This is a genomic window from Sphingomonas sp. MJ1 (PH-R8) (genome assembly GCF_048058635.1).
In the GTDB taxonomy this organism is placed as follows: domain Bacteria; phylum Pseudomonadota; class Alphaproteobacteria; order Sphingomonadales; family Sphingomonadaceae; genus Sphingomonas.
Genome location: NZ_JBBEFX010000002.1, coordinates 115,344 through 169,643, shown reverse-complemented (window position 1 = coordinate 169,643; position 54,300 = coordinate 115,344). Strand labels below are relative to the sequence as shown.

Genomic DNA, 54,300 nt, shown 5'->3' with positions numbered 1-54,300 from the left:
CTGGCCTTCCCCGGCTGAACTACGGCGCCAAGTCCTTCGATTACGCGTCCCGCATCGCGGGCTCCGGAAGCGTCCGATATGGCGTTTCCGACGCGTTCACCGTGCGGAGCCATCTCGAGGGTATGGGCGGCCACGTCCTCGCGGGCGTGGGCGGCACGGTGCGAGTGGGCGGCTTCGGGGCGATTTCTGCGGGCGCCTCGGCAAGCCGCTTCCGGAAGCACACCGGCACGCGCTTGTTGCTGGAAGCGCAGGCCCGCCTGCTGGGCATCGACCTGTTCGGTGGGATCGAACGTTCGGACGCCCACTACCAGACGCTCGTGGGGGCAACCGCCCTCCATGCCGCACAGCGGGCGGATCCGCTGGGCGATCCCGACCCGAGCCTGCCACCAGATCTGCTGCCGACACCGGACGACGATCCGTTGCTCGTGGCGTTCGCACGCAGGATCGAACGTGCGGGCGCGAGTTTCTCGATCGCCGGCACGGGGATGAACCTGGCCTACACCCGGGTCAAACTCGTGGAGCAGGATCTGCGCGTCGCGAACTTCTCCGCGCAACGCGGGTTCGGGTCGAACGTGTCGCTGTGGGTCAATGGGTACAAGGACTTCGGCGACGACAGGAGATATGGCGTTGCCCTGGGACTGAGCGTGGCCCTTGGCCGGCGCAGCACGGCATCGGCGAACGTCGCGCACTCGAACGATGCGACGCGGATTTCGTCGCGTCTCTCCTACAACACCGGCTATGGGGAGGGTTCCTGGAACGTCAATCTTTCCAGCCAAGAGGTCGTCTCCGGCGTCGGGACCGACTACCGCGCCGCCGATGTCCGGTATCGAGGACATAACGCCGTCGTCGGCGGGGGGATCGACAACTTCGGCAACAGGACGCGGGTCAACGGCTTTATCGAGGGATCGATCGTCGCGATGGGTGGCGTGTTCCTGGCGCCGACGGTCGACCGAAGCTTCGCCGTAGTCCGCGGCGCCGGTCCCAACACGCCGCTGCTGGTCGATTCGCGGAAGGTCGGACATACCGATGCACGCGGCCGTGCGCTGTTGCCCTCGCTGCGCTCTCTGGCGGTCAACCGCATCGAGATAGACCCGACCAACCTCCCGCTCGACCTGAGCGCCGCCCGAACCGAGATCGAGGTCGTCCCCGACGACCGGGCCGGGGTCATCGTCGACTTCGCCGTTCGTCGCGAGGCATCGGCCGTGGTCATTCTGATCGACGGCGCGGGTCGGCCGCTGGCGCTGGGTTCGGTGCTGACGGTGGAGGGCGTGGGCGACCCGATCGTGGTTGGGCACGATGGCCGTGTATTCCTCACCGGGCTAGCCGAACACAATCGCCTCCTCATCCAGCGGGCGGACGGGGGCGAATGCCGCGCAAGCTTCGACTTCCTGCCGATCGCGGGGAACTTGCCGCAAGTCGGGCCACTGGTATGCCAATGATCCGTTCGCTTCCTGGCCGTTCCGGACGCCATGCCCCTGCCATCCTGATGCTGCTGGCTGCCTTGGTGGCCCTGCTTGCTTTGCTGGCGCCGCAGCCGGCGAAGGCGAATACCGTCTGTTCGCTCACCACCCAGCCGGTGACGCTCGATTTCGGCAGTTCGCTCACCGCCAGCGGGGATGTCCGCTACACCTGCCGGAGTTTCGACCCGACGCCCAGGACCTTCACCATCTGCATCGGCATCGGCAATCCAAGCTACCCGGGAACAGCCGACCAGCCCAAGCTCCTGAACGGTGCGAACACGCTCGATTTCAACGTGTATGTCGATCCTGCTGCTACCATAGTCTGGTCCAAGACGCTGCCGATCGCGCAATCCGTCACGATCGCAGCGGGGGGCACTACCAGCGGTGTGCTGACGTTCTACGGTCGAATACCCGCCGGGCAGCCGTCCCCCGTCGGAACGTACCAGGGCTTTTTCTTCAACACCGTTCTGGGGTTCCTGGCCGCAGGATCGCAGACCTGCGTCTCCCAGCTGAATGACCTCAACGGACTGGATTTCAGCATCAACATCACGGCCAACCTTGTCGAGGCGTGCAACCTGGGCATTATTGAAGCCGTGGATTTCGGCGCGCCCGCGGGCTTCTGGACGGAAGTGGACGCGGTCGGCTCCGTCCAGGTGACATGTCCAGCCGGGACCAGCTGGGCGCTGAGTTTCGATGGCGGGCAGTTTCCCGATGGAAGCGAACGTCGCATGCGAAGCGCGGGCGGCGATCATGTGCCCTACCGACTCTATCGTGACAGTGCCCGATCGCAGCTCATCCCGATCGACGGGACGATCGCCGGGACGGGAATAGGCGCCGTGCAGTCCAACCCCGTCTACGGCCGCGTGACCATGCCGATGCCCCCCCCGGTAGGAAGCTATGCCGATGCGGTGACCGTGGTCCTGCACTTCTAGTCGCCGGAACCGAAAGGCTTCTCGGGGCTGCCGACGCCGCGCGGCGCCTTCGCCTCCCCCTCCCTCACTTGCCCCGCGCGTTCGCACGCCGGGTCAATCCTAGGGTTGCAACCCCAAGGCGACCCGATCCGCTGTTGCCGCGGCGAGTTCGGCGCGGGCTGCGGCGATCCGCGCCTGCGCGTCGATCAGGCGCACGCGGGCGTCGTTGGCGGTGTCCTCACGCTGGTTCACCAGGAAGAAGTCGCTCGATCCAAGCGCGAACCGCCGTCGCTCGCCTTCGGCCAGGCGCTCGGCCAGGACCCGTTCCTGTTCGGCGGCTTCCGCCAGTCGTTCGGCTGCGCCCAGCGCAATGGTGATACCCTCCACCTCCACCGCGACCTGGTCGCGCAGGAACCTGCCGCGCGCGTTAAGGGCGTCCATTTCCGCTCTGGCTTCGGCGACGCGCCCCTTGGCGGCGCGGTTCTGAAGCGGCACGGAGAAGCGGAAGCCGACGATCGCCTCCAGCGGGGTGCGGCTGGAGCCCCCGAGCCCTTCCGGTCCCACATCCTTGCCCAGCTCGCCGCGCAGGTCGAGGCGGGGCTTGAGTTCGTTCTCGGCCTGCGCCAGCCGCAACAGCGACTGGTCGATGCGCGCCAGCACCGTCTGAATGTCGGGGCGGCGCGCGGCGAGCGCGTCCGCCTCGACGGACGCCACCGATGCTACGCCCCCCAGTGCGCCGGCATCGGTCGGAAGCCGCTCGGCCCCGACCACCAGAGGCTCGCCGTTCTCGTCGCGCAGATAGAGCGACAGCGCGTTTGCCGCCGCCTGAAAATCGCCTTCGGCCCGCACCACCAGCGCCCGGCGCCGCACCAGATTCTGCTCGTTTTCCGTGAGCAGGATCTGCGGCCGGGCACCCAGTTCGACCTGTCGCGCGATTGCTCCCCGCCGGCTTTCCGTCAGGGCGAGAAGGTCACGATACGCACGCAGCCGGAGGCCCGTGGCGACCCAGTTCTGGTAGGCGTCGATCGTCCTTCGCTGCACGCCGATCGCGACGGCATTCGCCTCGAAGCGGGCAAGGTCCAGATCGCCTGCGGCCAGCGTGCGGCGGGTACGGCGTTCGTCCACCAGACGGTCGCGCAACAAGGCATACAGCACACCGACCTTCAGCTCGCCGGCCCGGTTGGTGTAATATTGGTCCTCGTAGATCGGGAAGCTGCCGCGCGACACGCGGTAGTTGCCATAGGCATAGCCGCCGTTGTCGGTGAACGGGCGGGTGGCACGCCCCTCCACCACGCTGCCGTCGTAATAGCCGAGCGCGCGCGACCGGCCGTCCACGTCGAACACCGTGTCGAACGCACCTTCGGCGGCGAGCGCCCGGCCTTCCGCCTGGCGGATGCGGGCGAGCTGCTCCACGATCTGCGGTGCGGCGCGCGCGGATATGCGCAGCACCTCGGCAAGTGTCAGCGGCGCGGGCGCGACATCGGCCGTGGGGGGCAGGGTCTGCGCGCTCGCGGTGCACGGTGCCAGGCACAGCAGTACGGCCAGTCCGACGCGCACGATCATTTTGCCTTGCCCGCCTTCAATGCCGCCTTGGCTTCGTCTTCCTTGGGCGCGCCGCCCTTCGTCACGGCCTCTTGCGATTGTCCGAAATCGAGCGGGAAGTCGTTGAGCTGACGCCAAAGCTCATACCCTACCGACACGGTTTCCCCCTGGATCCAGCCCTGGACCTTGCCGCCGAGCCGCACGAACCGGCGATCGGGCCATGCCGGCTTGCCGGGCACCGGCTCGACCAGGATGCGGAACATGCCGGACGCCGAAGCCGTCGGGTCGAGCGAGCGTACCCTGCCGTCGAACAGTCCGTGCGCAACCGCGGGCCAGCCGCTGAACTGGATGGCCGGCCAGCCTTCGAACTCGAGCCGCACCGGTCGGCCGGGCTGGATCAGCGGAACGTCGCGCCCGTCGACGAACAGCTCCACCGCCCGCTCCACCCGCTCCGGCGCGACGACCGCCAGCACGGTTCCGGCAGACACCAGCGCCCCGCCGGCAGCGGCATTGATGCTCTGGATGCGTCCGTCGCGCGGTGCGCGGACCAGCTGCGCCGACTGCCGATTGAGCTGGACATCGATTCGGTTGAGCTTGGCGCGCGATTCCGCGAGCTTGGCCGCACCATCGGCGACCTTGATCTGCGCCTGTTCGTAGTCGCGTCGCGATCCCAGTCCTTCGGCCAGCAGCTGGCCGCTGCGGCCCACGTCGATGGCGGCAACGGATTGCGCCTGGCGCACTGCCGCGATCTCCGCCTCAACCTGGGCGCGTTCGGCGGCAAGCCGGGAAAGAAGGTTGGGATCGAGGTCGACCACCCGCGCGATCGGATCGCCGGCGGCGACATGCTGGCCGTCATGGACGTACCAGCGCTCGACCCGCCCGCCCACGAGGGCGGACACTTCCTGCGCGCGATCGCCGGGATCGAGCGCGGCAACCTGGCCTTGGCCCTGCGCGGTTTGCACCCACGGCACGGCGAACAGGATGAACACCGATACGCAGATCCCGATGGTCACCATCCAGGCGAGCGCGACCAGCATGCGCGGCGGGCGCTGCCGTGCGAGCATTCCGAAGTGCGAAAGATGTTCAGGACGATAGGGCATCGGCCTCCTCCCCATGGGCAAGGTGGTCCTGGAGATCGCGAAGCGTGGCGAAGCGCTGCTGATGCTTGGAGCCGAGATGGAACCAGCCATCCAGCGCCAAGTCCTCCGGACGACCGCTGAACAGCAGCGTGGTGGTGCCGCGCGCCTTCAGCATCCGCAGCACGCTCGCCAGCCGGCCGGGTGGTAGCAGGTCGTAGAGCTGCCCGAGCATCAGCAGCCGGGGCGCGACCAGCAGGGCATTGGCGAGCTTGAGCGCCATCATCGCGCCCAGCCCGAGCGGATAGCCGGTCGAGGCGAGCGGCGTGTCCAATCCCTCCGGAAGCCGCGCGATCCGTTGCTGAAGCCCCACCGCCGCCAGTGCCTCCTGCATCCGGACGGCCGACACGTCGCTCGCGGCGAGCGACAGATACTGGCGGATCGTCACCTCCGCGATGGTGGGCCGGTCGAGCACCAGCACCTGCGAGCGCAGCAGATACATATCGAGGGCTTCCAGATCGGCACCCCCGATCAGCACCAGCCCCTGTTCGGGCTGGACATAGCGTTTCAGCAGCATCGCGAGCCTGCGTTCCGCCTCCGGCTCGGCGACCACCACCAGCTGTTCGCCGGCATCCACCGCAAAGTCGAAGCGTGCATTTTCGAACGCCACGTCCATGAGCCTGAGCGCACCGTCGCCGGGAGCGCCCGCCTCCCCTACCGGCGGACGCTCCTGAGGAAGCGCGAACAGCAGCGACAGCTCCTCCGAACCGGCCACCAGATCGTAGAAGATGTCGAGGTAGTAGCCGAGCTGCGAGATGCCGTAGAACACGCCCGACAGGATGAGCTCGGCCGCCACCAGCTGGCCCACCGACAGCTCGTTCCTGAGGATCAGGTTGCCGCCCAGCGCCAGCAACGCAGCGCTGGCGAATGCGTAGATCAGCAGGAAGCTCAGCGTCTGCGCGAACGTGTACCGGAACAGGCGGCGGTGCGCGCCGACATAGGCGGCCGTCATCGCCTCGGATCGGTCCATGGCGAAGCCGAGGTGCCGGCTCGACTTGTAGAATCCGTTGGAGCTGCCCACGCTTTCCAGCCAGCGCGCCGTGTCGTGCTTGGCATGGCTCAGCGCGACCGACCCGGTGATCGCCCCGCGCTGCCAGATCAGCCAGACCAGCAGCACTGCGATCACCAACACGACGTTGAAGGCAAGAAAGAAGGGGTGGTAGAAGCTCGTCACCACCAGCCCGACCACCGCCTGCAGCAGGATGGTGAACGCGCCGATCACGAGGCCGGGCACCGCCTTTTGAACAACGGTGAGGTCGAAGTAGCGATTGAACAGGTCACCGCGGCCGGCGTCGCCGAAGAACGGGTTCTGCGCGTGCACGGCACGCACGGTAACCTCCGCCACCACCCGGGCGAACACGCGTCGCTCGAACGCCGCCATCAGGTACACGCGCGCCGCGCTCAGAGTCGCGACCATCAGCAGCAGCAACAGCAGCACGCCGGACAACGACCACAAGGGCGCTGGCATGGCGATATTGGCGACACTGTTGATGAGCAACTGGACCGAGATCGGCGTCGCCAGCGACAGCAGGCTGATCGCGATCGTGTACACGATGCCCAGCCGCACATAGGCGGTGTCGGGTCCGACAATCTCCGAGATCCAAGCTATCGCCTGTCTGAAGCCAATCCGCTTGCCCGCCGCCACTTACGCCTCGCACCGCTGCTGCCTGGGCCGGCCCCATTCCGGGAAAGCCCCCAGAGAGGCAAGGCAGAGCCGTCTATGCAGCCCATAGGACCTGCCTATCAAATTTGTGGAAATGCTGGCATCGGTCGCCAGCCAATCGTGGAAGCCGCCATGCCCACCCTTCGTCAGCTTCAGTACCTGGTGGCGATCGCCGATACCGGGTCCTTCGTTCAGGCCGCCCGATCGGTGCGGGTCAGCCAGCCGAGCCTCAGCCAGCAGATCAAGGCGCTGGAAGCGCGCCTGAACGTCTCGCTGTTCGATCGCGCGGCGGGTGGCGCCATCCTCACCCCGATCGGCCGAAGCATCGTTGCCCGGGCGCGGCAGGTGCTGGGCGAAGTGCGCGATATCGAGACGCTGGCGGCGGGGGCCGCGGGCGGCATAACCGGCACGCTTCGCCTGGGCACCACGCCGACGCTGGGCCCGTACCTCCTCTCGCCGATCATCGCAGACCTGCACCGCGCGGCACCGGGCCTGCGCCTGTACGTGCGCGAGGGCATCCCCGACCGGCAGGCGCTCGAACTCTCCCGCGGCGACCTCGACGTCCTGCTCGGCCCGTTGCCGATCATGGGGGAGGATCTGGTGGTGGAACCGCTGTTCCGGGAACCCCTGCATCTCGTGTCCGCCGTCGACGCCGACATCGCGGCGGCCGGCACCGTCGATCGGGCGCTGCTGTCCGGGCAGACCCTGCTGTCCCTCGACACGCGCCACCATCTTCACCGTCAGGTCGCCGGCATCGCGGAGGAATTCGGATTGGCGCTCAGCCGTGACTATGAAGGCACCAGCCTCGACAGCCTTCACCAGATGGTCGCGAGCGGCCTGGGACTGTCGGTCCTGCCGGGGCTGTACCTGTCGTCCGACGTCGGCGGATCCGCGGGTCTCGCCGTTCTGGACGTGGCCGGCTGGAACGCCCACCGCTCCATTGCGCTGGCGTGGCGAAGGTCGTCCGTCATGGACCAGGCCTTCCGGCTCATCGCCGATCATGTGCAGCGTGCCGCAGGGATGTGGTCCACGCCGCAATCGGCGTAGGAGCCTTCGAAAACAGCTGCACTCGGCGTTCCGTGTCCCCCGCCCTCTCAGCGCGAGGGTTGCGACAGAAAGCCGATCAGCGCCTTCAACGCGGGCGCGATGTGTCGACCCTTGGGAAAATACAGCTGCCACCCCGGAAACGTCGGGCACCAATCGTCGAGCACCCGCAGCAGCCGTCCGGTGGCGAGATGATCGGCCACCGTCGCTTCGGTCAGATAGGCTAGGCCAGCGCCGTCCAGCGTCGCCGCGATCAACAGGTCCGGGTCGTTGGAGGCAAGAGGGCCGTCGAGGGACAGTGCCACCGTTTCGCTGCCCCGAACGAACTCCCACGGCAGCAGTCGGCCGCTGAACGGCTGGCGGTAGTTGAGCCAGCGAAAGCGGTGAAGATCGTCGGGCGAGCCGGGTATGCCGTGGGCCGCAAGATACGCGGGCGAACTCACGACGACGCCACGCAGCGATCCGCTCACCGCAACCGCATCCATGTCCCGCCGTACCTGATCGGCCAGGCGGATGCCGGCGTCGAACCCATCCGCGACGCTGTCCACCAGAGCGTCGTCGACGGTGACCTCCAGGCGGACCTTGGGGAAACTCGCCAGAAAAGAGCCCAGGATGGGAGCCAGAACCATTTGCGCGGCGACGCGCGGTACGGTCAGGCGCACCAGTCCGGACGGCGCAGCAGCGCCGGTGGCGATCTCCTGCACGGCGCCCTTGATATCGGCGAACGCGGGCGCCAGTCCATCGTGCAGGCGCTGCCCGGCTTCCGTCAGGGAGACGCTGCGGGTCGTTCGGTTGACGAGTCTCGCGCCGAGCCTTGCTTCCAACGCCCGTACCGTGTGGCTGATTGCGGAAGGAGACACCGCCAGCGCATCGGCCGCGCGGCGGAAGCTGCGTTCGCGCGCGACGGCGAGAAACGCCTCCAACTCTGCATATTCCACGCCGCGCATTGCTGTTTCCTGTTCAGGAGTGTGTTGCTGGAAGAGTCGATTGTTTCGGTCACGACATCAACGATCTTGTGCGCGGACAAAGGAGATCCGCATGACGAATCCCAACATCGGCAGGCTGGCAGGTAAGGTTGCCTTGGTGACCGGCGCCGGCAGCGGCATCGGAAGGGCGGCCGCGATTCTGTTCGCCCGGGAAGGCGCGGCGGTCGCCCTGGCAGGGCGGCGCGAAGCTCCGTTGGTCGAAGTGGCGGAGGCGATCGAGCATGCAGGGGGTCGGGCGGTGGCACTGCCGACCGACGTTTCGGACGAGCAGGCCGTCGAGCGGCTGATTGCAGACGTGGAGAACAGGCTGGGGCCGCTCGACGCCGCCTTCAACAACGCCGGCACGCTGGGCGCGTACAAACCCATCGTCGAGATGACCGCCGAGGATTTCGACACTGTCATCGCCACCAACCTACGCGGCGTATGGCTGTTGGCTCGTACAGAGATCAGGGCGATGATTGCCTCCGAGCGTCGGGGCAGCATCGTGAACACATCGTCCTTCGTCGCCGAGGCGGCGACGCCGGGCATGTCAGCCTATGCTCCCAGCAAAGCCGGCCTGGACGCACTCGCACGCGCGCTTGCGCTTGAGGTGGGCCCGCGGGGTATTCGGGTAAACAACGTCGCACCGGGCGTGATCCGCACACCGATGTCGGCGGGCCTGAGCGCCGAAACATATCGCGCGCTTGCAGACCAGGCTGCCCTCAAGCGCCTCGGCGAACCAGAGGACGTGGCGGCGGTCGCCGTCTGGCTCTGCACCGCGGAAGCCGGTTTCGTCACCGGCCAGACGATCCTGAGCGATGGGGGGTTCTCGATACCGGGCCTGCGTTAGCCGATGATCCCCTGCGACGGGCGATCGGTCGGGCTGTCCGGTTTCGTGATCATCCTGGAAAACGCTGGCCGCAGCTATCCACCTCAACCTGCTCGAGAGCTGCCGGCAGATCGAACGACCGCCAGCCAATCGGCTCCCGAGATCGGCGCCTGCGGCAAATTATGGTGAAGGCGTTCGCCAGAAGCCACATCGAAGTGGGTGCCGAAGTGGGCTAAACCCCAGGGTTGGGAGATACCTCAGGATCAATCAGTTCTGGCGGAGACGGAGGGATTCGAACCCTCGGTACCAGTAATCCCGGTACGGCGGTTTAGCAAACCGCTGGTTTCAGCCACTCACCCACGTCTCCGGGAACCGGCCTTGAGGGCGCGGCTATAGCCAGCATGCGAGCAGGGATCAACTGGGGTCGCATCGCTTTTCGAGCGCGTGTAGGACTCGGATCGTCGCGCCATTCATTGCAGCGTAAGCGGCAGGCGCGGATAGAGGATGGAACTGAATTCTCCGGGGGAGTGGCATGCGTAGGTTTTGGCTGATGCTGGGAAGCGTTGCGGTGGCGATGGCCACGCCCGCGGCCGCGCAGATGCGCACTGTCGATCCCAATGAGGCAATCGATAGCGATCTCGATTCGGCACCCCGGACGCAACAAGCCGCGCCGGCTGCCGAGCCGGACCCCGCAGTCGCGCCGCAGGCGGACTATCCCGCCCAGCAGGCACCGTCCACGCCCGGCCCCGCCCCCGCGGCTCCCGGCGCCACCATGGCATCGGCGGACACCTACAAGCGCGACGACCTGATCGACGCCGCCGAGGGGGTGTTCGGCAAGGGCGCCGAGGGCCTGGCCGGCCTCCTCGAGAACATCCTCAAGGATCAGGGTGAGCCCAACGCCTATATTGCGGGCCGCGAGGCGGCCGGCGCGTTCGTCGTCGGGCTGCGCTACGGCTCCGGCGTGATGAGCCACCGGGTGGAGGGCCAGCGGCCGGTCTATTGGACGGGCCCCTCGGTCGGGTTCGACGTGGGCGGCGACGCGACCAAGGTGTTCGTGCTGGTCTACAACCTCTACGATTCGCAGGAACTCTACAATCGTTTCCCGCAGGCGGAAGGGCGCGCCTATTTCGTCGGCGGATTCTCGGCGAGCTACCTGCGCCGCGGGGACGTGGTGCTGATCCCGGTGCGCCTCGGCGTGGGTTGGCGGCTCGGCGCCAACATCGGCTATATGAAGTTCACCGAGAAATCGAAGTGGATGCCCTTCTGATCCGAGCATCCCAGGCTTGAAGGCCGCGGGACACGCCCGCGGCCGCTCCGTTCAGCCTCGGCTCGCTCAGCCGAAGTCCACCGCCTCGAAGTGCAGCGGCGCGCCGATTGCCTGTGAGGCGAGTTGCCCCTCCCACATCACCTGCTGGCCCCGGATGATCGTGCCGATGGGCTGACCCGTCAGCGTCATGCCCGTGAACGGGGACCAGCCCGCACGCGACGCCAGCCAGGGCTCCTCCACCGTCCAGCGCTTCTTCAGGTCCACGATCGTGAAGTCGGCGTCATAGCCGACCGCGATGCGCCCCTTGCGGACCAGGCCGAAGAGGCGCTGCGGACCTGCGCTCGTCATGTCGATCAGGCGCTGCAGCGTGAGCCTGCCGGCCGCCACATGGTCCAGCATCAGCGGCAGCAAGGTCTGCACGCCCGGCATGCCGCTGGGGCTCGCCGGGTAGGGCTTGGCCTTTTCCTCCAGCGTATGCGGCGCATGATCGGAACCGATCACGTCGGGCACGCCCTGGTTCAGCCAATACCACAGGCCGTCGCGGTGCGCACCGGATCGGATCGGCGGGTTCATCTGGGCATGGGTGCCCAGCCGCGGATAGGCCTCCTCACCCGCCAGCGTCAGGTGCTGCGGTGTGACCTCGCATGAGGCCACGTCCTTGTTCTGCCCCAGCAGCTCGAGCTCTGCAGGGGTGGTGACGTGCAGCACATGGATCCGCCGGCCCGCCTCCCGCGCCAGCCGTAGAATGCGACGCGTCGCGATCATCGCGCTTTCGTCGTCCCGCCACACCGGATGCGAGCGCGGATCGCCCGTCACCCGTTCGCCGGCGCGCGCGTTCATGCGATCCTCGTCCTCGGCGTGAATCGCGACGCGGCGGTGGCCGGAGCGCAGGACGCGGAGCAGGTTCGAATCATCGTCGACCAGCAGGTTGCCCGTCGAAGATCCCATGAAGATCTTCACCCCAGCCGTCCCTGGAAGCCGTTCAAGCTCCGCCAGCTGCTCGGCATTCGCTGCCGTCGCCCCGACGTAGAACGCGTGGTCGCACCACATGCGGTCCTTGGCACGCGCGAGCTTGTCCGCGATCGCCTCGGCGCTGTCGGTGTTGGGATTGGTGTTCGGCATCTCGAACACCGCGGTCACGCCGCCCAGCACGGCCGCGCGGCTGCCGCTTTCCAGATCCTCCTTGTGGACCAGGCCGGGCTCGCGGAAATGCACCTGGGTGTCGATCACGCCCGGCAGGACGTCGAGGCCGGTACAGTCGATCACGGCGCCGGCATCGCCCTGCCCGCCGATCTGCGCCACACGGCCGTCTTGGACCCAAAGTTCCTGCGCGGCAGGTCCGCCGGGCAGGTGAACGGTGCCGCCTGCCAGTTTGAGGTCAAAGCTTGCCACGGTCGCCCTTTCGTCTGCTGCACCGCCTCCCTACCTTGCCGGCATGACGGAAACCAGACCTGGCACTTGGCTTGCCGACCGTGCGTTGCTCCGCGTCGGCGGAGCGGAAGCGCGTCCCTTCCTCCAGGGGCTGGTGACGCAGGACGTCGGCACCGTGGCTCCGCAGACGCCACGCTGGTCCGGACTGCTGACGCCGCAGGGCAAGGCGCTCTTCGACTTCATCCTGTGGGATGATGGCGATGCCGTGCTGATCGACTGCGAGGCGGCCCAGGCAGAGGCGCTGGCCCGGCGGCTGATGCTGTACCGGCTGCGCCGGCCGGTCACGATCGAGCCGGTCGCCGATGGCGTGCATTGGAGCCCGGATGGGGAGGAGGGGGTTGCGGACCCGCGCCTTGCGGAACTTGGTCGCCGCTGGCTGGCGCCAGCAGCCGCGCCGGCCGGAAGCTGGATTGCGCACCGGCTCGCACTCGGCGTGACGGAGGGCGTCGCCGAACTGGGGCAAGACAAGACGCTGTGGCTTGAGTGCAACGCACGAGAGCTCGGGGGCGTCAGCTTCACCAAAGGCTGCTACGTCGGGCAGGAGAACACGGCGCGGATGCACCACCGGTCCAAGGTCAACCGTCGCCTGGTGGTTGCCCCCATCGGCGAGGCCGGCGATCGCACGCGTGCGACCTATCCGGACCTGTCTCTGATGGTGGAACATCGGCGCGTCGATGCGCTCGGCGATGCCATCATGCCCGGCTGGCTGACCGAAGCCCTCGCGTCCGACAGCGAGGAAAGCGCCGCGTCCTGACGGAAGGCGGCGCATCGCTTCTAAACGCGGCAGGCTGGCCACCACGCCCGGGTTTCAAACCGTTGCGGCACTCCCCGTCCGGCGGGTTTGCGCGAGAGCGAGCGTCCACCAGCGGCAAAACGTCTGACGGTAAGGTCGCAGCCGCGGATGCGACAGGTCTGCCTGCGCCTGGAATCGCCGCTTCCGTTCTACCGTAGACAAAGAAAAAGGGAGGCCGGTTGCCCGACCTCCCCAATTTCCATTCGACCAGAAGGTCGAACTTACATGCCCGAACCCGGACCGTAGGTGATTTCCACGCGACGGTTCTGGAGTTCGCGCACGCCGTCGGCGGTCTCGACGCGCGGACGGCTCTCGCCGAACGCTTCCGAGGAGATCACGCCACCCGGGATACCGCGACCCTCGAGGTACGCACGGACCGAGTCCGCACGGCGCTGCGAGAGGCCGACGTTGTACGAGGCTGCGCCCGAACGGTCGGCGTGACCGGCCAGCATGACCTGCGCGTTGCCGCACGACTGGTAGTTCGAGATGGCGTTGTCGAGGATGCCAGCCGCTTCCGGCGTGATGTCCGACTTGTCCCATTCGAAGAACACGATGTACGGCCCCGGGGTGCACACCGTCTGCGGCGGCGGCGGAGCAGCCGGCTCACCGAAGTTGAAGGTCAGGCCACCCAGGATGCTGTGCGACCGGAAACGACCGTCGTAGCCACGACCCGTCACGTCGACGAGGTTGACGTCCTCAGCGTTGAAGAAGCGGTACTTCAGCGACACGTCCACGTTCTCGGACAGCGGCGCGCGGATACCCGCGATCGCCTGCCATGCGAAGACCGTGTCGGAGTCGTCGAGGAACGAGCCGTTCTCGTTGAGGCGATAATCGCTCGCCTTGACGCGTGCGATACCGGCACCGGCGCCGACGAAGCCCGACACGCCGTCGTCTTCGCCGAAGTCGAGCATGGCGTTACCCATGAACGACAGGGCCGAGGTGCTGCCGCCGGCGTCATAGTCGCCTGCGGCGGCCGAGCCGAGACCGCCTGCAGCACCGTAGACCGGGATTGCGGTGGTGGAACGATAGCTGTCGAGCGATGCGCTGCGATAGCTGACCTCGGCTTCAACGCGGAACGCGCCGAAGTCGTAACCGACAAAGCCACCGACGTCATAACCATAGTCGTGGTCGACGGTGGAGGTGCCACCAGCCGGCGTCGAGAGGTCATAGTCGATATCTTCGACGATCATCGCGCCGCCTTCCACGCCCACGTACCACGCGTTGTCGCGGGCAAGGGCGGGAGTCGAAAGCGCAGTGGTCGCGAGCGCCAATGTGACGGCAAGCTTCCGCATTCTATTCCCCTTTCATGGTTGTCCTACGGACAGCGCAAACTCCCTACTTCGGCCTTCGTTTCCGCGCAAGCGAACAAAAACCAGCAGTGTTGCGGAACTGCAACAGCTATTCGGCGTTGCCGGCCACCAATCCATGAGCACGAAGCGCCTCCAGCACCAGCGAAAGCGCGGCGCGCGCTTCGACGTCCACGACCATGCCGCCGCTCGGGCCGGCAATCGCGGGGCGTCGTCCACCAACCACCTGGTCTCCCCCCACCATCAGGCGCGTGCCGTGCACCTCGCCGGTGACCCAGCCACCCCCCAGCCACCGCACGGGAAGCCTGTCGCTGCGACACCAGAGCAGCATGCCTTCGCAACCGCGAAGAAAGCGCCAGCCGCCCTCCGTCCATGCCGCGATGCTGCCCGCCTGCCCGGCCCAGGCATCGACCGGTGCATCGCCGAGGATCCAGCATTGGCCGGCACTCGGTGCGTCAGGCGGCTGGTTGCGCCCAACCTCCTCCACCGCCGGGTGCAGCAACACGTCGAGTGCCAGCAGGGCCTCGTTGTGCGTCATCTCCTTCTGCGCCTGTCCGGCATGAAGCATCGGCAGCGCCAAGCGAGCGGTCGTATCGATCATGGGAACCTCGCGTCAGCAAAGGGTCAGAACGGCGGGAGCGGACGGGCCGTGGGTGCCGATCTGCCGCACCTCGATCCGGCAGGCACCGGACGCGCGTGCGGGCGGCAGGGTCAGCCGGGGCACCGGGCAATCGATCGCGGTCGCGCCGCCCTCGGCGCGGAGCACGCGCACTGCATAAGCTTCCGCATCCTCGCCCAACGGCACCTCGACGCCATCGCGCCACTGCCAGCCGGAGCGGCTGCGTCGAACCCACTCGAGCTGCAAGGCGCCGTCGGCGAGAGCGGTGCCTCTCAGGTGCACGGGCGACGGCGGAAGGCGCCACTTGCCCGTGACGGCCACCTCCGCGGACACACCTTCCGCACTATCGTCGATCCCGATCGCACGCAGCCGAAGCCGGGCGCCATTGCCGCTACGGCGGGGCTCCAGGCTGCGCAGGGCTTCGGGACGGATCAAGGCGAAGCCATCGCCCATCCGCTGGCTGCCGATCGCCGCCTCGGTACCGCGCCGACCGCGCCACAGCCGTCGCAATCGCCAGCGCCTGGGCGCAACCTGCACGGCCTCGGCGAACTGGAGCAACTCGTCGCCCACCATCGCCAAGTTCGCGCCCAGGTCGAGCGCCGCACCACTGGCCCCCGCCAGCGTCATTGCGTCGTGCGGGAAATCCACTTCCAGGGTCGAACGCCGATCCTCCACCGTCGCCGGAACCGCTTCGGGAACCCTCACGAGCGTCCCCAGAACGGCGGGTGCCGCAGTGCCACCGGCCGCTTCCCAGCTTTGGCCTGCATCCTCGCTCACCAGCAGGGCGGCGCGGCGCCACCCCGGCAGCATCCCCGAAGCGAGCACTGCCACCTGCGCCACCTCCATCGTGCGCTCGTCGATCGGGGGCAGTTCGAACGCCATCAGACGCGTAGGCCCGTGCAACGTATCGGGAGCGAGGGTCCCCCGCCCGCCCGAAGCCGCACGCGTGGGAATCGCCGCGCCCACGATCCGCATCAGGTCGAGCGTCAGCACCATGTGCTCGAGCGTCCAGCCTTGCACCCGCCACTGGCCGGCTTCGCCCTCGATCTGCACCCGGTCCCCCGGGACGATGGCGGCGTGGCTCCAGTCGAGGCACACCCGCCGCGTTTCCCGCGCCAGATCCAGCGCGTCGACGGCACGCGCGGCGAGCCCGCGCGCATGCTCGGGAGCGATCACGGCCGGCAGCTCGATCCGGACGCCCCGCCCGGTCGCACCGGAGCGAACGGCACGCTGAACCCCGGTCTGGTAGTCGCGCGCCGCCTCATAATAGCCGATCGTCACCTCGGCGGGCGCCTTGTCGCTCGCCGCGATCGTCCGCACGCCCCGGCCCGGCCCCGCCCCATCCACGCGTGCAGCCAGGTCTCCGATGGTGGTCGCGTGGCCGGCGTCGGCGCGCACCCCGTCCTCGCCGATCCAATAACCCGCCGGCGTCAGCAGCGTTTCCACCGCCGCGCGCACGCTGTCCCCCTGCGCCGAATAGCCGACCAGCGGCAGCGCCCCCTCGCCGGCACCGATGTTGCCGCCGCTCAGTTCCTGGATCACGGCGCCCGCAGTCACCGGCTCCGGGTCGGCGTCCACTTCGAAGGTCAACGACGGGATGCGGTTGCCGAAGTCGGCGAGTTGCAGCCCTTCGAACACCGCATAGGCGCAGCCCCGATGTGCAGGTGCCAGGCCGTGCCCCTCCACTGCCGCGATCAGCGGGTCCGGCTGCTGCGCCTCGTCCCCCGGATACAGGCGAAAGCCGGTCTGCGCCTTCCAGTCGCCGGCCGCGCCCCTCAACAGCTTGCCGTCCGCCCAGATTCGCCGGACGCCCTGGATCGGACGCCCCGACAACAGCACCGCGAAATTCGCCGAATAGCTGTAGCGCGTGACGCTCGGCTGCCCCTTGCCCGCGCTGTCGCTGCTGCGCGTCTCAACCAGTTCGGTCGCCCAGATCACAGATCCCGCCACCCGCATGGTCCCGAACACCCGCGGAATCTGGGTTGCATAGGATGAGGTCTGCACCGCCAGTTCGGTGAGCCGCGGGCCTTGCCGTCCCTTGGCTCCCCACAGGCTGCCGTCCACGGCGCGGCCGAGCGTCGCTCCCAGCGCCGCTCCGATCGGCCCGCCCACCGCTCCGCCGACCACCGTCAGCACCAGCGTCGCCATCAGCCCTCTCCTCCTTGCCAGCGCCACGTCCCCACCACCGGAAAGGGCAGCGCCCCCGGACGCTCGACCACGCGCCGGAGCATCGCGTCGGCGTGGATGACGCCGTCCTCGCTCAGGATCGCCAGGTGCAGCTGGCCCGCACCGGGCCGGAGCAGCACCACATCGCCCGGTTCGCCATCCGCGATCGGCACCAGGCCCGCTGCGCGCAGCAGGGCTTCCACCTTCGCGACGTCGCCCGATCGAAGCGCGTAATCGGCAGGCACGCTCCCCGGATGCCCGTCCGCTGCCAGCGCCACCGCCACCAGGCCCACGCAATCGAGGCCGAGCGCGGGGTCTCGCCCTTGCAGGCGGAACCGGCTTCCCACCGCCCGCCGCGCCCCGGCGACGATCCGCAGATTGCCGCTCATGCGCCGGGATAGCGGGTGAGCAGGTCGATCCCCGGCAGATAGGGTTCACCGCGAAAGTTGATCGCGTTGGCGAAGCGGGCGGCACAGGTCTCCAGCCTCTTGTCGCACCCTTCGACCAGCTCCAGCAGCTCGCCTCCGGCGACGGGCAGCGGCGGCACGCGCTCCAGCGTCAGGGTCGCGCCATCGGACGCGGCGATCGCCGCCTCCAGCCCCGCATTGGCGCCGCCGAACCAGCGCAGTCGGCCTGCGCCATAGGCATCCGCGGCCGGCTCCACCCGGTCGAGCGTCAGCTGCCGCCCTTCCGATGCGACCACGCGCGCAAACCGCCGCCTGCCGGCCATGGGGACGCGGCAGCGCCGATCGCCCAAGCGCGCGCGGCAGCCTGGTGAGGTTTCCTCCACCACCGCCTGTTCCAGCGCGAACGCCGCGCCACGCAGCTCCGCGGTGAACGCGCCGTCCGCCGTCTCGACAGCGCCCAATCGCCCCTCGCCCAGCAGCAGCGGTTCCGTGGGCCGCGTCCAGTCGACCGCAAACACGGCGATCCGCGCGCCATCCCATCGCCCGGCGAGCAGGTCGGTCTCGCCGATGGCGTCCATGCTGAGGGGCCCGCTCGCCTCCATGTCGTCGGCATCCATCAAGTCGCCGCGCCGGATCGCAGACGGCGTCATCCCCGGCGCGGCGCGATAGCGCAGGCCCTCCACGATCACGTCGCGATCATGCGCCGTCAGCCCGATCGTTACGCCGTCGCTGCGCTCCAACCGCCAGCACAAGGTGGTCGTGGTGAGCGCCCCCTCAAGCCAGCCGCTCATGCCTCCCGCAACTCGATCAGCGGCACCGAAGGCGCCGCCCCCGCCAGGAACGTCGCGCGGTTTACCGCCAGCCGATCCTCCGCAAAGCGCACCGGCACGTCGAAGCGGAAACCCGCCGTCACCAGGGCTCCGGCGGGCGGGGCGATGTCCAGTGCCACCGCCCCGCCGGATTCCACGGAGAAGCCGTGCGTCTCGAGCCCATCCACGGCCACCCGGACGCTGCCGGCCACGGGCCGCGTGATCCGCCGCGCCACCTCGCCATAGTGCTTCACGAGCGGGAAGCGCGTCGTGATGCCATCCCCGATCCCGATCGGCTGGTCTCCGGGGCTGACATCCTCGCCGGAACTATTGTCGAAGGGGTCCGTCAGTCGGAACCCGCGCGCCGGCCCCATCCGAGCGCGGAAGAAAGCGAGCAGCGTCGCGATGTCCGCCTCGGATCGCACGCCCGGCCCCACATCGTAGCGGGTCCGCGGCTGTGCCCAATCCGCGTTCCGCTTCTCCGCGCCACCCGCGCTGGTGACGATCGCGGTCGACAGCTCCGGCGCCACCTCGGCCTCTCGCCCCAGCGCCAGTGGAAAGCGCACGTCGTCGAACGCCTGCATCGCATCCCCTCCCTCGTCGAAGTGCACGAAGCCGTCACGGATCACCTGCGGCAGCGCCCAGACGAAAGTCGCCGCCACGCCGCGTGCCCGCGCCGTCTCCGCAGCCCGGTCGATCGCCTGCCATTGTCCGGCATCTTCGGGCCGCAGCACGAAGCCTGCGAAATACTGTTGGCGCTCGGGCGGATAGCCCAGCCGCGCCTCGGCCGCTGCGATCCCGCGCGCGGTCGCCGCGACATCGCCAACGGCCGCCCAGTCGTAATCCTCCAGCTGGAGCACGTCGAACGCGGGTGAGGCCCAGCCGATCGGCAGGTTCGCGCGCTTGAGCTCGGGCGCCGCCGCATCGAGCACTGTCGGCAGATAGGCGAGCAGCAGCGTCTCCGCCTCGGGCGCCACCTCCCGCACCGCCCCCGTCAGCGTGGCCGTCGACGCCGCCAGCACCGCACCGGCGCGGTCGAGCAACGCCGTCTGCGCATCGTCGAGCGGCCCTCGCACGCTCGGGATCTCGACCGGATCGAGCAGCGCCTGCGCGGCCGCGTCGTACAGGCACGGCCGCCCGTCCGGCATCACCCACCACCACGGCTCGCCCACTTGGAACCGGACGGCGAGCCCCGCCTCGATCGCCAGCCGCACGAACGCCTGCGCCACCTGCTGCAGATACGCCATCGCGCCACCATGCGCCGGCGAGAGCAGCGCCGACGGCGGCTCCCACCCGGTCAGCGCCGGCGATCCATCGTCTGCACGCTGCTTCCAATCGCCCCAGCAATGCTGGTCGAGCAGCTCGTAGGACAGCGACCAGATCACGCCATAGCCAAGCGCCCGCGCCTCCGCGGCGAAATGCCGGTGCCAGGCCACGCACGGCGTGTTGAGCACGCCCCCTGCCAGGCTCGCGTACAGGCTCCCGCCGTTCGCCTTGAGCCGGAAATAGTGGCTCATCCCGACATAGTGGACGATGCTGCCGCGATACCCCAGGTGCAGCGCATTGCGCAGCAGCCGAGCCGGCGTCAGGTGGTAGCTGTCGTCATAGCCGCTCGCGATCGACAGGCCATGCTCGGGCAGGATCGGCGCCCCGATCGCCAGCACCGAGTCCGGCCCGTCGCAGGCGATCTCGGACAGCTCGACCCATCCTTCCGCCGGCCCCGGCAGCAACGCGTCCTCGCCATCATAGTCCGGCGCCACCAGCGACACGAACATGCGGTCGACATCCCCCGCCCACACCGGGTCCGCGTCGGTGGAAAGCTCGAACCCGCCGGTCGCAGTGGCGAAGTCGATCTCCACCACCGCGTCCTCGGGCGTGCCGGAGGCATAGTTCCACAGCCGCACATACCAGGCCCGCGGGGTGCCGGCAGCGTCGCGCCCCTCGATCGTCAGCACGGGCCCATGCACCGCGTCCAGCGGCCGCACCCCGCCCGATCGCCAGCGGAAGCGCAGGCGACACCGGCGATAGTCGCGCTCGGTCGCATAGCCGAGCAGCGGGTGGTCGTGCTGGTCCTCCGACTCCCAGATCAGTCCCGCGAGATCGTCCCTGCGGTAGAACACCGCATCCACCCGCAAAGCATCCGGGCCGGTCGACACGATCGAGGCCATCATCGGCCGCGGAAAGTTCACCGTCCAGAAGCGCGGGTCGAAGCGGGTGAGCACATCCTCCGCCTGCACGGTCCGCCCGCGCGCCAGCCAATATCCCATGAAGCTCTCCCGCTCAGTCGAGGTCCACCAGCGCGGCCTTCACCGCACGCGCGACCTGCCGGCCCGATTGCGCCAGCGCGCGCGGGGCCTCGCCCGATCCCGCCTGGATCGAGATCGCAATCCGCACGTCCCGCCCGCCGCCGGCCTGCGGCACCCCGACGCTGCCGCTGCTGGTGGGCACGAACAGTTCCGGCCCGCGCTCGCCGACCCAATAGGGCCGCTGCGGACTGACCGGGCCGCCCGTGGCCCGCCCCGGCGCGCCGGACACCAGCCCCAGCAACGATCCCAGCAACCCGCCCCCGCTCGCCGCTCCGCCCAGCAGCGTGTCCAGCCCGCTGCGCATCGCGCCCGCGGCGATCTCGCCCAGCACCTGGTTGGCGATCCGCCCCAGGTCCTCGAAGCCCATCGATCCGCTGCGCACCGCCCGCACCAGCGTCGTCTCCAGCGCCCGCCCAGCCCGGTCGACGCCGCTCGCGAATGGCCCCTCCAGGCTGTTCTGCATTGCCGTCACATCGCGCGCGAAGCCGGCGGTATCGGCGCGCACCGACACCACCAGCCGCTCGATTTCCTCATCCATCGGGGAATGCCTCCATCAGCCGGGCAAGCGTGCCCGCATCGGGCGGCGCCGTGCCCGCCTCGCCGCCCGCCGCCTTCACCAGCGCGCCGAGCTCGGCAGGAGTCGCCCGCCAGAAGGTGTCAGGGCTCCAGCCGAACCACAGCCCCGCCATCCCCGCCAACCGCGCCGCCGCGTCGGCGAAGCGCTCGCTCACCGTCCGCCCAGGATCTGCGCCAGCAACTGCCGCAACGCCGGCGTCGCCGCCGCCAGCCCGCCCGCCACTACCGCCTCGCCCAGCGCCTCCCGGGTCAGCGCCTCGGGCCGCTCGCGCAGGCAGTGCCAGAACAGCGCCACCAGTTCGCCGAGCGCCAGCTTCCCCGCCGCCGCCCGCTCAACCAGCGCGAACAACGGCCCCAGCTCGCCCTCGGCCGCAACCAGCGCGGCGAAGCTCGGCCGCAACACCAGCCGCTCGCCCGCAACCCGCAGCTCCGCCTCACCGCGCACCGGATTGGCCGGTTCCCCGCTCATGCGGACACCACCGCACCGGAGCTTTCCAGCGCCAGCGTGTAGCTGCGCTCGCCGTTGTAATCCCCGGCGTAGTCGAGCCGGGTCAGCAGGAACCGCCCGGTCATCGTCTCCCCGCTCTCGAAGCTCAGCCGATAGTCATCGATCGTGCCCGCCAGCGCATTCGCCTTCAGCCGAGCCTCCGCCGCCGATCCGGTGAACACTCCCGCACCCGACACACTGACCGATCGCACACCGGCTCCCGACAGCAGTTCGCGCCACCCGCCGGAATCCTTGGACGTGATCGCCACCGCCTCGCCGTTGATCGACAGCTGCGTCGTGCGCAGCCCCGCCACCGTGGTGAAGCCGGGCGGCACCTGGCCGTCGCCCACCTTCAACAGGAACGCGCTTCCCTTTTCCGCCGCCATGTCTTGCCTCCTTCGTCACTGCATCCGCAGCATGCGCACCCGATATTCGTTGGTGCCGGCCCACAGCCCTTCGCCCTCCCGCACGATGCGGCTGCGCACCGGCACCAGGCTCGCGATCCGCCAGCCCTCGCCCAAGTCGCGCGGCAGCGCTTCGACGGCCGCATCCACCTCACCCGCCAGCACGCGCAGCCGCACCGGCCGCTCGCCCGCGTCGCGCAGCACGATCGCGATCCGGCCTTCCCGGCCCGCCATGTCCTTGGTGCTCCAGTCGGTCAGCAGCGCCTCCGCCACCTCCGCATAGGGCCGCGCCGCGCGCACCGGCGGCGCATCGAACACCGCCGTCACCAGCCGCATGACGCCGGCATGCGCGGTCAGCGCCGCCACCAGCGCCTCGCCCAGCACCGTCTGCGCGCTCATCGCTCCGCCCCCAGCCAGCGCACCCGCGCATCCTCTATCCGGCGCCGCCACAGCCCGCGCCCTTCGATCGTCACGGAGTCGTCGTCGCTCTCGACCCGAATCCCCCGCACCCCGGCCGCACCGCCCCGCGCAGCCTCACCGATCCGCGCCACCGCCGCCGCGACCGCATGCGCGCCCGCCGTCTCGCCGCGCGCCAGCAGCCGCGCCCTCATCGCCGCACCTCCGGCGCCAGCCGCAGTCGCCGCCACGGCCGCCACAGCGCCGCCACCGCCGCCGGCGGCTCCCCGCCCGCGTTGCCGCTGGCGAACAGATGCGCGATCAGCAGCACCATGCCTTGCGCAATCGGCGCCGGCAGCGCCTCCCAACCCTCGGCCAGCCCCGCGCGAAAGCCGATGCGTAGCCGCCCCGCGCTGCCGGGAAGCATCGCCTTCACCCAGCCGACACCATCGGCGGTCAGGTCGATCGCATAGCTTCCGGCCGGCAGGGGAAAGGCGCTGCCCTCCGCCGGCAGGCCGTCGACCCGGGTGATCGCCGTCACCGGCTGCACCGGCAGCGGCGTCCAGCGCGCCGTCGCCGGCACCACCGCCTGCCAGTCGCGCGCGATCAGCGCATGGCCCGTGAACGTCTCGCACACCGCAAAGGCAGTCGCGGCGGCCTGCTCCAGCACCGCCTGCTCGCTCGTCGCCGCCATGCGCAGGTGCGCAAGCGCGGCCGCGCAGGCGGCAGCGATCGCCGCCTCCGGGATGGGTGGCGTCTCCATGGGGCAGCTCCGTGATGGTTGGGCAGGAAGAAGGGTCCGGCGCAGGTGCTCCCCGCGCCGGACAAGCGGTCGCTTAGGCCGCGGCGAACTTCATCAGCTTGATCGCCTCCGAATTGCTCACCTGCCCGCCCACGCGCTTGGTCGCGTAGAAGTGCACGAACGGCTTGTTCGAATAGGGATCGCGCAGGATCTGCGTCTCCTGCCGCTCCGCGATCAGATACCCCAGCCGGAAGTTGCCGAACGCGATCGACAGGCTGCCCGGCGCGATGTCCGGCATCTCCTCCGCTTCCACCACCGGATAGCCGAGCAACGTATCGGGCTGGCCGGACACGAGTCCCGGCTGCCACAGGAACGCGCCGTCCGCCGTCTTGAGCTTGCGGATGCGGGTCGAGGTCGCCGCATTCATCACGAACACCGCGCCCTGGCGATACGGCGCGCGCAGGCTCTGCACCAGGTCGATCAGCCGGTCCTGCGGCTCGCTGCCGAAATCGCCAGCCTCCCCGCTCGGCAGATACTGCAACGTCCCGAACGCCCGCGCCGCATCGCCTGCCGTGGAGACCGGCTCGCGCAGGAAGCCCTTGGGCTGGTTGATGCCACTGCCGTCGACGAACGCCCGCCCCTCGGCCGCCGCAAACTCGGCCGCGATCTCGCCCGCCAGCCATTCCTCCACGTCGAACGCGGCATCGTCCAGCATCGCCTGGCTCGCCGCCGGATTGGCGTAGAGGTCGCCCATCGGCGGCGACACCTCGTGGAAGGTCGGCGTCGCCGTCTCCGGCCGCGCCGCCGTTTCCGACGCCCAGCCGGACGGCGTGCCGCCGCTCGTCACCAGCTTGCGATAGCCGGCACTCCCGACCTTCACGACGTTGGCGATGGCACGGATCGGGCTCGCCGACTTCAGCAGCGTGTCGATCTGCCGGTCGATCTCGCTCGGCACGGCATAGCCGCCGCTCTCGCCGGTCGTACCGGTGAACGCCTTCATCTCCAGCGTCGCACCGCTGCGCACGAAGCCCTCGAACGCCGCACCGGCCGGCCGGGCCGCCGCCCCCGCCAGCATCGGCCGCGCCGCCGGCGTCCCCGCACCCTCCACGCCTGCGAAGCTCGCCTCCAGCGCATCTGCCTTAGTCTCGATCATCACCGTCTCCTGAAAAAGAAAAGGGCGCCCCACCGGGACGCCCTCACCACGCTTCAAAGCTCCGCGCCGTCACCCCGGCGCCACCGCATGCACCCACGCCAGCGGCTGCATCGGCACCGCCACCAGGCTCACCTCGATCAGCTCCAGCCGCTCCAGCTCGCGCCACCGCCCGTGCCGCGCCGCCTGCACGCGATACCCGAACGACAGCCCACCCAGCGCGCCGTCCCGAACCAGTCGGGCAAGCTCCGGCAGCTCCACGCGCCCGATGACGCGCAGACCCCGGCTGTCCTCCGCGAGTTGCTCGATCCGGCCGACCGGCGCTCCCCGGTGCTGCCACAGCAGCGGCACCGGCCCGGCGCCGGCAAAGGCGCCCGCACGCACCACGTCGCCGCCGCGGTCCGGCACGTCAAAGATCGCGGCGTAGCCGGCAAAGCGCACGCTCATCGCACCCACGCGCCGAAACCGGTCTTCACCGCCACCCCCACCAGCACCAGCGCCAGCAGCATCCGCACCACCCAGCCGATCGCCGCGCGCGCCGCCGATCGCTTGGCATCGCGCCAGGCGGCCAAGAGTTCGCGCAGCTCCTTCATGTCGCCATGGGCGGCCGCGTCCTCCAGCCCCAGCCGGGTGAGCGCACGCGTCGCGCCGACCTCGCCCGCTTCCTCCACCATCGCGCGCAGCGTCGCCAGGTCGGCACCGTCCTGCCGCGCCTGGCCCATCAGCTGCGCCAGCACCTGCGCATTGTCCATCGCCGCCTCCGCCTGTTACGTCCCGGCCATGCGTCGCCGGCTCCGTATCGTCCTGTTCGCCGCATTCGCGGCCCTGGTCTCGATCGCGTTCGTGATGCCCTTCGTCCGCGGCAAGCAATGCGCGGCCCAGGGCGGCCGCTTCGAGCGCACCACCCTCACCTGCACCCTGCCCGTGCGAGGTTAGAGGCCGGCGCCGACGACCGGCCCCACGCCCACCATCGCGCGCTTCTCCTCGCGCGTCAGAAACTCCGCCCCGCTCACTTGGCCCCACAGCCGCTCGCGGTCCTCCGCCAGCGCCGGCACCCGGTCGAGGTCCACCGACAGCGCCGGCTCCGCGAAATGCCCGGCCAATCCTTGGCTCAGCTCCGCCAGGATCCGCTCGGCAAGCGGCAGGATCGACAGCCGCCAGAGCGCCCGGTTGGCCTCGCGATAATTGGCGTAGGTGTTGTCGCCGGGCAGCCCCAGCAGCATCGGCGGCACCCCGAACGCCAGCGCGATCTCCCGCGCCGCCTGTGCCTTCAGCCCGTTGAAGTCCATGTCGGCCGGCGTCAGGCTCATCGCCTGCCACTTGAGCCCGCCTTCCAGCAGCATCGGCCGCCCGGCATTGGCGGCGCCCGCAAAGCCCGCTTCCATCTCGGCGCGGAGCCGGTCGAACTGGTCGCGCGACAGCACGCCGCCGTCGCCGGGGTCATAGACCAGTGCGCCCGAGGGCCGCGCCGCATTGTCGAGCAGCGCCTTGTTCCAGCGCGCCGCCGCATTGTGGACCGCGATCGCTCCCGCCGCCGCGCCCAGGCACCCCAGCCCATAATGATCGTCGAGCGGATGAAACGCCTTGATGTGCACCACCGTCGCCCGCCCGCGGCCATCCTCCGCCGCCAGCCGCTGCACCTGCGCACCCACCCGATAGCGGAACGCCACCGGCCAGCCATTGGCATCCGGCTCCACCGCCACCCGCTCGGGCCGAAGCGCATAGAGCTCGCCCACCCCGCCGCGCCCATCGTCCAGCAACTGCACGAACGCATTGCCGTGCAGCAGCAGCTGCGCCGCGATCGTCTCCACCAGCACCTGGCCTGCCGAGCGCCGGCACACCAGCCGCACCAACTCCCGGTCCGCGCCCGTGACCGGGGCGCCCGCCACGCCCTCTGCCACCATCCGCACCGCGCGCTGCGCGATCGCATTCTCCAGATAGCCCGCGCGCACCTGCGCCTCGTAGCTCGTCGGCCAGCTGCCCAGCGCCGCGACCGATCCGCCCGGCGACAGCGCCGGCCGCCGTCCCTCGCCCACGGCGCCCTGTGCGCCCAGGCTCTTCCTGCCGAACCATTTCATGCTAGCTTCCTCCGCCAAGGAGAGTCTGGATGCCGCAAAGCGCACACTTCGCCCTGTTCCCCGCATCGCTGATGCTGTTCTGGCTGGGCGGCATGTTCGTCTGGGCCGGCTGGCGCATCCGCCGCCAGCAGGTCCGCCCCGCCGGCGGCGAGCCCTATGCCCGCTCCGCCACTCGCCACCTCACCATCGGCGGCAGCGTGTGCGCCGCCGCCTTCGTGCTCCTGTTCCTGTCGCTCTTCACCTGATCCAGGCTCACAGCCCCCGTACCGAGGCAGCCCCGCGGCGGCCGAGCATCAGCTCGTCCATCGCCCACACCAGCGCATCGGCGCGATCGGGGGACCGGCCCGGCCCCTCGTAGCCGCCGCCCGCCACCAACCCGCACAGCTCGTCCTCCAGCGTCGGAAAGGCACCGGCGTGCGCGATCCGTCCGCGCTCGTAGAGTGCGGCGATCGGCTCGGCCCGTGCCGACTTGCCGCGCGAGGCATGCACCAGCCGTACCGGCAGCGCCGCCTCGGCCGTGCGCAGCACCGTCTCCACCATCGCGCCGCCCTGGTTCGCCTCCGCCACCACCCGGTCCGCATCGTGACGCGCGGCGCACGCTGCCACCGCCCGGGCCCAGCCGTCGGGCGTCAGCCCGGACGCACTCGCATCCTCCAACACATAGCCGCGCCCGTCCCCGCCCAGGCCCGCCGCCACGATCCCGCACGCATCCCCGTCCGCACTCGCGGGCGGGTCGACGCCCACCACCACCCGCACCAACTCGGGCGTGGTCGCGACCCGGCACCGCTCGATCAGCCCGCGCGTCCACAGCGCTCCCTGCACATCCTCGAGCAACTCCCCGTCGAGCTCCTGCCGCCCCAGCCGCGTGCCCGCGTACTGCGCCGCCATCGCCTCGACGAAGCTCGCCGGCAGGTGCGGGTTGTCGACCGTCCGCCCATGCGTCTCGTGCACGCCCGGTAGCGTCCGCACCCGCCGCAGCAGCGCGCCCGGCTTGGGGGTGGTGGTCACCACCAGCTGCGGATGCGTGCCCAGCCGCATCCCCATCATCAGATTGTCCCAGGCCGCATCGCCCAGGCGCCACTTGGCGATCTCGTCGCACCAGCCGGCATGGTGCTCGGGTCCGCGCAGCTTCTCGGGCGCCTCCGCCGAATAGGCGAACGCCTTTGCCCCCGAGGCGAAGTGCAGCACGCCTCCCTTCCACAGCATCGGCTCGTCGTCGTGCGCGCTCGCCTGCAACCCGCCCTCGCCGCCCACCATCACCCGGTGCACGTCGTCGAGCGTCGCCCCCACCAGCGCGATCCGCGCCTGGGGGTGGCTGCGCGCGAATTCGGACACCCACTCCGACGCTGCCCGCGTCTTGCCAAAGCCGCGGCCGGCCAGGATCAGCCAGATCCGCCAGCCTTCCGCGGTCGGCAGCTGGCCGGGATGCGCCCAGCGTTCCCAGCGATGCAACAGCTCACGCCGTTGCTCCGGCGACAGGATCGCCAGCGTCGCCGCCTGCGTGGCCGGGTCGGCACGGGCCAGCGCCCGCATCGCCGCCTCGCGCTCCTCCGCCGGGCTCACGCATCGCCCCCCTCCTCAGTCCGGCGCGCCCGCGCCTCCTCCGCCGCATGACGCTTGCTCAGCATCGCCAACCGCTTAAGGATCGCCGCATCCGTCTTGTCCGCCGCGCCCGCGCCCGCCTTGGCGCGCTTGCCCGCGGGCGCCTCCGCCTCGCGCTGCCGCTCGATCAGCCGCAGCGCGAACAGCACGTCCGGCGTTTCCAGCGGTTCGCTCGACGTGCCGGTCAACACCGCGGCCGTACGCTCGATCAGCATCGCCTCCAGCCGGTCGTATCCGACCCGCAGCGCGGCGCGCCAGCCCTCGGCAAAGCCCGCATCGCTCCGGCACGCGGCATAGGCCTGCAGCGGCGCGATCGCGACCGCCTCGGCGGCTGCCTCCACGCTGCCGGTCGCCGCCAGGTGATCCAGGAACGCGCTTTGCACCCCGACCCCGATCGAGCGGGTGCGCCCCGTTCCCGATGCTGCTTCCGATCCCGTCCCGATCTGCCGCGCCATCGCCCCTCCCCCGAACGCAAGACGGCGCCGCAGCCCTTCGGCTCCAGCCCCGCTCGCAATTCCTCAGCGTTCCTGTCTTGTTCCATATCAGCGTGACGATGTCAAGCACTTTGTACCTGTTTGGTTAGTCATCCGGAATCCGCTCGGCGCCCGGGATACTCTCCGGTAGGGAGGCCCGCATGGACTCCTCGCCCCGCCCGCCGCTCCTTCGCCGACTCACCGCCAGCATCGACCGCTACAGCATGCTGCTGATCGCGACCGTGCTGGTGGCGACGCTGCTTCCCTGCCGCGGCCGGGTGGCGGACGGCTTCGCCCTGCTGACGCAGGCGGCGATCGCGCTGCTCTTCTTCCTCCACGGCGCCAAGCTGTCGCGCGCGGCGATCGTCGCCGGCCTCACCGCTTGGCGGCTCCACCTGGTCGTGTTCGCCGCCACCTTCCTGATGTTCCCGCTGCTGGGGCTGGGCGTGGAGTGGGGCTCGTCGTGGTTCCTCTCCCCGGCACTCGCGCAAGGGCTGCTGTTCCTCACCCTCCTGCCCTCCACGGTCCAGTCGTCGATCGCCTTCACCGCCATCGCCCGCGGCAACGTCCCCGCGGCGGTGTGCAGCGCGTCGCTTTCCAACATCGCCGGCATCTTCATCACGCCCGTGCTCGTCGCGCTGCTGATGGGCGTGTCCGCCAGCGGCGGCGACTCGCTTGCCGCCATCGAGGAGATCGCGCTCCAGCTGCTGCTCCCCTTCGTCGTCGGCCATCTCGCCCGGCCGCTCGTCGGTGGCTTCATCGAACGGCACAAGCCGCTGGTCTCCACGGTCGACCGCGGCTCGATCCTGCTCGTCGTCTACACCGCCTTCAGCGCCGCGGTGATCGAGGGGCTGTGGCACCGCGTCCCCGTGTGGCAGCTGGTGCTGGTCACGATCGTCTGCTGCCTGCTGCTCGCGGTGGTGCTGTTCGCCACCCGCACGCTGGCGCGCCGCCTCGGCTTCTCGCGCGCGGACGAGATCGCGATCGTCTTTAGCGGGTCGAAGAAGAGCCTCGCCTCGGGCGTGCCCATGGCGGGCGTGCTGTTCCCGGCAGCCCAGGTCGGCGCGCTCATCCTGCCGCTGATGATCTTCCATCAGCTCCAGCTGCTCGCCTGTGCCGTCATCGCCCGGCGCTATGCCGAGGCCGATCTTCCCGCCGATGCTTGACACAGCCCGCCCGCTCGGGCGCAACACAGGCCCGTCGCCCAAGGATGAGAACCGGATGATCAAGACCCTGCTGCGTGCCGCCGGCCTGTTCGCCTTTGCCGCCTGGACGACGCCGCTCGCCGCGCACCAGGCGGCCGCACCCGCCGCCCAGGCGCAGACGGTCGATGCCGATCCCGCCCTCTGGGTAGTGAAGGACGCGGACACCACCATCTACCTCTTCGGCACCATCCATCTGCTCAAACCCGGCCTCAGCTGGTTCGACGAGGCGGTGAAGACCGCCTTCGACCGAAGCGACGAGCTGGTGCAGGAGATCGTGCTTCCCGATCCACAGGCGGTGCAGAAGGCACTGATCGCAACCGCCATCAACCCCACCGGTCCCGGCCTCGAAGAGCGGCTGCCCGCCGACACCCGCAAGGCCTATCTGGCAGCGCTCGCCGATGTCGGCGTGCCGGCGGCGAGCTTCGACCGCTTCGATCCGTGGTTCGCGGCCACCAACCTGACGGTGCTCAAGCTGGTGAAGGCCGGCTATGATCCCAACAGCGGCGCCGAACAGGCGCTCACCGCCGCCGCCAAGCAGGCGGGCAAGCGCGTGACGGGCCTGGAAACCCTCGAACAGCAGTTCGGCTATTTCGACAGCCTGTCCGAAAAGTCCCAGATCGCCTTCCTCACCGACACCATCAAGCAGTTGCCCGATGCCGAGAAGGAAGTCGGCAAGATGGTGGCCCAGTGGTCGGCCGGCGATCCGGACGCCCTTGCCGAGACGATGAACGAGGGGCTCGACGCGACCCCGGAAGTGGCCAAGATCCTGCTGCTCGACCGCAACGTCCGCTGGGCCAGCTGGATCGCGGATCGCATGGCAAAGCCCGGCACCGTCTTTGTCGCGGTCGGCGCCGGCCATCTCGCGGGCAAGGACAGCGTCCAGGCGCAGCTCGCCGCCCACCGTCTGAAGGCCGAGCGCGTCCCCTATTGATGCGGCCAGGGAGCGGTTCGCGCGAACGCTCGTTGTCGCCACAGCCTCCAGCAAAGGACGCCGCATGGCCGACACCGCTCCCCGCCCCTTCCTCGGCCTCGTTGCCGGCATCGCCGCCGGGGTCGTTGCCTCGGCCGCCATGGCCGGCTTCCAGGCTGCCGCCGCCCGCCTCATGCCCTCCGACAGCGAGGACGATCCCGCGACAGTGAAGGCCGCCGACCGCGTCAGCCGGGCCGCGACCGGCCACCCGGTCGCCGAGCCGAACCGCGCCGCCGCCGGTCAGGCGGTTCATTATCTGGTCGGAGCAGTCCTGGGCGGCATCTACGGCGTGCTCGCGGAATATCAGCCCGCCACTCGCCGGGGTTTCGGCGGCGCCTATGGCCTTGTCACCTCGCTGCTGGTCGACGAAGCCGCCGTCCCGGCCGCGGGCCTGGCGCCCGGCCCATGGCAGGCGTCGCTCGCCAGCCACGGCTACGGCCTCGCCTCGCACCTGGTCTACGGCATGGCTCTGGAAGGCACCCGCACCTTGATCGCCGGCCGCCGCTGAACGCCGGGCGGCACACTCGCCCTCACCCTTCATCGTACCCCGGCGAAGGCCGGGGCCCAGTTGGGGGAACCTAGCGGCTCTAGCGCTCCGGCCGGCCAGAAGGCCTTGCGTACCTACAGCAGCAGCCAATCCTCGCGCGTACGGCCGACCGCGCCACCGTTCTGCCGCCGCGCGAGCTCCTGCTCGGCGGTGTACCGCACGTCCTCGTCGCGGTCGGACAGGAAGCCGTCGAGCGAATCGTCGTCGATCTCCGTCCACTCACGCCCCCGGTCCGGGCCATAACGCACGCGCGGCAGCAGCCCGGGCAGGTTCGACCATTCGATCAGCTGGGCGATGCTCGCTTCGTTCAGCATGTCGCGCAGGTGGAATGCGGTCACATAGGCGTCCGGGAAAGCGCGATGCGCCGGCAGGCCGCGCTCATGCTCGATGCCGTGCGGCCGCCGCCAATAGCGCAGCATCTGGTTGGAAAAGCCCGGCGAGTCCGGCCAAAGCCGCAGCGCGCATTTCCAGGTGCAGATCCAGTCGGCGCCATGGGTCAGCGGCGCCGTGCAGAACTTCTGCTCGAAATCCGCCCGGTGCGCCGCCAGCGCGATCCGGCGGGGATAGGGATCGAGCACCCGCCGCGCGACGTCATGCCAATAGGGCGCGTCGGCGACCTGCTCGTCCAGGATATGGTGGATGGCCTGGGTGACGGGCGGGATCATCCGGCCCGGATTGACGAGCTGCGATCCGCCCTCGCCCACCAGTTCCCAGCGCCCGTCCTCGCCCAGCGCCACATCCTGCCAGCCGATCTCGCACACCCCATGCGCGGGGGGTGCGTTGCCGGTGGTTTCGAGGTCGATGACGCGAACGATCTGGGGGGAAGCCATGGCCCCGAAATGGGGCAGCCGGGCGCGAATTGCCAGCCCGCGCGTTCCAGACCGCTCGCCGCTTGCCGCGACAGGCAGCGGGCCGGGCGCCCTCGCCCGGCCCGCACCCGATCAGTGCGCCGCCTGCGGCCCGCGCTGAAGCCCGCTCAGCGCCAGCTGCTCGTCGATCTGCGCCATCAGCCGGTCGAGCCCTTCCTGGCTCTTGGCTTCTGCGCGCGCCACCAGCACGTCCTGAGTGTTGGACGCGCGCAGCAGCCACCAGCCGTCGGGCGTGTTGACGCGTGCGCCATCGGTGCGATTGACGTCCGCGCCGGCCGCTTCCAGCCGCTCCAGGATCTCGTCGACCACCGCGAACTTGCGGCTCTCGTCCACCTGGAAACGCATTTCCGGCGTGTTGATCATCTCGGGCATTGCAGACCGGATCTCGGTCATCGACTTGCCGATCATGTGCACCGCGCGGATCAGCCGCACCGCCGCATACGGCGCGTCGTCGAACCCGTAATAATCGTGCGCGAAGAAGATGTGGCCCGACATCTCGCCCGCGAGCGGCGAGTTGGTTTCCTTCATCTTGGTCTTGATGAGGCTGTGACCCGTCTTCCACATCAGCGGCTCGCCGCCCAGCTCCGCAATGCGGTCGTACAGCGCCTGGCTCGCCTTCACGTCGGCGATGATCGTCGCGCCCGGCAGTTCCTTCAGCACCGGCTCGGCCAGGATCGACAGCAGCTGGTCGCCCCAGATCACCCGGCCGGTGCCGTCGATCGCGCCGATACGGTCGCCGTCGCCGTCGAAGGCGATGCCGAAGTCGAGGTTCTTGTCCGCCACCAGCTGCTTGAGCGCCGCCAGGTTCTTTTCCTCGGTGGGGTCGGGATGGTGGTTGGGGAAGCGGCCGTCGATGTCGGTGAACAGCAGGTGGTGCTCGCCCGGCAGCAGCTCGGTGAGCTTCTCGATCACCCGGCCTGCCGAACCGTTGCCGGCATCCCAGCCGATCCGGTACGCGCCGCCGGCGTAGCCTGCCATCAGGCGCCCGACATAGGCGTCCTCGATGTCATAGTCGCTGACGGTGCCTTCGCCCTCTTGCCAGTCGCCCTCGGCGCCCATGCGGCCGAGCTTCTGGATGTCCTCGCCGAAGAACGGCTTGTGCTGCAGCACCATCTTGAAGCCGTTGTAGTCGGCCGGGTTGTGGCTGCCGGTGATCATGATGCCGCCGTCGACCTCCAGCGTCGCCTCGGCGTAATAGAGCATCGGCGTCGGCCCCAGGCCGACCCGCACCACGTCGACACCGCTCTGCGTCAGGCCCTGGACCAGCGCCGCCTCGAGCTCGACCGAGGACACGCGGCCGTCGCGGCCCACCGCCACGCGGGTGCCGCCGGCGCGGCGCACGATCGTGCCGAAGCCGCGGCCGATCGCGGTCGCGTCCGCCGCGCCCAGGGTTTTGCCGACCACCCCGCGGATGTCATATTCGCGCAGCGAGGTGGGGTCGAAGACGTGGCTCATGGCTTTCTCCCTGGAATTCGGTGGCGTCAGATCGCGCGACGCCGCGGAAAGTTCAATGTCGCAACCGGCCGAGCAGCACGTCGCGGGCCGCATTCACCCGACGGGTGAGGTCGGCCGATCCGCCGCGGTCGGGATGGACGGCGCCCACCAGCCGTCGATGGGCAGCGCGGATCGTCGCCTCGTCCGCGTCCGGGCCGACGCCCAGCACCTGCCGCGCCTCGGCCTCGCCCGTCAGCGCAGGCTTGCGCGGGCGCAGGTAGAGCCACAGCCCCACCAGCACCGCCGCGACCAGAAGGACCTTCAGCATCAAGCAGCGGCAGAAGGCACGACCGGGTCCGGCAGCGCCAGCCCGGCCATCATCTCGCGCAGTTCCTGGCGCGCGGCGACGTGGCTCAGCCCCATCGCACCAAACTCGCGGCTGTCGAGCATGGTCAGCCCTTTGGGGAACAGCTCGCGATAGATCACGCGCTCCGACAGCCCCGGGATCACCCGGAACCCGACGCGCTTGGAGAGCTGCTCGATCGCCTCGGACACGCGCCGCATGTTGCGCGCCTCGATGTGCTGCAGGCGGTTGCGCAGCACCACCCAGTCGATCGTCGATCCATCGGCGCGGGCGCGATGCTTGCGCGTTTCCCAGATCAGCTCCGAATAGAAGCTCGGCCGCGTGACCTTGAACGTCTCCGGGTGCACCTGCCCGATCAGGTCGAAATCGACGAAGCTGTCGTTCATCGGCGTGACGAGCGTGTCCGCGTTGGTCACGGCCATGCGCGCGAACGGATCGTCGCGGCCCGGCGTGTCGATCACCAGATAATCGGCATTCTCCGACAGACGCTCCAGCGTGTCGGTGAAGAAGTCCATGCTCTCGCCGTCATGCGTCGCATGGATCGGCATCGGCAGGGTGCCGCCCTGCCGGCGCGCGGTTTCCGCCCGGTTGTCCAGATAACGACCCAGCGTGCGCTGGCGATGGTCCAGGTCGAACGCCGCCACCCGCGCCCCCTTGGCGGCAAGCGCGATCGCGACGTGGACCGCGGTCGTCGACTTGCCCGTGCCGCCCTTTTCGTTGGCAAACACGATGACGTGCAATCCGTTTGAGGCCGTGCTCAAGGTGCCTGCTGTCCCCTGTTGGTACCCTGGTGCTGGTGCCATGGTGTTGATCCCGTGGCGGCACCCCCATAGAAGGCCGCCTTCCTATTCTTACCGGAGGCTATTGGGCCGTGCAAACCATCCGTCAGCTCGACGCGCTTCGCGACGCGCTGGCTTCTTACCGCGCCGCAGGGGAAAGCGTCGCCCTCGTTCCCACCATGGGCGCGCTTCACGACGGCCACATGGCGCTGGTCGATGCCGCGCGTCGCCGCGCCAACCGCGTGGTGGTGTCGATCTTCGTCAATCCCAAGCAGTTCGGCCCCAATGAGGATCTGGCCCGCTATCCCCGGCGCGAGATGCAGGATGCCCGCATGCTGACGGAAGCAGGCGCCGACGTCCTGTGGATGCCGTCGGTCGAAGAAATGTATCCCGCGGGCTTCGCCACCACCGTCTCGGTGTCCGGCGTCAGCGACATCCTGGAGGGTGCGCATCGGGCCGGCCACTTCGACGGCGTCGCTACGGTCGTCGCCAAGCTCTTCGGCCAGGTCCGTCCCGACGTCGCCCTGTTCGGCGAAAAGGATTTTCAGCAGCTGGCGGTAATCCGCCGCATGGCGGCCGATCTCGATCTGGGCATCGAGGTGGTCGGCGTGCCGACCCAGCGCGACGACGACGGCCTCGCCCTCTCGTCCCGCAACCTCTACCTCGATCCGGACGAGCGCCAGCGTGCCGTCGCCCTTCCCCGCGCGCTCGGCATCGCGGCGCGCACGCTGGAAAAGGGCGGGGCTGCCGACGAGGCGCTCTCCCAGGCCCGCGACATGCTCGCCCAGGCCGGGTTCGAGACCGACTATATCGCGCTGGTCGATGCGGAGACCTTGGGCGATCCTGTTCCCGGCCAGCCGATGCGGCTGCTCGCCGCCGCACGGATCGGCAACACCCGCCTGATCGACAACGTCGCCGTCCTCCCTGCCTGACCGGCACCAGCCTCCCACCGGCGCGTTCCCCACCACAGGGACAGCCGCGGGAGGCAGGATGTGCGCAATCTGGATTTCACCGACTGGCACAGCGTGCTCACCACGCTGGTCGGGCTCGCGCTCTTCACGCTGATCGGCGTCGGCACCCGGCTGGTGATGATGATGACCATCCAGCAGCGCCGGGAGCGCATGAACCGGCAGATCAACGAGCGGCTCCGCACGCTGATCGCCGCCTACAAGACGCTCGGCGGCTCGTTCACCGGGGACCTGACCGTCGATCCCACCCACCTGCGCGACCTGCGCCGCCGCAGCGATGCCGGCACCGCCACCGAGCCGATGGCGGCGCTCGACCTCACGGCAGAGCGCGCCGCCGGCTCCGAGCGCACCCGCCGCATCCGCGACGCCGTCGAGGCGGCGCTTTCCGACATCATCCTGCTCGGGACCGAGCAGCACGTCCGCCTGGCCCGGCAGGCGGTGGAGGAACTCGTCGCCGGCCATCCGGTCCACACCCATGCGCTGGTGGTGGCGTTGCGCGACTTCATCCGGGAGGCGCTGGGCCTCGATCCGATCCCCGCCGACCTCGCCATGCCGCTCCAGGGCCCCAGCCGTCCGGCCAGTTCCGGGGCGCGCGGAAAGGAAGGCGAGCGCGGCGGCAGCGGTGGTGGTGGTGGCGGCGGTGGCGGCATGGGAGGAGGCATGGGCGGCATGGGCATGGGCGGCGGCACCGCCCTTGAGGACGACGCCCGCCGTCCTCGCTCCTGATGTGACACTCCCGCGCCCGGCGACGCGTCGCTGACCTTGCCTCAGCCCGCCAGACTCGCCCGCCCGCCCGCGTGCCGCTCCAGCCGTCCCGCAAGCTCCAGCTCCAGCAGCACGATCTGCACCACGGCTGCGGGAAGCGCGGATTGGCGGACCAGCTCGTCCACGGGCACCGGCACGGGGCTGAGCAAGTCCGTCACCCGCCGCCGTTCTGGCTCGCCGGCATTCTCGGCGACCGGCTCGGCCGCATACCGGCTGCCCGGTGAGCGGACGCTGCGCGGATCGATCGGGCGCAGCATCTCGGCCACGTCAGCTGCCGACTGGATCAGCGTCGCCCCTTCCCGGATCAGCAGGTTGCAGCCCTGCGCCCGCGGGTCGAGCGGGCTGCCGGGCACCGCCATCACCTCGCGCCCTGCTTCCGCCGCGAGGCGCGCGGTGATCAGCGATCCGGACTTGGCCGCCGCCTCCACCACCACCGTTCCCTGCGACAGTCCGGCGATGATCCGGTTGCGATACGGAAAGTGCCGCGCGCGTGGCTCCGTCCCCGGCGGCTGCTCCGCGACCAGCAGGCCCCGCTCCGCCACCGCCTCCTGCAGCGCGGCATTCTCCGGCGGGAACGCGATGTCGATCCCGCTCGCGATCACCCCCACCGTACCGCCGCCGAGCGATCCCGCATGCGCCGCGGTATCGATCCCGCGCGCCAGGCCGGAGACGACGGTGATCCCCTCGCCTGCCAGCGCCTCCGCCAGCTGGCGCGCGAATCGGCAGGCGGCAGCGGACGCATTGCGCGCGCCGACCATCGCCACGCACGGTCGCGCCAGCAGCGCCAGCCTCCCGCGCAGGATCAGCGCAGGCGGCGCATTCTCGATCTCCGCCAGCAGCGGCGGATAGTCGGCATCGTCCATGAACAGATAGCGCGCGCCCAGCCGCTCGGTCCGCGCGATCTCCCGCCGCACTGCGTCCTCGGACGCGATCACCGGCGCGCGCCCGCCGCCGCGCGCGGCCAGGTGCGGCAGGGCCTCCAAGGCGGCGGTGGCGCTGCCGAAGCGCGCAACCAGCTGGCGATAGGTGATGGGGCCGACGTTCGCGGAACGGATCAGCCGGAGCCGATCGATCCGCGGGTCGGCGTCAGCCACCCTTGCGGCTGCCGACGCGGGGCTCGGTGCCGTCGAGCAGCCGCCCCAGATTCTCGCGATGCTTCCACAGCGCCACCGCGGCCATTCCAAGCAGCAGCAGGACCAGGTCGAACTGCCCGAACCAGGCGGCGCTCACCGGTGCGGAGATGCAGGCGGTCATGCCCGCCACCGAGGAGATGCGCAGCAGCGCGAGCAGCCCCAGCCACACGACCGCGAACACCAGCGCGCTCGGCCAATGGAGCGCGAGCACCACGCCCAGCATCGTCGCGACGCCCTTGCCACCGCGGAAGCCAAGCCAGACGGGATAGCAATGGCCAAGGAACGCCGTCGCCGCGGCGAACGGGCCATGGCCGGGGAACAGCCATTCGGCCAGCACCACCGCAAGCGTGCCCTTGGCGGCGTCGAGCAGCAGCGTCGCCGCCGCCAGCCCCTTGCGCCCGGTGCGCAGCACGTTGGTCGCGCCGATGTTGCCCGATCCGATCGCACGCAGGTCGCCCGCACCGAACCACCGCGCGAGCAGCAGCCCGAACGGGATCGCGCCCAGCAGATAGCCGAGCAACATTGCGCCAAGCGCCGGCGCCGATGAGAAGTCGGTTGGCAAGACTGATTTCGTACCCCTGTTGCCCCGACGCTAGGCGTTTCGGTATCGGGGCGCAACAACCTCGATCAAAGCGGGAACGTCTCTCCGCGCGCAAGGATCTGCCCCGCATGCCCGACTCCCGCCCGATTCTGTTCTTCGACTCCGGCGTCGGCGGGCTGTCGGTGCTCGCCCCCACCCAGCGGCTGCTGCCCCGCGCGCCGATCGTCTACGCAGCCGACTCGGCAGGCTATCCCTATGGCACCCGCAGCGAGGCGGAGATCGCCGCACGCGTCCCCGCGCTGCTGGGGCGGCTGGCAGAACGCTTTCAGCCGCGCCTGATCGTGATCGCCTGCAACACCGCCTCCACCATCGCGCTGCCGGCGGTGCGCGCCGCGCTCGACCTGCCCGTGGTCGGCACCGTCCCGGCCATCAAGCCCGCGGCCGAGTTGAGCCGCACGCGCGTCATCGGCGTGCTCGGCACCGAGGCGACGGTACGCCAGCCCTATGTCGACGATCTGGCCACCCGATTCGCGGCCGACTGCCGCGTCCTGCGCCACGGCTCGGCCGCGCTGGTCGCCCTTGCCGAGGCGCGGCTGCGCGGGGAGGAGGCGGAGGACGACGCCTATCGGGCCGTGCTGGCGGGCCTGCTCGACCAGCCCGGCGGTGATCGGATCGACGTGATCGTCAACGCCTGCACCCATTTCCCGCTGGTGGCGGACCGGCTGGAGGCAGCAGCCGGGCGCCCGGTGCGGTTCGTCGACGGTGGCGAGGGCATCGCGCGGCGCGTCGCCCATCTCCTCGACGGCGCCGACTGGCCCGACGCTCCGGGCGAAGGCACGGCGGTGTTCACCGGCGCCGATCCGGGGATCGACTTGCTCCGGCCTGCCCTCGCCCGCTTCGGCTTGACCCAGATCAAACTGCTGTAATCGAACGGTCCGCTCGCTCTAAACGAGGCTTTGAGAGTAGAAAAACAAGGGTCCTGTCGTTATGCAGACCGGCATGTCCAGCGACGAAACCGTTCGCGCGGTCGATTACAGCCGCGTCTTCAACCAGGCGATCGACAGGCTCCATGCCGAGGGGCGCTACCGCGTCTTCATCGACATTTTGCGCAACAAGGGCATGTTCCCCAACGCGCGCTGCTTCGCCGGGCATAACGGGCCCAAGCCGATCACGGTCTGGTGCTCCAACGATTATCTGGCGATGGGGCAGCACCCCAAGGTGATCGCCGCGATGGAAGAGGCGCTGCACGACGTCGGCGCCGGCTCCGGCGGCACCCGCAACATCGGCGGCAACACCCATTATCACATCGATCTCGAAAGCGAGCTCGCCGACCTCCACGGCAAGGAAGGCGCGCTGCTGTTCACCAGCGGCTATGTCTCCAACGAGGCGACGCTGGCGACGCTCGCCAAGGTGCTGCCCGGCTGCATCATCTTTTCCGACGAGCTCAACCACGCCTCGATGATCGCGGGCATCCGCAACTCGGGCTGCGAGAAGCGGGTCTTCCGCCACAACGACCTGGAGCACCTCGAAGAGCTGCTGGCCGAGTCGGATCCGCAGGCGCCCAAGCTGATCGCGTTCGAAAGCGTCTATTCGATGGACGCCGACATCGCGCCGATCGCGGCAATCTGCGACCTCGCCGACAAGTACAATGCGCTGACCTATCTCGACGAAGTCCATGCCGTCGGCATGTACGGCGCACGCGGCGGCGGCATTTCGGAGCGGGACGGCGTCGCCGATCGCCTCAACATCATCGAGGGCACGCTCGGCAAGGCGTTCGGCGTGATGGGCGGCTATATCGCGGCCGATCGCACGATCATCGACGTGATCCGCAGCTATGCGCCCGGCTTCATCTTCACGACCTCGCTGTCCCCGGTGCTGGTCGCGGGCGCGCTCGCGAGCGTCCGCCACCTCAAGGCGTCCTCGGTCGAGCGCGAGGGCCAGCAGGCCGCCGCCGCCAAGCTCAAGGCGATGTTCCGCGACGCCGGCCTGCCGGTGATGGACTCGACCACCCACATCGTGCCGCTGATGGTCGGCGATCCGGTCAAGGCCAAGCGCGTCAGCGACATCCTGCTCGCCGAATACGGCGTCTACGTGCAGCCGATCAACTTCCCGACCGTGCCCCGCGGCACCGAGCGCCTGCGCTTCACCCCCGGCCCCGCCCATGACGAGTCGATGATGCGCGAACTCACCGACGCGCTGGTCGAGATCTGGGGGCGCCTGGAAATGCGCCGCGCCGCCTAAGGGCGTCATCACCACGCTCGTACCCCGGCGGAGGCCGGGGCCCAGTTGGGAGCGCTACGATAGGGCGCGCTGTTCTTCGGAATCACCGATATTGGCCAGCTGCCTTCGCGGGATCTTTGTGCCCCGGTCGTGCTCCTGCGCAGGCAGGAGCCCAGGGCAACAAAGTGCGACGCCGGATACCTCTAGGCCCCTGCCCGCGCGGTGCGCTATGGGCGCCCCTGCCCCGCCAGCACCGCGCGCGCATCCTCGCAATCGCGCGCGATCTGCGCCTTCAGCGCATCCAGCCCGTCGAACCGCCACTCCGGCCGCAGATAGTCGATCAGCGCGACCTCGATCCGCTGCCCGTACAGGTCCCCGGAAAAGTCGAAGAAATACGGCTCGAGCAGCTCCAACGGCGGCTCGATCATCGGCCGGATGCCCAGGTTCGCGACCCCGTCGAGCACGCGCCCGTCCGCCAGCCGCCCGCGCACCGCATAGATGCCATAGGCGGGGCGCAGATAGCTGCCGAGCGTCAGGTTGGCGGTCGGGAAACCCAGCTCCCGCCCCAGCCGCGCGCCCGGCTCCACCACGCCCTGGATCGCGAACGGCCGGGTCAGCAGCGCCGCGGCCTCCGCAGGCTTGCCCCCCTCCAGCAACGCGCGGATGCGGCTGGACGAGACCGGCTCGCCCCCGTCCTCGACCGGTGCCACCGTGTCGACGGAAAACCCCTGCGCCGCGCCCAGCGCCGCCAGCACCGCGACATTGCCGTCGCGCCCCTTGCCGAAGGTGAAGTCGGCGCCCGTCACGACGCCGCCGATCCCCGCCAGCCCGCGCAGCCGCTCCTCCACGAACGCCGCGGCCGACAGGCTCGCGAGCGCGGCATCGAACCGGAACACCAGCATCGCATCGGCGCCGGCTTCGGCGAACAGCCGCTCGCGCTGGTCGAGCGTCGTCAGGCGGAACGGCGCGGCATCGGGCCGGAAGTGGCGGATCGGGTGCGGATCGAAGGTGGCGACGATCGCCGGCCGGCCCTCGGCATGCGCGCGCGTCACCGCCCGGCGCACCACCGCCTGGTGCCCGAGGTGGAAACCATCGAAATTGCCGAGCGCGACGATCCCGCCCCGCAACCCTGCGGGGACCGCCGAGCTGCCGTCCAGCCGCTCCATGCCCTGCGCTATAGGGAAAGCCGACGCGCAGGCAAACCATGTGCGCGTCAACGGCGGCCGCGCTCCGAACCTGCCGTGCTCCTGCGCAGGCAGGAGCCCAGGGTACCCCGCGCTACCGTTCGCGGCCTGGCTACCGCGCCAATGTTACAAAGCTATACGCCGGCCGCGCGCCCTCGGCCGGAAAGTCCTCCCGCGCCACCTCGCGCCAGCCCTCGAAAACCGGCACCACCGCATCCCCCTCGGGTGCAGCATGCACCTCGGTCAGCTCGATCCGATCGGCATGCGGCAGGAACAGCGCGAACACCTCCGCCCCGCCGATCACCGCCACCTCGCCATCGCCGGCGAGCGCCAGCGCCGCCTCCGGATCCTGCGCCACCTCGGCACCCGGTGCATGCCAGCTGCGGTCGCGCGTCAGCACGATGTGCCGCCGCCCCGGCAGCGGGCTCGGGAAACTCTCGAACGTCTTCCTGCCCATCACCATCGGCTTGCCCATGGTACCCGCCTTGAACCGCTTGAGATCGGCCGGCAGGTGCCAGGGCAGCTGCCCGTCGCGCCCGATCACGCCATTGTCGGCCCGCGCCAGGTGGAAGACGATCATACCGCGACCGGCGCCTTGATGTGCGGCTGCGCGTGGTAGTCGTGGAGCACGAAGTCCTCCAGCTCATAGCCGTCGATGCCGTCCGGCCGGCGCAGGATTTCCAGCCGCGGCAGCGCGGTGGGCGTGCGCGACAGCTGCTCGCGCGCCTGGTCCAGGTGGTTGAGGTAGAGGTGGCAGTCGCCGCCCGTCCACACGAACTCGCCGACCTCCAGCCCGCACTGGTCCGCCAGGATATGGGTCAGCAGCGCATAGCTGGCGATATTGAACGGCACGCCCAGGAAGATGTCGGCCGAGCGCTGATAGAGCTGCAGCGACAGCTTGCCGTTGGCGACATGGCACTGGAACAGGCAGTGGCACGGCGCCAGCGCCATGGCCGGCAGGTCGCCGGGATTCCAGGCGGAGACCACCATCCGCCGCGACGCCGGGTTCGCCTTCAGCGTCGCGATCAATTCGGCAATCTGGTCCAGGTGGCGGCCATCGGCCGTCTCCCAGTCGCGCCACTGCTTGCCATAGACGGGGCCGAGGTCGCCCGATTCGTCGGCCCACTCGTCCCAGATGCTGACCTTGCGCTCCTGCAGCCAGCGCACGTTGGTGTCGCCGCGCAGGAACCACAGCAGCTCGACGATGATCGAGCGCAGGTGCAGCTTCTTGGTGGTGAGCACCGGGAAGCCCGCCGAAAGGTCGAAGCGCATCTGGTGGCCGAACACCGAACGGGTGCCGACACCGGTGCGGTCCATCGTCTCCACGCCCGTGTCGAGCGCGCGCTGCATCAGGTCGAGATATTGCTGCATGCTGCCGGCGTAGCGGCTGCGCGTACGGAAGCCTAGCCTGCCTTGGGCGCTGGCGGGTTCAGCCGGCACGGGCGGATCGCGCTGGGCTCCGGCCGCGGCCCCACCGCCTGGAAGGTCGCCAGATAGCCGCCCGCGGACGGCATCGGCCGCATCGACACCTGTCGATAGCCCACCGCCTCGAACTCGCAGCGCAGCAGCGCCGGCGGCGTTCCGTGGTTCTGCGTGGCGCGGTTGGCGTCCACCACCACGACCAGCCCGTCCGGGCTTAGCGACGGCCGCAGGTGCCACAGGAACGCATAGGGCTCGGCGATCTCATGGTACATGTGCACCATCAGCACCCGGTCGAAGCTCGCCTCGGGCAGCCGCGGGTCGTCCGCCTTGCCCAGCCGTACGCTGACGTTGTCGAGCCGCTCGCGCGCCACGCGCTGCGCCAGCGCGTCGCGCACTTCGGGCACGATGTCCTCGGCCAGCACCCGGCCGTCCGGGCCGACCCGCTGGGTCAGGCGGATCGTGTAATAGCCCTCGCCCGCGCCGATGTCGGCGACTGTCATCCCCTTGGCGATGCCGGCGCCGTCCATCACTTCCTCGGCCTCGTTCAGCCGGTCGCGCGCTTCCTCGGTCGACCAGCGCGCGGACACGATGGTCGCCACCGGCCGGTCGGCCGCCGGAAAGTCGGAAGCCTTCGCCTCGGACTTGCGCTCGGGCAGCTTGGGCTCGGTCGCATCGCAGGCGCCCAGCAGCAGGGCGCACGCCGCCACCGCCGCCCCGGCCCATGCCGTGCGTCGCCTATCCAGCCCAGGCAAGACCCGCCCCACGATCAGTCGACGTCCTCCACCTCGACCGTCTCGCCGGTCACGCGCTGCGACAGCGCCGCTGCCATGAACGGGTCGAGCGCGCCGTCGAGCACGTCGCCCGGCGCGGTCGAGGTCACGCCCGTGCGCAGGTCCTTCACCAGCTGGTACGGCTGGAGGACATAGGAACGGATCTGGTGACCCCAGCCGATGTCCGTCTTGGTGGCATTCTGTGCGTTCGCGGCCGCCTCGCGCTCGGCGAGCTCCCGCTCGTACAGGCGCGCGCGCAGCTGGTTGTACGCCTCGGCCTTGTTCTTGTGCTGCGAACGCTGGTTCTGGCACTGCACCACGATGCCCGTCGGCAGGTGGGTGATGCGCACGGCCGAGTCGGTCGTGTTGATGTGCTGACCGCCCGCGCCCGACGCGCGGTACGTGTCGATGCGCAGCTCACTCTCGTTGATCTCGATGTCGATGTTGTCGTCGATCACCGGATAGACCCACACGCTCGAAAAGCTCGTGTGGCGCCGTGCTGCGCTATCGTACGGGCTGATGCGCACCAGCCGGTGGACGCCGCTCTCGGTCTTGGCGTAGCCATAGGCGTTCTCGCCCTTCACCAGCAGCGTCGCCGACTTGATGCCCGCCTGCTCGCCGGCATGATAGTCGATCAGCTCGACCTTCATGCCGCGCCGCTCGGCCCAACGCGTGTACATGCGCTGCAGCATCCCCGCCCAGTCCTGGCTCTCGGTACCGCCGGCGCCCGAGTTGATCTCGATATAGGTGTCGTTGGCGTCCGCCTCGCCGGACAGCAGCGCTTTCACCTTGTCCTGCTCGGCGCGTTCCGCCAGCTGGGCCAGGCTCTGCGTGCCCTCGTCCGCCATCTCGGCGTCACCCTCGGCATCGGCCATCTCGATCAGCTCGACCGTGTCGGACAGCTCCGCCTCGATCGCACGGGTCGCGGTGATCGCCTCGTCCAGCCGCCGGCGCTCGCGCATCACTTCCTGCGCGGCCTTGGGGTCGTTCCACAGGCTCTGGTCCTCGACGCGCGCGTTCAGCTCGTCCAGGCGGCGCAGCGCGCGGTCCCAGTCGAGGAAGCGGCGCAACAGCGCCAGCGCGTCGTTGATCTTGTCGACATGGGCTTGCGCTTCGGCGCGCATCGAAATTCTCTCCACCTTCGAAGATCCCGGATGAACCCGGGAATCTCGGGCCGCAAGGGCGGCGCTTCAATGTATCGTCAGAAAAGGAACTGCCGGCTCGGGCAGGATGGTCATCCCCGCCCCTAGTAAATGCCGCCCTCCCTTTGCAAGAAATCGCTGTCCTGCGGCGCCGCCTGCGCGCGGGGCGCTGCCTTCTGGACCGGTGCCGCCCCTTCGCCCTCGCGCGAACGACGGGCGCGACGGCGCGGCTCGCTCTCGGGCTTGAACGCTTCCCAGATCACCGATGCCTTGGGATCGGTCGTCGGCCAGGCGCCGTACACCGGCTTGCCGCTCCCGCGGTCCACCCGCACCATGCGGATGCCGGCGGGCGCGGTGAACGGCAGCTTCTCCATCCCCTCGAACGCCTTGACCGCAAACGCTTTGAAGATCGGCGCCGCCAGCGTCCCGCCCTGGGCATAGCCGCCCAGGTTCCGCGGGGTGTCATAGCCGATGTAGAGGCCGCCGATCATCTGCGGCGTGCCGCCCACGAACCACACGTCGGTCGGCCCGTTGTTGGTGCCGGTCTTGCCCATCATCGGCCGGTCGAGGTCACGCAGCGTGACGGCGGTGCCGCGCTGGACGACACCCTCGGTGATGTGGACCATCTGGTAGGCGGTCAGCGGGTCGAGCAGCTGGCGCGAACGGATCACCGGCCGCGGCATCGCCTTGCCGTCCCAGTCGCGCGCGTTGCAGCGGTCGCACGCGCGCCAGTCCTGCGGCCAGATCACCTTGCCGTGGCGGTCCTGCACGAAGTCGATGACGCTCGGCTTCAGCGCGCGGCCATGGTTCACCAGGATCGAATAGGCGTTGACCATCCGCGCGACCGTCGTCTCGCCCGCGCCCAGCGCATAGGAGAGATAGGACGGATAGCGCCCCTCGCTCACCCCCAGCCGCTGGATCAGGTCCGTGACGTTCTTCATGCCCGTCGCCGCCGCCGCGCGGACCGTCATCAGGTTACGCGACTGCTCGATGCCCCAGCGCATGGTGTGCGGCCCGGCATAGGATCCGGAGAAATTGCGGAAGCACTTGGTGCCCAGTCGCCCGCCCTGGTCCACGCAATAGGGCGCGTCGGCGATGATGGTCGCCGGAGTCATGCCCTTTTCCAGCGCGGCCGAATAGACGATCGGCTTGATGGTCGATCCCGGCTGGCGCTTGGCCTGGGTGGCGCGGTTGAACGCCTGCAGCCGCGAATCGAACCCGCCCTGCATCGCGAGGATGCGCCCGGTACGCGGCTCCTCGACCACCATGCCGCCCGAAACACGCGGAACCGAGCGGAGCGCGAAATGGCCGCCCTCGGGCGCCACGGCGATGATGTCGCCGGCCTTGAGCGCGCCAAAGGCAGCGCCGCCCTTGCCCCGCACCGGCATCTGCGCGGCCGAGCGCGGCAGCGTGCCCGTGCTGCCGTCGGCAAAGCCGATCACCGCCGAACCGCTGTCGCGCGACACCACGATGCCGGCGCGCCAGTCGCTATAGTCCAGCCCGATGTTGGTGTTGAGCAGCGCCTGCTGCCAGCGGTCGCCGTCGATCTCCACCTGCCGCACCGGGCCGGACCAGCCGCGGCCCGATTCGTAGCGGATCAGCCCGCGCCGCAGCGCGTCCTGCGCAAAGCCCTGCAGCCGCGGGTCGAGCGAGGTGCGCACCCACAGGCCGCCCGCATAGACGCTGTGCGGCCCGTCCTTGTCGTTCTCGCCGAAGCGACCGAGCAGCTGGCGGCGCACTTCCTCGATGAAATAGCCGCCGACGCGCTCGAACCGCGGCGTCTGGCGAGGCGTCGTGCCGAGCGGCTGGGCGACGGCACCGTCATGCTGCCCTTGGGTGATGAAGCCGTTGCGGAGCATCTCGCCCAGCACCCAGTTGCGCCGGGCGATGGCGCGATCGTACCCGCGCTCGGGCGTGTAGTTGGACGGTCCCTTCGGCAGGATCGCCAGATACGCCATCTGCGCCAGCGACAGCTGCTCCAGGTCCTTGTCGAAATAGGCGTGGCTCGCCGCCTCGACGCCGAACGCGTTCCGGCCGAGCGCGATCTGGTTGAGGTACAGCTCCAGGATCTGCTGCTTGGTCAGCACGTCCTCGATGCGATAGGCGAGAAACGCCTCCTTCGCCTTGCGGACGTAGCTCACCTCGTTGCTCAACAGCAGGTTCTTGGCCACCTGCTGGGTGATGGTCGAGGCGCCGATCGGGCGGCCGTCGTTGCGCAGGTTGGTCAGCATCGCGCTGGCGATGCCGGGATAGTCGACGCCGTGATGCTCGAAGAAGGTGCGGTCCTCGGCAGCCAGGAACGCCTTCACCAGCAGCGGCGGATATTCGGCATAGGAAAGCTCGACCCGGCGCTCGCGGGCATAGCTGTGAATCGGCGTTCCCTCGATGCCACGCACGTTGGTGGGCAGCGGCGGCTCATAGCTGCGCAGCGCCTCCACCGACGGCAGGGTGCGGATCAGGAAGAACCAGATCACCACCATCGCCAGGCCCGCGAGCAGCGCGGCCCAGGCGAGCAGGCGGAACCACCAGCGGCGCCGGATGCGGCGGAAACGGGCGCGCCGACCCTCGGGCGCGGGTTCTGGGCGGGCGGTCGCGGGATCGAAAGCGGCACTCATCGGCCGCGCGATGTAGCAGGTTTGGACCGCCGTGCCAGCAGCTTGGCCGCCCGGCGCCGGTCGACCCGTCCCGCCCGGACGTCAGCGCGCGGCCAGCCGGCGCGCGAAATGCACCTCCACCGCACGGCGCACGCTCTCGGCAAGGGCGCGCCTGCCCGAGTCCGAATTCAGCCGCTTGGCGTCGTCTTCGTTGGAGATGTATCCCGTCTCGAACAGGATCGACGGCATGTCCGGCGCCTTCAGCACCATCAGCGATGCCATGCGGTGATAATTGGGCTTCAGCGGCACCAGCGGCTTGGCCTCGCGGCCGAGAAGGCGAGCGAAACCGGCCGAGGCGTTCATGGTCTCGCGCTGAGTGAGGTCGATCAGGATCGACGAAATGTCGGCCGAGGCATCGGCCAGGTCGACGCCCGCCAGGATGTCCGCCTTGTTCTCGCGCGCGGCCAGGCGGGCCGCCTCGCGATCGGAGGCGACTTCGGACAGCGTGTAGATCGACGCGCCCGATGCGCCCTGGTTCTCCGCGCTGTCGCAATGCACCGAAATGAAGAGGTCGGCGCCCAGCCGGCGGGCGATGCCGAATCGCTCCTGCAGGATCAGGAACTCGTCGCGGTCGCGGGTCAGCGCCACGCGCACCCGGCCGGACGCCAGCAGCCGGTCGCGCATTTCGCGCGCGAGCTTCAGCGTCAGGTCCTTTTCGCGCAGGCCCCCGTCCCAGGACGCCAGCGCGCCGGGATCATGGCCGCCATGGCCCGCATCGATCACCACCAGCGGCCGCCCCGCCACGCCCTCGATGCGCGGCAGGCGCCCGGCCTTGCGGGCGGCCGGCACGGTCATCCGCGCCCGGGCCGCATCGCCTCCCGGCGGCGGCGCTGCGGTTGCGGCCAGTGGCGACGCCAGCAGCGCGAGCGCGGCGGCGCAGAGCCCGGCGGTGCGAAGGGTGGGTCCGAACCCGGCCCAGCGTGAAATCATAAGCCTACTCGTTGTCCGCGTGCAGTCTTGCCGGGGGCACACCCCCTTGCCCGAGCGATGGTGAAAGCATCGGGTTAAAGTCTTCCTAAGCCTGTCTGCCGATGCAAGCCACGTGCGGCCGTCAGGTGCCGTAGCGCGCTGTTGCCGCATCGCAACGGCAATGCTACGCATCGGACACGCCGTTTGTCGTCCGCTGGACGGCCGGCGCTCCCACACCCGCCCGCCGCATCTGCGCCGACCAGCGGGGAAACCAGGTTGACGCTCGCATGAGGCATGTTCCGTCCCGTTCCAGCAGCACCGCGACAGGCGGACGCTGGTCGGTGACGTTTGGCCCGGACCACCGGTCCGGCCATGCCCGTGCGGCAGAGGCATTCATCGACCCATGCAGCGCCGCCGCGGATCCCGATCCGCCCGGCAGCGCCGCCCATGGCGCGCCGCGCCGGCCCCAGGCCGCCCGCCGCGCCCGGAGACTTTTCAATGACCACGCGTATGCTGATCGACGCACGCCACCGGGAGGAAACCCGCGTGGCTGTCGTCAAAGGGAACCGGATCGAGGAGTTCGACTTCGAATCCGCTGAGCGCAAGCAGCTCAAGGGCAATATCTATCTCGCCAAGGTGACGCGCGTGGAGCCGTCGCTCCAGGCCGCGTTCGTCGAGTACGGCGGCAATCGCCACGGCTTCCTGGCCTTCTCCGAAATCCACCCGGACTATTACCAGATCCCCAAGGAGGATCGCGAGGCGCTGCTGCGCGAGGAGGCCGAGCACGCCGCCGAGGAAGCCGCCCTGCGCGCCCGTGAGGACGACGAGGACGAGGACGAGGAAGGCTACGACGACGAAGACGCGATCGCGCTGGACGCGGACGGCGACGTCGACGTGCTGGAGCACGACGAGGACGAGCACGACGAGGACGCGGGCGAAGACGCCGGCGACGAGGAAGGCGCGCCTGCGCCCTCCAGCCGCAAGCGCAAGCGTCGCGGCGGTGGCGACGATGCCGCCGTGGACGCGCTGCGCCAGCGCCGCATGAACCTGCGCCGCCGCTACAAGATCCAGGACGTGATCCGCCGCCGCCAGGTGCTGCTGGTCCAGGTCGTCAAGGAAGAGCGCGGCAACAAAGGCGCGGCGCTGACCACCTATCTGTCGCTCGCCGGCCGCTACTGCGTGCTCATGCCCAACACTGCGCACGGCGGTGGCATCAGCCGCAAGATCAGCTCGTCGTCCGACCGCAAGCGGTTGAAGTCGATCATGTCCGAACTGCAGCTGCCGCCCAGCATGGGCTGCATCGTCCGCACCGCCGGGCTTCAGCGCACCAAGACCGAGATCAAGCGCGACTTCGACTATCTCGCCCGCGTGTGGGACGGCATCCGCGAACAGACGCTGCACTCGACCGCACCCGCACTGGTCTATGGCGACAGCGACCTGCTGAAGCGCGCGATCCGCGACATCTACAACCGCGACATCGAGGAAGTGATCGTCGAGGGCGAGGACGGCTATCGTCAGGCCCGCGAGTTCATGAAGCTGCTGATGCCGAGCCATGCGCGCAAGGTGAAGCAGTACGCCGACGCCGTGCCGCTGTTCCAGCGCGCAGGCGTCGAGGACCAGCTGGCGGCCATGTACAACCCGGTCGTCCAGCTGAAGTCGGGCGGCTACCTGGTCATCAACCCGACCGAGGCGCTCGTCTCGATCGACATCAACTCCGGCCGCTCGACGCGCGAGCACAACATCGAGCAGACCGCGACCGCGACCAACCTGGAAGCGGCGCAGGAAATCGCCCGCCAGCTGCGCCTGCGCGACATGGCCGGACTCGTCGTCATCGACTTCATCGACATGGACCATGGGTCCAACGTCCGGAAGGTCGAGAAGGCGATGAAGGAAGCGCTCAAGAACGACCGCGCGCGCATCCAGGTCGGCCGCATCTCCGCCTTCGGCCTCATGGAAATGAGCCGCCAGCGCCTGCGCACCGGCGTGCTGGAAGCCTCCACCCGCACCTGCCCGCACTGCGAGGGTTCGGGCCTGGTCCGCACCGCGTCGTCCGCCGGCCTTTCGGCGCTGCGCATGATCGAGGACGAGGCCGCCCGCGGCCGCGGCTCCGAACTGCTGCTGCGCTGCAGCCAGGAAGCCGCTTTCTACGTCCTCAACAAGAAGCGCGCCGACATCGCCGAGATCGAGGATCGCTACGGCGTAAGCGTCGAGGTCGCGGCGGACGGCACGCTCGAGGGCGCGCGCATGACGGTCGAGGCCGCCGGCCCGCCCCCGGCCTATCCGCCCAAGATCGCGCCCCTGCTCGAGCTGCCCGAGGACGAGTTCCTCGACGAGATCGAGGACGAGGAGGAGCTGGACGAAGCCGAGGAGGCGACCGAGGCCCGCGAGGAACAGCCGCAGCGTCGCCGCGACGAGGACGAAGGCGAAGGCCGCAAGCGCCGCCGTCGCCGTCGCGGTCGCCGCGGTCGCAACCGCGAGGAAGGCGACAGCGGCGAGGCCGAGGACGCCGGTGCCGAGGTCGCGGACACCGACGAGGAAACCGAGGTCGAGGTCGAGGCACTCGACGAAGCCGAGGCAACCCCTGCGAGCGAAAGCGAAGCCGGTGGCGAAGGCCGTCGCCGTCGTCGCCGTGGCCGTCGTGGCGGTCGCCGCAGCGACGCACCGGCAGCGGCTGGCGAAACCGAGACCGCGCAGGACGAGGCTCCGGTCGAGACCGGCGCGCCTGCCGAGGAAGCGCCGGTAGAGGCCGCGGCGGAACCGGCTCCGGCCGAAGCCCCCGCCGAGCCAGTCGCCGAGGCTCCGACACCGGTTGCGGAAGAGGCACCTGCCAAGCCCAAGCGCACGCGTCGCCGTCCGTCGGCACGCCCTGCCGAGGCGGCAGCGGTCGAGGCGGCTCCCGCCCCGGCAGTCGAGGCTCCCGCTCCCGAGGCCGAGGCTCCCGCCGCCGAGGAAGCGCCCAAGCCCAAGCGCACCCGCCGCCGCAAGGCAGCGGAGCCTGCCGCCGAGGCTGAGGCCCCGGCACCGGTCGAGGCAGCGACCCCGGCTCCGGTCGAGGAAGCACCGGCCAAGCCCAAGCGCACCCGTCGCCGCAAGGCAGAGCCCGCAGCCGAGGCCGAAGCAGCAGCGCCTGCAACCGAGGCCGCCCCCGAGCCTGCCGCGCAGCCGGAAGCCGCACCGGCGGAGACCGACGCCGACGCCGCCCAGGCCGACGCTTCGTCCGAAGCGACCGAGGGCGCCACGCCGCGCCGCGGCTGGTGGCAGCGCACCTTCGGCGCATAAGCCATGCGGCCCCTCCCGCCCGCCACGGCGGGAGGGGCTCGCTTCACCATCGGTTCAGCCGCACATCGCCAGCAGCGCGTTGCCGGCATTGAACCTAGCGCCGGCATTGCCGATAAGGACTGCCATGAAGCGCATCCTCGCAGGCCTCGCCACCGCGCTCCTCGTCTGCGCGCAGCCGGCCGCCGCCCAGTCGATCCTGCGCGATGCGGAAACCGAGTCGCTGCTCGCCGACATGGCGCGGCCGATCGCCGTCGCCGCCGGGCTCGACCCGAAGAACTTCACCGTCGTTCTGCTCAACGATCCAAGCGTCAACGCCTTCGTGGCGGGCGGCCAGGCAGTCTATCTGCACTCCGGCCTCATCGACGAAGCCGACAACATCAACGAAGTGCAGGGCGTCGTCGCGCACGAGGTCGGCCACATCGTCGGCGGCCATGTCGCGCTCGCCGGCCGCGGGGCCGGCCCCGCCACCAGCATTTCGATCCTCAGCCTGCTGCTCGGCGTCGCCGCCGTGGCCGCGGGCGCGGGCTCGGCTGGAGCCGGCATCCTCGCCGCCGGCCAGCAGGCAGCACTCGGCAATTATCTCGCCTTCAGCCGCACGCAGGAAACCTCTGCCGACGCCGCCGGCGCCCGCTATCTCGGCGCCGCCGGGGTTAATGGCGCGGGCATGCTGTCCTTCTTCAAGAAGCTCCAGAACATGGAGTACCGCCTCGCGATCCCGCAGGAGAACAGCTACAACCGCACCCATCCCTTGAGCGGCGAGCGCATCAGCGCGCTCACCGCAGATCTTCAGGCGCAGCCCGCCTGGGGCAAGCCGACCGATCCCGCGCTCCAGGAACGCTTCCTGCGCGTCCAGGCGAAGCTGCGCGGCTACGTCAACGATCCCAAGGAAACGCTGCGCCGCTACCCCGCCAGCGACAACAGCATCCCGGCCCATTACGCCCGCGCCTATGCCTATCACCTGACGGGCTATCCCGATCAGGCGCAGCAGGAGACCGCCGCCCTGGTCAAGGCCAAGCCGCACGACCCCTACTTCCTGGAACTCCAGGGGCAGATCCTCCTGGAGTCCGGCCGTCCCGCAGACGCGCTCGCGCCGCTGCGCGAAGCCACCCAGCGCACCAATGCGCAACCGCTGATCGCCGCCACCTTCGGGCACGCACTGATCGCGACCGAGGATCCCGCCCACCTGGCCGAGGCCGAGAAGGTGCTGCGCCAGGCAGTCGGCCGGGATCGCGAAAACCCGTTCGCCTGGACCCAGCTTGCCACCATCTACGAGCGCAAGGGCGATCAGCCGCGCGTGGCGCTTGCCATGGCGGAGCGGGCGAGCCTGATCGGGGAGCCGCAGATAGCGCTTGCCAGCGCCCGCGCCGCCGTCGCCGGCCTGCCCGAGGGAAGCTCCGAGCGGCTCCGCGCGCAGGACATCCAGATGATCGCGCAAAACGAACTCGACGAGCGCAAGCACAACCGCCGGCGCCTTTCCGCGCAATAAGGACCCCGATGCCGCGTAATCCTCTTCTCGCCTTCGGCGCGCTGCTGCTTGCCGCGCTCCTGGGTGCCGCCGCCTTCGCGCTGCTGCAGCCGCTCCTTCCCGGCAGCGGCCGCGCTCGCACCGAGGCGATCGTCCGCGACTATGTGCTCTCGCACCCCGAGATCCTGCCGGAAGCGATGCAGAAGCTCCAGGAGCGCGAGGTGGGCAAGGCCGTCGCCGCCAACCGCAGCGGCATCGAGACGCCGTTCGCCGGCGCCTGGGCGGGCAATCCCCAGGGCGACGTCACGCTGGTCGCCTATATGGACTATGCCTGCGGCTATTGCCGCGCGAGCCTGCCGGCCATCGACAAGCTGCTCGCCGACGATCCCAAGGTCCGCATCGTCTACCGCGAGCTGCCGATCCTGAGCCCCGGCAGCCGCACCGCCGCCGAATGGGCGCTCGCCGCTGCCGAACAGGGCAAGTTCCGCCCCTTCCACGCCGCGCTCTATGCCGAGCAGGATCTCGGCGAGGATGCGATCGCGCGCGCCGCGGCCAAGGCCGGGCTCGACGTCGCACGCGCGCGTGCCGCCATCGCCTCGCCGACCATCGCGCAGGAGATCGCGCGCAACCTGCAGCAGGCAGGACAACTCGGCGTCACCGGCACCCCCACCTGGGTGGTCGGCGACCAGATGCTGAGCGGCGCGGTCGGCTATGAAGGGCTTTCCGCGGCAGTCGCAAAGGCACGCGCGGCCGCCTGATCCAACCGCCGCATCGCCCCTGCCGCCCGGGCGTTATGCTGCTAGGGTCGTCTCGCCGCGCCGCGGCCCCACGAGGAGCTGTTCCCATGCGTTTGTCCCCGCGCCTGATCGTTCCCCTGGCCATGGTGCCGCTGCTGGCCGGCGGCTGCGTCGCCAAGACTGCTTGGGACGTCGCCACCGCACCGGTGCGCGTCGGTTCTCAGGTGGTCGACTGGACCACCACCAGCCAGGACGAGGCCGATCGCAACGCCGGCCGCAAGCTGCGCAAGCAGCAGGCCGAGGAAGAACGCCAGCGCCGCAAGGAAGAGAAGCGCGCCCGCGAGGAGGAAAAGCGCGCCCGCGAAGACGCCGAGCGCATC

The 54,300-nt window shown here is 69.8% G+C and carries 56 protein-coding genes and 1 tRNA gene (2 of these 57 running past the window's edge); 19 read left to right on the top strand and 38 right to left on the bottom strand.

The window, feature by feature from the left end:
- Nucleotides 1-1,439 carry the 3' portion of a fimbria/pilus outer membrane usher protein gene (locus tag VPH46_RS02490; protein WP_416608603.1) on the top strand. It extends 841 nt beyond the left edge of the window, so only the last 1,439 of its 2,280 coding nucleotides appear in the window; its start codon lies off the left edge, out of view; it ends in the stop codon at nucleotides 1,437-1,439.
- Nucleotides 1,440-1,486: 47 nt separating this feature from the next.
- Nucleotides 1,487-2,392 carry a spore coat U domain-containing protein gene (locus VPH46_RS02485; RefSeq protein WP_416608599.1) on the top strand — a complete coding sequence of 302 codons (906 nt, stop codon included), beginning with the start codon at nucleotides 1,487-1,489 and terminating at the stop codon, nucleotides 2,390-2,392.
- 99 nt (nucleotides 2,393-2,491) lie between these two features.
- On the opposite strand, the gene VPH46_RS02480 is transcribed toward VPH46_RS02485, so the two are convergent.
- The 3 genes from VPH46_RS02480 to VPH46_RS02470 are packed head-to-tail and all read right to left on the bottom strand — an operon-like array spanning nucleotide 2,492 to nucleotide 6,694.
- Nucleotides 2,492-3,934: a TolC family protein gene (locus VPH46_RS02480; protein ID WP_416608597.1), complete on the bottom strand. Its 1,443-nt coding sequence runs from the start codon at nucleotides 3,932-3,934 to the stop codon at nucleotides 2,492-2,494.
- The gene (locus VPH46_RS02475) at nucleotides 3,931-5,013 is read right to left on the bottom strand and encodes an efflux RND transporter periplasmic adaptor subunit (RefSeq protein ID WP_416608595.1); all 1,083 of its coding nucleotides are present in this window, start codon (nucleotides 5,011-5,013) and stop codon (nucleotides 3,931-3,933) included. Before VPH46_RS02475 ends, VPH46_RS02480 begins: the two co-directional genes overlap by 4 nt.
- Entirely contained in the window at nucleotides 4,997-6,694 is a 1,698-nt protein-coding gene (locus tag VPH46_RS02470) for an ABC transporter ATP-binding protein (RefSeq protein WP_416608593.1), read from the bottom strand. Before VPH46_RS02470 ends, VPH46_RS02475 begins: the two co-directional genes overlap by 17 nt.
- 150 nt (nucleotides 6,695-6,844) lie before the next feature.
- On the opposite strand from VPH46_RS02470, the gene VPH46_RS02465 reads away from it, so the two are divergent.
- Nucleotides 6,845-7,759, top strand: a complete 915-nt coding sequence (locus tag VPH46_RS02465) for a hydrogen peroxide-inducible genes activator (RefSeq protein ID WP_416608591.1) — start codon at nucleotides 6,845-6,847, stop codon at nucleotides 7,757-7,759.
- Nucleotides 7,760-7,806: 47 nt separating this feature from the next.
- Here VPH46_RS02465 and VPH46_RS02460 read toward each other — a convergent pair whose 3' ends face one another.
- On the bottom strand, nucleotides 7,807-8,703 hold the full coding sequence (locus VPH46_RS02460) for a LysR family transcriptional regulator (RefSeq protein WP_416608589.1): 897 nt from the start codon (nucleotides 8,701-8,703) through the stop codon (nucleotides 7,807-7,809).
- 91 nt (nucleotides 8,704-8,794) lie between these two features.
- On the opposite strand from VPH46_RS02460, the gene VPH46_RS02455 reads away from it, so the two are divergent.
- Nucleotides 8,795-9,571, top strand: a complete 777-nt coding sequence (locus tag VPH46_RS02455) for an SDR family NAD(P)-dependent oxidoreductase (RefSeq protein WP_416608587.1) — start codon at nucleotides 8,795-8,797, stop codon at nucleotides 9,569-9,571.
- Between the two features lie 253 nt (nucleotides 9,572-9,824).
- On the opposite strand, the gene VPH46_RS02450 is transcribed toward VPH46_RS02455, so the two are convergent.
- Nucleotides 9,825-9,917: transfer RNA gene (locus VPH46_RS02450), tRNA-Ser, on the bottom strand.
- A 165-nt stretch (nucleotides 9,918-10,082) separates the two neighbouring features.
- Here VPH46_RS02450 and VPH46_RS02445 point away from each other — a divergent pair.
- Entirely contained in the window at nucleotides 10,083-10,817 is a 735-nt protein-coding gene (locus VPH46_RS02445) for a DUF1134 domain-containing protein (protein ID WP_416608586.1), read from the top strand.
- Between the two features lie 66 nt (nucleotides 10,818-10,883).
- Here the strand turns inward: VPH46_RS02445 and VPH46_RS02440 are convergent, their stop codons facing one another.
- Complete coding sequence (locus VPH46_RS02440) at nucleotides 10,884-12,209, bottom strand: dihydroorotase (RefSeq protein WP_416608584.1); 1,326 nt, start codon at nucleotides 12,207-12,209, stop codon at nucleotides 10,884-10,886.
- Between the two features lie 43 nt (nucleotides 12,210-12,252).
- Between VPH46_RS02440 and VPH46_RS02435 the strand changes: the two genes are divergently transcribed.
- A complete protein-coding gene (locus tag VPH46_RS02435; protein WP_416608582.1) occupies nucleotides 12,253-13,002 on the top strand; it encodes a YgfZ/GcvT domain-containing protein in 750 nt (249 codons plus the stop codon).
- A gap of 260 nt (nucleotides 13,003-13,262) precedes the next feature.
- On the opposite strand, the gene VPH46_RS02430 is transcribed toward VPH46_RS02435, so the two are convergent.
- The 16 genes from VPH46_RS02430 to VPH46_RS02355 all read right to left on the bottom strand — a co-directional run bounded on the left by VPH46_RS02430 (nucleotide 13,263) and on the right by VPH46_RS02355 (nucleotide 25,162).
- Nucleotides 13,263-14,333, bottom strand: a complete 1,071-nt coding sequence (locus VPH46_RS02430; RefSeq protein ID WP_416608580.1) for an OmpA family protein — start codon at nucleotides 14,331-14,333, stop codon at nucleotides 13,263-13,265.
- 106 nt (nucleotides 14,334-14,439) lie between these two features.
- Nucleotides 14,440-14,949 (bottom strand): DUF2793 domain-containing protein, encoded by a 510-nt coding sequence (locus VPH46_RS02425; protein ID WP_416608578.1) that lies wholly within the window; start codon nucleotides 14,947-14,949, stop codon nucleotides 14,440-14,442.
- A 12-nt stretch (nucleotides 14,950-14,961) separates the two neighbouring features.
- Nucleotides 14,962-17,115, bottom strand: coding sequence for a phage tail protein (locus VPH46_RS02420; RefSeq protein WP_416608576.1), 2,154 nt, complete (start codon nucleotides 17,113-17,115; stop codon nucleotides 14,962-14,964).
- Nucleotides 17,115-17,522: a peptidoglycan endopeptidase gene (locus VPH46_RS02415; protein WP_416608574.1), complete on the bottom strand. Its 408-nt coding sequence runs from the start codon at nucleotides 17,520-17,522 to the stop codon at nucleotides 17,115-17,117. Before VPH46_RS02415 ends, VPH46_RS02420 begins: the two co-directional genes overlap by 1 nt.
- Nucleotides 17,519-18,331, bottom strand: a complete 813-nt coding sequence (locus tag VPH46_RS02410; RefSeq protein WP_416608572.1) for a DUF2163 domain-containing protein — start codon at nucleotides 18,329-18,331, stop codon at nucleotides 17,519-17,521. Before VPH46_RS02410 ends, VPH46_RS02415 begins: the two co-directional genes overlap by 4 nt.
- On the bottom strand, nucleotides 18,328-20,616 hold the full coding sequence (locus VPH46_RS02405) for a TIGR02217 family protein (protein ID WP_416608570.1): 2,289 nt from the start codon (nucleotides 20,614-20,616) through the stop codon (nucleotides 18,328-18,330). Before VPH46_RS02405 ends, VPH46_RS02410 begins: the two co-directional genes overlap by 4 nt.
- 13 nt (nucleotides 20,617-20,629) lie before the next feature.
- Complete coding sequence (locus VPH46_RS02400) at nucleotides 20,630-21,193, bottom strand: tail tape measure protein (protein WP_416608568.1); 564 nt, start codon at nucleotides 21,191-21,193, stop codon at nucleotides 20,630-20,632.
- Nucleotides 21,186-21,344, bottom strand: a complete 159-nt coding sequence (locus VPH46_RS02395) for a phage tail assembly chaperone (RefSeq protein ID WP_416608815.1) — start codon at nucleotides 21,342-21,344, stop codon at nucleotides 21,186-21,188. The genes VPH46_RS02400 and VPH46_RS02395 overlap by 8 nt, the downstream gene beginning before the upstream one ends.
- Before the next feature lie 38 nt (nucleotides 21,345-21,382).
- Nucleotides 21,383-21,700: a gene transfer agent family protein gene (locus VPH46_RS02390; RefSeq protein WP_416608566.1), complete on the bottom strand. Its 318-nt coding sequence runs from the start codon at nucleotides 21,698-21,700 to the stop codon at nucleotides 21,383-21,385.
- Nucleotides 21,697-22,104, bottom strand: coding sequence for a phage major tail protein, TP901-1 family (locus tag VPH46_RS02385; RefSeq protein ID WP_132882384.1), 408 nt, complete (start codon nucleotides 22,102-22,104; stop codon nucleotides 21,697-21,699). The genes VPH46_RS02390 and VPH46_RS02385 overlap by 4 nt, the downstream gene beginning before the upstream one ends.
- A gap of 15 nt (nucleotides 22,105-22,119) precedes the next feature.
- The gene (gene gp17, locus VPH46_RS02380; RefSeq protein ID WP_416608564.1) at nucleotides 22,120-22,521 is read right to left on the bottom strand and encodes a tail completion protein gp17; all 402 of its coding nucleotides are present in this window, start codon (nucleotides 22,519-22,521) and stop codon (nucleotides 22,120-22,122) included.
- Nucleotides 22,518-22,733 (bottom strand): hypothetical protein, encoded by a 216-nt coding sequence (locus VPH46_RS02375; RefSeq protein WP_416608562.1) that lies wholly within the window; start codon nucleotides 22,731-22,733, stop codon nucleotides 22,518-22,520. Before VPH46_RS02375 ends, gp17 begins: the two co-directional genes overlap by 4 nt.
- The gene (locus tag VPH46_RS02370; RefSeq protein WP_416608560.1) at nucleotides 22,730-23,281 is read right to left on the bottom strand and encodes a head-tail connector protein; all 552 of its coding nucleotides are present in this window, start codon (nucleotides 23,279-23,281) and stop codon (nucleotides 22,730-22,732) included. Before VPH46_RS02370 ends, VPH46_RS02375 begins: the two co-directional genes overlap by 4 nt.
- A gap of 73 nt (nucleotides 23,282-23,354) precedes the next feature.
- A complete protein-coding gene (locus tag VPH46_RS02365) occupies nucleotides 23,355-24,413 on the bottom strand; it encodes a phage major capsid protein (RefSeq protein ID WP_416608558.1) in 1,059 nt (352 codons plus the stop codon).
- Nucleotides 24,414-24,482: 69 nt separating this feature from the next.
- The gene (locus VPH46_RS02360) at nucleotides 24,483-24,857 is read right to left on the bottom strand and encodes an HK97 family phage prohead protease (RefSeq protein WP_416608556.1); all 375 of its coding nucleotides are present in this window, start codon (nucleotides 24,855-24,857) and stop codon (nucleotides 24,483-24,485) included.
- Nucleotides 24,854-25,162 carry a DUF6127 family protein gene (locus VPH46_RS02355; RefSeq protein ID WP_129341646.1) on the bottom strand — a complete coding sequence of 103 codons (309 nt, stop codon included), beginning with the start codon at nucleotides 25,160-25,162 and terminating at the stop codon, nucleotides 24,854-24,856. Before VPH46_RS02355 ends, VPH46_RS02360 begins: the two co-directional genes overlap by 4 nt.
- 28 nt (nucleotides 25,163-25,190) lie before the next feature.
- On the opposite strand from VPH46_RS02355, the gene VPH46_RS02350 reads away from it, so the two are divergent.
- On the top strand, nucleotides 25,191-25,346 hold the full coding sequence (locus tag VPH46_RS02350; protein WP_416608554.1) for a hypothetical protein: 156 nt from the start codon (nucleotides 25,191-25,193) through the stop codon (nucleotides 25,344-25,346).
- Here the strand turns inward: VPH46_RS02350 and VPH46_RS02345 are convergent.
- Nucleotides 25,343-26,488, bottom strand: coding sequence for a phage portal protein (locus tag VPH46_RS02345; RefSeq protein WP_416608552.1), 1,146 nt, complete (start codon nucleotides 26,486-26,488; stop codon nucleotides 25,343-25,345). The genes VPH46_RS02350 and VPH46_RS02345 overlap by 4 nt on opposite strands.
- Before the next feature lie 29 nt (nucleotides 26,489-26,517).
- Between VPH46_RS02345 and VPH46_RS02340 the strand changes: the two genes are divergently transcribed.
- Nucleotides 26,518-26,733 (top strand): hypothetical protein, encoded by a 216-nt coding sequence (locus tag VPH46_RS02340; RefSeq protein WP_125961742.1) that lies wholly within the window; start codon nucleotides 26,518-26,520, stop codon nucleotides 26,731-26,733.
- Nucleotides 26,734-26,740: 7 nt separating this feature from the next.
- Here VPH46_RS02340 and VPH46_RS02335 read toward each other — a convergent pair whose 3' ends face one another.
- Both VPH46_RS02335 and VPH46_RS02330 read right to left on the bottom strand, forming a co-directional pair.
- Entirely contained in the window at nucleotides 26,741-28,021 is a 1,281-nt protein-coding gene (locus VPH46_RS02335) for a DNA-packaging protein (RefSeq protein WP_416608813.1), read from the bottom strand.
- A gap of 26 nt (nucleotides 28,022-28,047) precedes the next feature.
- Nucleotides 28,048-28,545, bottom strand: coding sequence for a hypothetical protein (locus VPH46_RS02330; protein WP_416608550.1), 498 nt, complete (start codon nucleotides 28,543-28,545; stop codon nucleotides 28,048-28,050).
- A gap of 179 nt (nucleotides 28,546-28,724) precedes the next feature.
- On the opposite strand from VPH46_RS02330, the gene VPH46_RS02325 reads away from it, so the two are divergent.
- From VPH46_RS02325 to VPH46_RS02315, 3 genes are all read left to right on the top strand, one after another.
- On the top strand, nucleotides 28,725-29,729 hold the full coding sequence (locus tag VPH46_RS02325) for a bile acid:sodium symporter family protein (protein ID WP_416608549.1): 1,005 nt from the start codon (nucleotides 28,725-28,727) through the stop codon (nucleotides 29,727-29,729).
- Between the two features lie 55 nt (nucleotides 29,730-29,784).
- Nucleotides 29,785-30,699, top strand: coding sequence for a TraB/GumN family protein (locus tag VPH46_RS02320; RefSeq protein WP_416608547.1), 915 nt, complete (start codon nucleotides 29,785-29,787; stop codon nucleotides 30,697-30,699).
- Nucleotides 30,700-30,763: 64 nt separating this feature from the next.
- The gene (locus VPH46_RS02315; protein WP_416608545.1) at nucleotides 30,764-31,246 is read left to right on the top strand and encodes a DUF1440 domain-containing protein; all 483 of its coding nucleotides are present in this window, start codon (nucleotides 30,764-30,766) and stop codon (nucleotides 31,244-31,246) included.
- Between the two features lie 113 nt (nucleotides 31,247-31,359).
- Here the strand turns inward: VPH46_RS02315 and VPH46_RS02310 are convergent, their stop codons facing one another.
- From VPH46_RS02310 to VPH46_RS02295, 4 genes are all read right to left on the bottom strand, one after another.
- A complete protein-coding gene (locus VPH46_RS02310) occupies nucleotides 31,360-32,115 on the bottom strand; it encodes an exonuclease domain-containing protein (RefSeq protein WP_125961747.1) in 756 nt (251 codons plus the stop codon).
- 111 nt (nucleotides 32,116-32,226) lie between these two features.
- Entirely contained in the window at nucleotides 32,227-33,609 is a 1,383-nt protein-coding gene (pgmG, locus tag VPH46_RS02305; protein WP_416608542.1) for a phosphoglucomutase/phosphomannomutase PgmG, read from the bottom strand.
- 52 nt (nucleotides 33,610-33,661) lie between these two features.
- Nucleotides 33,662-33,916 (bottom strand): J domain-containing protein, encoded by a 255-nt coding sequence (locus VPH46_RS02300; protein WP_416608540.1) that lies wholly within the window; start codon nucleotides 33,914-33,916, stop codon nucleotides 33,662-33,664.
- Nucleotides 33,916-34,755 (bottom strand): division plane positioning ATPase MipZ, encoded by an 840-nt coding sequence (locus tag VPH46_RS02295; protein WP_416608538.1) that lies wholly within the window; start codon nucleotides 34,753-34,755, stop codon nucleotides 33,916-33,918. The genes VPH46_RS02300 and VPH46_RS02295 overlap by 1 nt, the downstream gene beginning before the upstream one ends.
- Nucleotides 34,756-34,823: 68 nt before the next feature.
- Here VPH46_RS02295 and panC point away from each other — a divergent pair, with 68 nt between their 5' ends.
- Together panC and VPH46_RS02285 are read left to right on the top strand one after the other, a co-directional pair.
- Nucleotides 34,824-35,663 (top strand): pantoate--beta-alanine ligase, encoded by an 840-nt coding sequence (gene panC / locus VPH46_RS02290; protein WP_416608536.1) that lies wholly within the window; start codon nucleotides 34,824-34,826, stop codon nucleotides 35,661-35,663.
- 60 nt (nucleotides 35,664-35,723) lie between these two features.
- Nucleotides 35,724-36,425 (top strand): hypothetical protein, encoded by a 702-nt coding sequence (locus VPH46_RS02285; RefSeq protein ID WP_416608534.1) that lies wholly within the window; start codon nucleotides 35,724-35,726, stop codon nucleotides 36,423-36,425.
- A 41-nt stretch (nucleotides 36,426-36,466) separates the two neighbouring features.
- Here the strand turns inward: VPH46_RS02285 and dprA are convergent, their stop codons facing one another.
- Both dprA and plsY read right to left on the bottom strand, forming a co-directional pair.
- Entirely contained in the window at nucleotides 36,467-37,558 is a 1,092-nt protein-coding gene (gene dprA / locus VPH46_RS02280; RefSeq protein WP_416608532.1) for a DNA-processing protein DprA, read from the bottom strand.
- Entirely contained in the window at nucleotides 37,551-38,120 is a 570-nt protein-coding gene (gene plsY, locus VPH46_RS02275) for a glycerol-3-phosphate 1-O-acyltransferase PlsY (protein ID WP_416608530.1), read from the bottom strand. The genes dprA and plsY overlap by 8 nt, the downstream gene beginning before the upstream one ends.
- 146 nt (nucleotides 38,121-38,266) lie before the next feature.
- Here plsY and murI point away from each other — a divergent pair, with 146 nt between their 5' ends.
- Both murI and hemA read left to right on the top strand, forming a co-directional pair.
- Nucleotides 38,267-39,064 (top strand): glutamate racemase, encoded by a 798-nt coding sequence (gene murI, locus VPH46_RS02270; protein ID WP_416608528.1) that lies wholly within the window; start codon nucleotides 38,267-38,269, stop codon nucleotides 39,062-39,064.
- Between the two features lie 73 nt (nucleotides 39,065-39,137).
- Nucleotides 39,138-40,379 carry a 5-aminolevulinate synthase gene (gene hemA, locus VPH46_RS02265; RefSeq protein ID WP_416608526.1) on the top strand — a complete coding sequence of 414 codons (1,242 nt, stop codon included), beginning with the start codon at nucleotides 39,138-39,140 and terminating at the stop codon, nucleotides 40,377-40,379.
- 206 nt (nucleotides 40,380-40,585) lie between these two features.
- Here hemA and VPH46_RS02260 read toward each other — a convergent pair whose 3' ends face one another.
- The 7 genes from VPH46_RS02260 to VPH46_RS02230 all read right to left on the bottom strand — a co-directional run bounded on the left by VPH46_RS02260 (nucleotide 40,586) and on the right by VPH46_RS02230 (nucleotide 48,460).
- A complete protein-coding gene (locus tag VPH46_RS02260) occupies nucleotides 40,586-41,524 on the bottom strand; it encodes a bifunctional riboflavin kinase/FAD synthetase (protein ID WP_416608524.1) in 939 nt (312 codons plus the stop codon).
- A gap of 130 nt (nucleotides 41,525-41,654) precedes the next feature.
- Nucleotides 41,655-42,122 (bottom strand): dihydrofolate reductase, encoded by a 468-nt coding sequence (locus VPH46_RS02255; protein ID WP_416608522.1) that lies wholly within the window; start codon nucleotides 42,120-42,122, stop codon nucleotides 41,655-41,657.
- Nucleotides 42,119-42,913 (bottom strand): thymidylate synthase, encoded by a 795-nt coding sequence (locus VPH46_RS02250; protein ID WP_416608811.1) that lies wholly within the window; start codon nucleotides 42,911-42,913, stop codon nucleotides 42,119-42,121. Before VPH46_RS02250 ends, VPH46_RS02255 begins: the two co-directional genes overlap by 4 nt.
- 32 nt (nucleotides 42,914-42,945) lie before the next feature.
- On the bottom strand, nucleotides 42,946-43,671 hold the full coding sequence (locus VPH46_RS02245) for a class I SAM-dependent methyltransferase (RefSeq protein WP_416608520.1): 726 nt from the start codon (nucleotides 43,669-43,671) through the stop codon (nucleotides 42,946-42,948).
- A 59-nt stretch (nucleotides 43,672-43,730) separates the two neighbouring features.
- Nucleotides 43,731-44,858, bottom strand: coding sequence for a peptide chain release factor 2 (gene prfB / locus VPH46_RS02240; protein ID WP_129341626.1), 1,128 nt, complete (start codon nucleotides 44,856-44,858; stop codon nucleotides 43,731-43,733).
- Between the two features lie 122 nt (nucleotides 44,859-44,980).
- Nucleotides 44,981-47,491, bottom strand: coding sequence for a penicillin-binding protein 1A (locus VPH46_RS02235; protein WP_416608518.1), 2,511 nt, complete (start codon nucleotides 47,489-47,491; stop codon nucleotides 44,981-44,983).
- An 81-nt stretch (nucleotides 47,492-47,572) separates the two neighbouring features.
- Nucleotides 47,573-48,460 carry an N-acetylmuramoyl-L-alanine amidase family protein gene (locus tag VPH46_RS02230; protein WP_416608516.1) on the bottom strand — a complete coding sequence of 296 codons (888 nt, stop codon included), beginning with the start codon at nucleotides 48,458-48,460 and terminating at the stop codon, nucleotides 47,573-47,575.
- A 477-nt stretch (nucleotides 48,461-48,937) separates the two neighbouring features.
- Between VPH46_RS02230 and VPH46_RS02225 the strand changes: the two genes are divergently transcribed.
- The 4 genes from VPH46_RS02225 to VPH46_RS02210 all read left to right on the top strand — a co-directional run.
- Nucleotides 48,938-51,718 carry an Rne/Rng family ribonuclease gene (locus tag VPH46_RS02225; protein ID WP_416608514.1) on the top strand — a complete coding sequence of 927 codons (2,781 nt, stop codon included), beginning with the start codon at nucleotides 48,938-48,940 and terminating at the stop codon, nucleotides 51,716-51,718.
- Between the two features lie 124 nt (nucleotides 51,719-51,842).
- Complete coding sequence (locus VPH46_RS02220) at nucleotides 51,843-53,204, top strand: M48 family metalloprotease (RefSeq protein WP_416608512.1); 1,362 nt, start codon at nucleotides 51,843-51,845, stop codon at nucleotides 53,202-53,204.
- Between the two features lie 8 nt (nucleotides 53,205-53,212).
- Nucleotides 53,213-53,941: a DsbA family protein gene (locus VPH46_RS02215; protein WP_416608510.1), complete on the top strand. Its 729-nt coding sequence runs from the start codon at nucleotides 53,213-53,215 to the stop codon at nucleotides 53,939-53,941.
- A gap of 86 nt (nucleotides 53,942-54,027) precedes the next feature.
- Nucleotides 54,028-54,300: the 5' portion of a hypothetical protein gene (locus tag VPH46_RS02210; RefSeq protein WP_416608508.1), read on the top strand. The gene runs 21 nt beyond the window's last position; 273 of the gene's 294 nt are visible here — the first part of the coding sequence; its start codon is at nucleotides 54,028-54,030; its stop codon lies off the right edge, out of view.

Excerpts from the sequence above, each read along its gene's own strand:
- VPH46_RS02485 (WP_416608599.1), top strand. The coding sequence starts at position 1,487 with ATGCTGCTGGCTGCCTTGGTGGCCCTGCTTGCTTTGCTGGCGCCGCAG.
- VPH46_RS02480 (WP_416608597.1), bottom strand. The coding sequence starts at position 3,934 with ATGATCGTGCGCGTCGGACTGGCCGTACTGCTGTGCCTGGCACCGTGC.
- VPH46_RS02475 (WP_416608595.1), bottom strand. The coding sequence starts at position 5,013 with ATGCCCTATCGTCCTGAACATCTTTCGCACTTCGGAATGCTCGCACGG.
- VPH46_RS02465 (WP_416608591.1), top strand. The coding sequence starts at position 6,845 with ATGCCCACCCTTCGTCAGCTTCAGTACCTGGTGGCGATCGCCGATACC.
- VPH46_RS02460 (WP_416608589.1), bottom strand. The coding sequence starts at position 8,703 with ATGCGCGGCGTGGAATATGCAGAGTTGGAGGCGTTTCTCGCCGTCGCG.
- VPH46_RS02455 (WP_416608587.1), top strand. The coding sequence starts at position 8,795 with ATGACGAATCCCAACATCGGCAGGCTGGCAGGTAAGGTTGCCTTGGTG.
- VPH46_RS02445 (WP_416608586.1), top strand. The coding sequence starts at position 10,083 with ATGCGTAGGTTTTGGCTGATGCTGGGAAGCGTTGCGGTGGCGATGGCC.
- VPH46_RS02435 (WP_416608582.1), top strand. The coding sequence starts at position 12,253 with ATGACGGAAACCAGACCTGGCACTTGGCTTGCCGACCGTGCGTTGCTC.
- VPH46_RS02430 (WP_416608580.1), bottom strand. The coding sequence starts at position 14,333 with ATGCGGAAGCTTGCCGTCACATTGGCGCTCGCGACCACTGCGCTTTCG.
- VPH46_RS02425 (WP_416608578.1), bottom strand. The coding sequence starts at position 14,949 with ATGATCGATACGACCGCTCGCTTGGCGCTGCCGATGCTTCATGCCGGA.
- VPH46_RS02420 (WP_416608576.1), bottom strand. The coding sequence starts at position 17,115 with ATGGCGACGCTGGTGCTGACGGTGGTCGGCGGAGCGGTGGGCGGGCCG.
- VPH46_RS02415 (WP_416608574.1), bottom strand. The coding sequence starts at position 17,522 with ATGAGCGGCAATCTGCGGATCGTCGCCGGGGCGCGGCGGGCGGTGGGA.
- VPH46_RS02410 (WP_416608572.1), bottom strand. The coding sequence starts at position 18,331 with ATGAGCGGCTGGCTTGAGGGGGCGCTCACCACGACCACCTTGTGCTGG.
- VPH46_RS02405 (WP_416608570.1), bottom strand. The coding sequence starts at position 20,616 with ATGGGATATTGGCTGGCGCGCGGGCGGACCGTGCAGGCGGAGGATGTG.
- VPH46_RS02400 (WP_416608568.1), bottom strand. The coding sequence starts at position 21,193 with ATGGATGAGGAAATCGAGCGGCTGGTGGTGTCGGTGCGCGCCGATACC.
- VPH46_RS02395 (WP_416608815.1), bottom strand. The coding sequence starts at position 21,344 with ATGGCGGGGCTGTGGTTCGGCTGGAGCCCTGACACCTTCTGGCGGGCG.
- VPH46_RS02390 (WP_416608566.1), bottom strand. The coding sequence starts at position 21,700 with ATGAGCGGGGAACCGGCCAATCCGGTGCGCGGTGAGGCGGAGCTGCGG.
- VPH46_RS02385 (WP_132882384.1), bottom strand. The coding sequence starts at position 22,104 with ATGGCGGCGGAAAAGGGAAGCGCGTTCCTGTTGAAGGTGGGCGACGGC.
- gp17 (WP_416608564.1), bottom strand. The coding sequence starts at position 22,521 with ATGAGCGCGCAGACGGTGCTGGGCGAGGCGCTGGTGGCGGCGCTGACC.
- VPH46_RS02375 (WP_416608562.1), bottom strand. The coding sequence starts at position 22,733 with ATGAGGGCGCGGCTGCTGGCGCGCGGCGAGACGGCGGGCGCGCATGCG.
- VPH46_RS02370 (WP_416608560.1), bottom strand. The coding sequence starts at position 23,281 with ATGGAGACGCCACCCATCCCGGAGGCGGCGATCGCTGCCGCCTGCGCG.
- VPH46_RS02365 (WP_416608558.1), bottom strand. The coding sequence starts at position 24,413 with ATGATCGAGACTAAGGCAGATGCGCTGGAGGCGAGCTTCGCAGGCGTG.
- VPH46_RS02360 (WP_416608556.1), bottom strand. The coding sequence starts at position 24,857 with ATGAGCGTGCGCTTTGCCGGCTACGCCGCGATCTTTGACGTGCCGGAC.
- VPH46_RS02355 (WP_129341646.1), bottom strand. The coding sequence starts at position 25,162 with ATGGACAATGCGCAGGTGCTGGCGCAGCTGATGGGCCAGGCGCGGCAG.
- VPH46_RS02350 (WP_416608554.1), top strand. The coding sequence starts at position 25,191 with ATGCGTCGCCGGCTCCGTATCGTCCTGTTCGCCGCATTCGCGGCCCTG.
- VPH46_RS02345 (WP_416608552.1), bottom strand. The coding sequence starts at position 26,488 with ATGAAATGGTTCGGCAGGAAGAGCCTGGGCGCACAGGGCGCCGTGGGC.
- VPH46_RS02340 (WP_125961742.1), top strand. The coding sequence starts at position 26,518 with ATGCCGCAAAGCGCACACTTCGCCCTGTTCCCCGCATCGCTGATGCTG.
- VPH46_RS02335 (WP_416608813.1), bottom strand. The coding sequence starts at position 28,021 with ATGCGGGCGCTGGCCCGTGCCGACCCGGCCACGCAGGCGGCGACGCTG.
- VPH46_RS02330 (WP_416608550.1), bottom strand. The coding sequence starts at position 28,545 with ATGGCGCGGCAGATCGGGACGGGATCGGAAGCAGCATCGGGAACGGGG.
- VPH46_RS02325 (WP_416608549.1), top strand. The coding sequence starts at position 28,725 with ATGGACTCCTCGCCCCGCCCGCCGCTCCTTCGCCGACTCACCGCCAGC.
- VPH46_RS02320 (WP_416608547.1), top strand. The coding sequence starts at position 29,785 with ATGATCAAGACCCTGCTGCGTGCCGCCGGCCTGTTCGCCTTTGCCGCC.
- VPH46_RS02315 (WP_416608545.1), top strand. The coding sequence starts at position 30,764 with ATGGCCGACACCGCTCCCCGCCCCTTCCTCGGCCTCGTTGCCGGCATC.
- VPH46_RS02310 (WP_125961747.1), bottom strand. The coding sequence starts at position 32,115 with ATGGCTTCCCCCCAGATCGTTCGCGTCATCGACCTCGAAACCACCGGC.
- pgmG (WP_416608542.1), bottom strand. The coding sequence starts at position 33,609 with ATGAGCCACGTCTTCGACCCCACCTCGCTGCGCGAATATGACATCCGC.
- VPH46_RS02300 (WP_416608540.1), bottom strand. The coding sequence starts at position 33,916 with ATGCTGAAGGTCCTTCTGGTCGCGGCGGTGCTGGTGGGGCTGTGGCTC.
- VPH46_RS02295 (WP_416608538.1), bottom strand. The coding sequence starts at position 34,755 with ATGGCACCAGCACCAGGGTACCAACAGGGGACAGCAGGCACCTTGAGC.
- plsY (WP_416608530.1), bottom strand. The coding sequence starts at position 38,120 with ATGTTGCTCGGCTATCTGCTGGGCGCGATCCCGTTCGGGCTGCTGCTC.
- murI (WP_416608528.1), top strand. The coding sequence starts at position 38,267 with ATGCCCGACTCCCGCCCGATTCTGTTCTTCGACTCCGGCGTCGGCGGG.
- hemA (WP_416608526.1), top strand. The coding sequence starts at position 39,138 with ATGTCCAGCGACGAAACCGTTCGCGCGGTCGATTACAGCCGCGTCTTC.
- VPH46_RS02260 (WP_416608524.1), bottom strand. The coding sequence starts at position 41,524 with ATGGAGCGGCTGGACGGCAGCTCGGCGGTCCCCGCAGGGTTGCGGGGC.
- VPH46_RS02255 (WP_416608522.1), bottom strand. The coding sequence starts at position 42,122 with ATGATCGTCTTCCACCTGGCGCGGGCCGACAATGGCGTGATCGGGCGC.
- VPH46_RS02250 (WP_416608811.1), bottom strand. The coding sequence starts at position 42,913 with ATGCAGCAATATCTCGACCTGATGCAGCGCGCGCTCGACACGGGCGTG.
- prfB (WP_129341626.1), bottom strand. The coding sequence starts at position 44,858 with ATGCGCGCCGAAGCGCAAGCCCATGTCGACAAGATCAACGACGCGCTG.
- VPH46_RS02235 (WP_416608518.1), bottom strand. The coding sequence starts at position 47,491 with ATGAGTGCCGCTTTCGATCCCGCGACCGCCCGCCCAGAACCCGCGCCC.
- VPH46_RS02230 (WP_416608516.1), bottom strand. The coding sequence starts at position 48,460 with ATGATTTCACGCTGGGCCGGGTTCGGACCCACCCTTCGCACCGCCGGG.
- VPH46_RS02225 (WP_416608514.1), top strand. The coding sequence starts at position 48,938 with ATGACCACGCGTATGCTGATCGACGCACGCCACCGGGAGGAAACCCGC.
- VPH46_RS02220 (WP_416608512.1), top strand. The coding sequence starts at position 51,843 with ATGAAGCGCATCCTCGCAGGCCTCGCCACCGCGCTCCTCGTCTGCGCG.
- VPH46_RS02215 (WP_416608510.1), top strand. The coding sequence starts at position 53,213 with ATGCCGCGTAATCCTCTTCTCGCCTTCGGCGCGCTGCTGCTTGCCGCG.